Origin of the sequence: Serratia sp. JKS000199 (assembly GCF_900215455.1) — a bacterium.
In the GTDB taxonomy this organism is placed as follows: domain Bacteria; phylum Pseudomonadota; class Gammaproteobacteria; order Enterobacterales; family Enterobacteriaceae; genus Serratia; species Serratia ureilytica.
The window spans coordinates 509,432-566,324 of the sequence record NZ_LT907843.1; the positions used below are offsets into that span (position 1 = coordinate 509,432).

At 60.1% G+C, this 56,893-nt stretch carries 51 protein-coding genes and 6 tRNA genes (2 of these 57 cut by a window edge); 16 read left to right on the forward strand and 41 right to left on the reverse strand.

All coding sequences use genetic code 11. The features are described 5' to 3' along the window. The 7 genes from mrdA to leuS all read right to left on the reverse strand — a co-directional run. Positions 1–187, reverse strand: the 5' end (the start) of a protein-coding gene (mrdA, locus tag CPH57_RS02475) for a peptidoglycan DD-transpeptidase MrdA (protein ID WP_033642160.1). It extends 1,709 nt beyond the left edge of the window; only the first 187 of its 1,896 coding nucleotides appear in the window; the start codon lies at positions 185–187; its stop codon lies off the left edge, out of view. Positions 188–225: 38 nt separating this feature from the next. Then, complete coding sequence (rlmH, locus tag CPH57_RS02480) at positions 226–696, reverse strand: 23S rRNA (pseudouridine(1915)-N(3))-methyltransferase RlmH (RefSeq protein ID WP_004940002.1); 471 nt, start codon at positions 694–696, stop codon at positions 226–228. Positions 697–699: 3 nt separating this feature from the next. Further along, positions 700–1,017 carry a ribosome silencing factor gene (gene rsfS, locus CPH57_RS02485; protein ID WP_004940001.1) on the reverse strand — a complete coding sequence of 106 codons (318 nt, stop codon included), beginning with the start codon at positions 1,015–1,017 and terminating at the stop codon, positions 700–702. 194 nt (positions 1,018–1,211) lie between these two features. Next, complete coding sequence (gene nadD / locus CPH57_RS02490) at positions 1,212–1,874, reverse strand: nicotinate-nucleotide adenylyltransferase (RefSeq protein WP_096242000.1); 663 nt, start codon at positions 1,872–1,874, stop codon at positions 1,212–1,214. After that, positions 1,864–2,898, reverse strand: a complete 1,035-nt coding sequence (gene holA, locus CPH57_RS02495) for a DNA polymerase III subunit delta (protein WP_033651150.1) — start codon at positions 2,896–2,898, stop codon at positions 1,864–1,866. Before holA ends, nadD begins: the two co-directional genes overlap by 11 nt. After that, the gene (lptE, locus tag CPH57_RS02500) at positions 2,895–3,455 is read right to left on the reverse strand and encodes an LPS assembly lipoprotein LptE (protein ID WP_033633932.1); all 561 of its coding nucleotides are present in this window, start codon (positions 3,453–3,455) and stop codon (positions 2,895–2,897) included. The genes holA and lptE overlap by 4 nt, the downstream gene beginning before the upstream one ends. A gap of 14 nt (positions 3,456–3,469) precedes the next feature. Continuing rightward, positions 3,470–6,052 carry a leucine--tRNA ligase gene (leuS, locus tag CPH57_RS02505; protein WP_096242001.1) on the reverse strand — a complete coding sequence of 861 codons (2,583 nt, stop codon included), beginning with the start codon at positions 6,050–6,052 and terminating at the stop codon, positions 3,470–3,472. Between the two features lie 285 nt (positions 6,053–6,337). On the opposite strand from leuS, the gene CPH57_RS02510 reads away from it, so the two are divergent. Next, a complete protein-coding gene (locus tag CPH57_RS02510; RefSeq protein ID WP_025301844.1) occupies positions 6,338–6,820 on the forward strand; it encodes a zinc ribbon-containing protein in 483 nt (160 codons plus the stop codon). Positions 6,821–6,860: 40 nt separating this feature from the next. On the opposite strand, the gene CPH57_RS02515 is transcribed toward CPH57_RS02510, so the two are convergent. The 12 genes from CPH57_RS02515 to miaB all read right to left on the reverse strand — a co-directional run bounded on the left by CPH57_RS02515 (position 6,861) and on the right by miaB (position 18,545). Beyond that, positions 6,861–7,565 carry an FMN-dependent NADH-azoreductase gene (locus CPH57_RS02515; RefSeq protein ID WP_033642164.1) on the reverse strand — a complete coding sequence of 235 codons (705 nt, stop codon included), beginning with the start codon at positions 7,563–7,565 and terminating at the stop codon, positions 6,861–6,863. A 147-nt stretch (positions 7,566–7,712) separates the two neighbouring features. Further along, positions 7,713–8,645: a pyrimidine-specific ribonucleoside hydrolase RihA gene (gene rihA, locus CPH57_RS02520; RefSeq protein ID WP_033642165.1), complete on the reverse strand. Its 933-nt coding sequence runs from the start codon at positions 8,643–8,645 to the stop codon at positions 7,713–7,715. Between the two features lie 113 nt (positions 8,646–8,758). Continuing rightward, positions 8,759–9,484 (reverse strand): amino acid ABC transporter ATP-binding protein, encoded by a 726-nt coding sequence (locus CPH57_RS02525; RefSeq protein ID WP_063991092.1) that lies wholly within the window; start codon positions 9,482–9,484, stop codon positions 8,759–8,761. Further along, positions 9,484–10,158 carry a glutamate/aspartate ABC transporter permease GltK gene (gene gltK, locus CPH57_RS02530; protein WP_015376945.1) on the reverse strand — a complete coding sequence of 225 codons (675 nt, stop codon included), beginning with the start codon at positions 10,156–10,158 and terminating at the stop codon, positions 9,484–9,486. The genes CPH57_RS02525 and gltK overlap by 1 nt, the downstream gene beginning before the upstream one ends. Next, complete coding sequence (locus CPH57_RS02535) at positions 10,158–10,898, reverse strand: amino acid ABC transporter permease (protein WP_004939979.1); 741 nt, start codon at positions 10,896–10,898, stop codon at positions 10,158–10,160. The genes gltK and CPH57_RS02535 overlap by 1 nt, the downstream gene beginning before the upstream one ends. A 216-nt stretch (positions 10,899–11,114) precedes the next feature. Next, complete coding sequence (locus CPH57_RS02540) at positions 11,115–12,011, reverse strand: amino acid ABC transporter substrate-binding protein (protein WP_096242002.1); 897 nt, start codon at positions 12,009–12,011, stop codon at positions 11,115–11,117. A gap of 394 nt (positions 12,012–12,405) precedes the next feature. After that, positions 12,406–13,935, reverse strand: a complete 1,530-nt coding sequence (gene lnt / locus CPH57_RS02545) for an apolipoprotein N-acyltransferase (RefSeq protein ID WP_060423584.1) — start codon at positions 13,933–13,935, stop codon at positions 12,406–12,408. Between the two features lie 7 nt (positions 13,936–13,942). Beyond that, entirely contained in the window at positions 13,943–14,821 is an 879-nt protein-coding gene (corC, locus tag CPH57_RS02550) for a CNNM family magnesium/cobalt transport protein CorC (protein ID WP_025301851.1), read from the reverse strand. Between the two features lie 84 nt (positions 14,822–14,905). Further along, on the reverse strand, positions 14,906–15,379 hold the full coding sequence (gene ybeY / locus CPH57_RS02555) for an rRNA maturation RNase YbeY (protein WP_004939970.1): 474 nt from the start codon (positions 15,377–15,379) through the stop codon (positions 14,906–14,908). Further along, complete coding sequence (locus tag CPH57_RS02560) at positions 15,376–16,407, reverse strand: PhoH family protein (RefSeq protein ID WP_172427999.1); 1,032 nt, start codon at positions 16,405–16,407, stop codon at positions 15,376–15,378. The genes ybeY and CPH57_RS02560 overlap by 4 nt, the downstream gene beginning before the upstream one ends. Before the next feature lie 258 nt (positions 16,408–16,665). Further along, entirely contained in the window at positions 16,666–17,001 is a 336-nt protein-coding gene (locus CPH57_RS02565; RefSeq protein ID WP_096242004.1) for a zinc ribbon domain-containing protein YjdM, read from the reverse strand. A 119-nt stretch (positions 17,002–17,120) separates the two neighbouring features. Continuing rightward, on the reverse strand, positions 17,121–18,545 hold the full coding sequence (gene miaB, locus CPH57_RS02570) for a tRNA (N6-isopentenyl adenosine(37)-C2)-methylthiotransferase MiaB (RefSeq protein ID WP_033642169.1): 1,425 nt from the start codon (positions 18,543–18,545) through the stop codon (positions 17,121–17,123). 197 nt (positions 18,546–18,742) lie between these two features. Between miaB and ubiF the strand changes: the two genes are divergently transcribed. Then, on the forward strand, positions 18,743–19,924 hold the full coding sequence (ubiF, locus tag CPH57_RS02575; protein ID WP_089191295.1) for a 3-demethoxyubiquinol 3-hydroxylase: 1,182 nt from the start codon (positions 18,743–18,745) through the stop codon (positions 19,922–19,924). 88 nt (positions 19,925–20,012) lie between these two features. Here ubiF and CPH57_RS02580 read toward each other — a convergent pair. The 12 genes from CPH57_RS02580 to nagB all read right to left on the reverse strand — a co-directional run bounded on the left by CPH57_RS02580 (position 20,013) and on the right by nagB (position 28,437). Further along, a tRNA-Gln gene (locus CPH57_RS02580) sits at positions 20,013–20,087 on the reverse strand. 4 nt (positions 20,088–20,091) lie between these two features. Further along, positions 20,092–20,168: transfer RNA gene (locus CPH57_RS02585), tRNA-Met, on the reverse strand. A gap of 41 nt (positions 20,169–20,209) precedes the next feature. Beyond that, a tRNA-Gln gene (locus tag CPH57_RS02590) sits at positions 20,210–20,284 on the reverse strand. Positions 20,285–20,328: 44 nt separating this feature from the next. Continuing rightward, positions 20,329–20,403 (reverse strand) — tRNA-Gln (locus tag CPH57_RS02595). A 30-nt stretch (positions 20,404–20,433) separates the two neighbouring features. Continuing rightward, positions 20,434–20,518: transfer RNA gene (locus CPH57_RS02600), tRNA-Leu, on the reverse strand. Positions 20,519–20,534: 16 nt separating this feature from the next. Continuing rightward, positions 20,535–20,611 (reverse strand) — tRNA-Met (locus CPH57_RS02605). A gap of 218 nt (positions 20,612–20,829) precedes the next feature. After that, the gene (gene asnB / locus CPH57_RS02610; protein ID WP_033642171.1) at positions 20,830–22,494 is read right to left on the reverse strand and encodes an asparagine synthase B; all 1,665 of its coding nucleotides are present in this window, start codon (positions 22,492–22,494) and stop codon (positions 20,830–20,832) included. A gap of 283 nt (positions 22,495–22,777) precedes the next feature. Continuing rightward, entirely contained in the window at positions 22,778–24,220 is a 1,443-nt protein-coding gene (locus tag CPH57_RS02615; protein WP_096242005.1) for a glycosyl hydrolase family 18 protein, read from the reverse strand. Between the two features lie 190 nt (positions 24,221–24,410). Continuing rightward, entirely contained in the window at positions 24,411–25,163 is a 753-nt protein-coding gene (locus CPH57_RS02620; protein ID WP_004939957.1) for an HAD-IIA family hydrolase, read from the reverse strand. Positions 25,164–25,230: 67 nt separating this feature from the next. Beyond that, positions 25,231–26,451, reverse strand: coding sequence for an N-acetylglucosamine repressor (locus CPH57_RS02625; RefSeq protein WP_019454064.1), 1,221 nt, complete (start codon positions 26,449–26,451; stop codon positions 25,231–25,233). A 27-nt stretch (positions 26,452–26,478) separates the two neighbouring features. Further along, positions 26,479–27,618, reverse strand: coding sequence for an N-acetylglucosamine-6-phosphate deacetylase (gene nagA, locus CPH57_RS02630; RefSeq protein ID WP_033642173.1), 1,140 nt, complete (start codon positions 27,616–27,618; stop codon positions 26,479–26,481). An 18-nt stretch (positions 27,619–27,636) separates the two neighbouring features. Further along, the gene (nagB, locus tag CPH57_RS02635; RefSeq protein ID WP_004939952.1) at positions 27,637–28,437 is read right to left on the reverse strand and encodes a glucosamine-6-phosphate deaminase; all 801 of its coding nucleotides are present in this window, start codon (positions 28,435–28,437) and stop codon (positions 27,637–27,639) included. A gap of 334 nt (positions 28,438–28,771) precedes the next feature. Between nagB and nagE the strand changes: the two genes are divergently transcribed. The 5 genes from nagE to CPH57_RS02660 all read left to right on the forward strand — a co-directional run bounded on the left by nagE (position 28,772) and on the right by CPH57_RS02660 (position 37,733). Next, a complete protein-coding gene (nagE, locus tag CPH57_RS02640) occupies positions 28,772–30,805 on the forward strand; it encodes an N-acetylglucosamine-specific PTS transporter subunit IIBC (protein ID WP_096242006.1) in 2,034 nt (677 codons plus the stop codon). 240 nt (positions 30,806–31,045) lie between these two features. Continuing rightward, positions 31,046–32,710, forward strand: coding sequence for a glutamine--tRNA ligase (gene glnS, locus CPH57_RS02645; RefSeq protein WP_047572354.1), 1,665 nt, complete (start codon positions 31,046–31,048; stop codon positions 32,708–32,710). Positions 32,711–33,286: 576 nt separating this feature from the next. Further along, on the forward strand, positions 33,287–34,690 hold the full coding sequence (locus CPH57_RS02650) for an OprD family outer membrane porin (protein WP_033642176.1): 1,404 nt from the start codon (positions 33,287–33,289) through the stop codon (positions 34,688–34,690). 45 nt (positions 34,691–34,735) lie between these two features. Further along, positions 34,736–35,062, forward strand: a complete 327-nt coding sequence (gene chiQ / locus CPH57_RS02655; protein WP_046686572.1) for a ChiQ/YbfN family lipoprotein — start codon at positions 34,736–34,738, stop codon at positions 35,060–35,062. A 13-nt stretch (positions 35,063–35,075) separates the two neighbouring features. Next, complete coding sequence (locus CPH57_RS02660) at positions 35,076–37,733, forward strand: beta-N-acetylhexosaminidase (protein WP_047572350.1); 2,658 nt, start codon at positions 35,076–35,078, stop codon at positions 37,731–37,733. A 249-nt stretch (positions 37,734–37,982) separates the two neighbouring features. Here CPH57_RS02660 and fur read toward each other — a convergent pair whose 3' ends face one another. The 4 genes from fur to ybfF all read right to left on the reverse strand — a co-directional run bounded on the left by fur (position 37,983) and on the right by ybfF (position 40,880). After that, on the reverse strand, positions 37,983–38,429 hold the full coding sequence (gene fur, locus CPH57_RS02665) for a ferric iron uptake transcriptional regulator (protein ID WP_019454058.1): 447 nt from the start codon (positions 38,427–38,429) through the stop codon (positions 37,983–37,985). 329 nt (positions 38,430–38,758) lie between these two features. Beyond that, positions 38,759–39,298, reverse strand: coding sequence for a flavodoxin FldA (fldA, locus tag CPH57_RS02670; RefSeq protein WP_004939938.1), 540 nt, complete (start codon positions 39,296–39,298; stop codon positions 38,759–38,761). A gap of 264 nt (positions 39,299–39,562) precedes the next feature. After that, positions 39,563–39,850, reverse strand: a complete 288-nt coding sequence (gene ybfE, locus CPH57_RS02675) for a LexA regulated protein (protein WP_004939936.1) — start codon at positions 39,848–39,850, stop codon at positions 39,563–39,565. Positions 39,851–40,106: 256 nt separating this feature from the next. After that, complete coding sequence (ybfF, locus tag CPH57_RS02680; RefSeq protein WP_096242007.1) at positions 40,107–40,880, reverse strand: esterase; 774 nt, start codon at positions 40,878–40,880, stop codon at positions 40,107–40,109. A gap of 224 nt (positions 40,881–41,104) precedes the next feature. Between ybfF and seqA the strand changes: the two genes are divergently transcribed. From seqA to CPH57_RS02700, 4 genes are all read left to right on the forward strand, one after another. Further along, a complete protein-coding gene (seqA, locus tag CPH57_RS02685) occupies positions 41,105–41,647 on the forward strand; it encodes a replication initiation negative regulator SeqA (protein WP_033651164.1) in 543 nt (180 codons plus the stop codon). Between the two features lie 77 nt (positions 41,648–41,724). Next, positions 41,725–43,368, forward strand: coding sequence for a phosphoglucomutase (alpha-D-glucose-1,6-bisphosphate-dependent) (gene pgm / locus CPH57_RS02690; RefSeq protein WP_033638690.1), 1,644 nt, complete (start codon positions 41,725–41,727; stop codon positions 43,366–43,368). Between the two features lie 191 nt (positions 43,369–43,559). Next, complete coding sequence (locus CPH57_RS02695) at positions 43,560–44,198, forward strand: PadR family transcriptional regulator (RefSeq protein WP_096242008.1); 639 nt, start codon at positions 43,560–43,562, stop codon at positions 44,196–44,198. Continuing rightward, positions 44,198–44,497, forward strand: a complete 300-nt coding sequence (locus tag CPH57_RS02700) for a DUF3861 domain-containing protein (RefSeq protein WP_033642181.1) — start codon at positions 44,198–44,200, stop codon at positions 44,495–44,497. Before CPH57_RS02695 ends, CPH57_RS02700 begins: the two co-directional genes overlap by 1 nt. 27 nt (positions 44,498–44,524) lie before the next feature. Here CPH57_RS02700 and kdpE read toward each other — a convergent pair whose 3' ends face one another. The 6 genes from kdpE to CPH57_RS24250 form a co-directional block, all read right to left on the reverse strand. Further along, the gene (gene kdpE / locus CPH57_RS02705; protein WP_033637458.1) at positions 44,525–45,214 is read right to left on the reverse strand and encodes a two-component system response regulator KdpE; all 690 of its coding nucleotides are present in this window, start codon (positions 45,212–45,214) and stop codon (positions 44,525–44,527) included. A 16-nt stretch (positions 45,215–45,230) separates the two neighbouring features. Beyond that, positions 45,231–47,927, reverse strand: coding sequence for a two-component system sensor histidine kinase KdpD (kdpD, locus tag CPH57_RS02710; RefSeq protein WP_042783854.1), 2,697 nt, complete (start codon positions 47,925–47,927; stop codon positions 45,231–45,233). Positions 47,928–48,000: 73 nt separating this feature from the next. Further along, complete coding sequence (gene kdpC, locus CPH57_RS02715; protein ID WP_033642183.1) at positions 48,001–48,570, reverse strand: potassium-transporting ATPase subunit KdpC; 570 nt, start codon at positions 48,568–48,570, stop codon at positions 48,001–48,003. A gap of 18 nt (positions 48,571–48,588) precedes the next feature. Continuing rightward, positions 48,589–50,658 carry a potassium-transporting ATPase subunit KdpB gene (kdpB, locus tag CPH57_RS02720; protein ID WP_033642184.1) on the reverse strand — a complete coding sequence of 690 codons (2,070 nt, stop codon included), beginning with the start codon at positions 50,656–50,658 and terminating at the stop codon, positions 48,589–48,591. A gap of 26 nt (positions 50,659–50,684) precedes the next feature. After that, a complete protein-coding gene (kdpA, locus tag CPH57_RS02725; protein ID WP_072628177.1) occupies positions 50,685–52,373 on the reverse strand; it encodes a potassium-transporting ATPase subunit KdpA in 1,689 nt (562 codons plus the stop codon). Continuing rightward, positions 52,373–52,462, reverse strand: coding sequence for a K(+)-transporting ATPase subunit F (locus CPH57_RS24250; RefSeq protein WP_016928742.1), 90 nt, complete (start codon positions 52,460–52,462; stop codon positions 52,373–52,375). Before CPH57_RS24250 ends, kdpA begins: the two co-directional genes overlap by 1 nt. Before the next feature lie 441 nt (positions 52,463–52,903). On the opposite strand from CPH57_RS24250, the gene CPH57_RS02735 reads away from it, so the two are divergent. The 5 genes from CPH57_RS02735 to CPH57_RS02755 all read left to right on the forward strand — a co-directional run. Further along, on the forward strand, positions 52,904–53,113 hold the full coding sequence (locus CPH57_RS02735) for a YbfA family protein (RefSeq protein ID WP_004939916.1): 210 nt from the start codon (positions 52,904–52,906) through the stop codon (positions 53,111–53,113). 142 nt (positions 53,114–53,255) lie between these two features. Further along, a complete protein-coding gene (locus CPH57_RS02740) occupies positions 53,256–54,212 on the forward strand; it encodes a DUF523 and DUF1722 domain-containing protein (RefSeq protein WP_033651168.1) in 957 nt (318 codons plus the stop codon). 16 nt (positions 54,213–54,228) lie between these two features. Continuing rightward, a complete protein-coding gene (gene phrB / locus CPH57_RS02745) occupies positions 54,229–55,659 on the forward strand; it encodes a deoxyribodipyrimidine photo-lyase (protein WP_096242010.1) in 1,431 nt (476 codons plus the stop codon). 22 nt (positions 55,660–55,681) lie between these two features. Then, positions 55,682–56,662, forward strand: a complete 981-nt coding sequence (locus CPH57_RS02750; protein WP_033642189.1) for an MBL fold metallo-hydrolase — start codon at positions 55,682–55,684, stop codon at positions 56,660–56,662. Between the two features lie 18 nt (positions 56,663–56,680). After that, positions 56,681–56,893 carry the 5' portion of a type 2 GTP cyclohydrolase I gene (locus CPH57_RS02755; RefSeq protein WP_016928738.1) on the forward strand. The gene runs 531 nt beyond the window's last position, so only the first 213 of its 744 coding nucleotides appear in the window; it begins with the start codon at positions 56,681–56,683; its stop codon lies off the right edge, out of view.

Here is a 56,893-nt window from a genome sequence, read left to right on the forward strand (position 1 = left end):
CCAGCTTGATGCGGTTTTCGTTGGAGCGGGTGCGGTAATCCTCGACGCGGACCACTTGCAGATTATACAGGTTGGCGATCAGGATGCCGGACAGCACCAGGATGACCAAGAACGCCACCAGGGCGCGGCGTACAAACAGGGCGGATTCAGCCGTATAGTCGCGAAAAGGGTTACGTTCTATTTTCATCCCGCTGCTTTATTTCACTCTGTCACGGTCACCACCGGCTATTCCCGGTGGTAAGGATGATTTGTAGTAATACTCCAGGCGCGGTAGAGGCTTTCGGCCACCAGGACGCGCACCAAAGGATGCGGCAGTGTCAACGGAGAAAGCGACCAACTCTGCTCGGCAGCGGCTTTGCAGGCGGGCGCCAGCCCTTCCGGGCCGCCGATCAGCAAGCTGACGTTGCGGCCATCCTGCTTCCAGCGCTCAAGCTGCTGCGCCAGCTGCGGCGTTTCCCACGGCGTGCCTGGGATATCCAGCGTAACGATGCGGTTGCCTTTGCCCACCGCCGCCAGCATTTGTTCGCCTTCCTTGTCCAGAATGCGTTTGATGTCGGCGTTTTTGCCGCGTTTGCCGGCCGGGATCTCGGTCAGCTCAAACGGCATATCTTTGGGAAAGCGGTGCAGATAATCCATAAAGCCGGTTTGCACCCAGTCTGGCATTTTGGTGCCGACCGCCACCAATTGCAGTTTCACCGCTTAGCTCCAGAGTTTTTCCAGCTCGTACAGGCGACGGCTTTCTTCCTGCATCACGTGCACGATCACTTCGCCCAGATCGACCACGATCCAGTCGGAGGCTTCCTGGCCTTTCATGCCAAACAGCTCCATGCCCGCGGCGCGGGATTCCTGCACCACGTGGCTGGCGATCGACATCACGTGGCGAGTCGACGTGCCGGTGCAGATGATCATGCAATCGGTGATGCTGGATTTGCCCTGTACGTCCAGAGCGACAATGTCTTGGCCTTTGAGGTCATCGATTTTATCGATGACGAAATCTTGGAGCGCTTTACCTTGCAAAGGTTCCCCCTCGGGTGTGTTCTGTTCAGTCGGCTGCGGCGGGCAAAATGCGCGCGCCGCGGCGTAACCGGATAAAGGTTTCGGCAGGCTGCCGCTGAAAGCCAGCTAACTGGTGACTGCCCGGCCAGCTAAGGTTTCCGGGGTTTTCAGCGGATACCTGAAAAATAGCGGCGCAGTATATCACGCACCTTTCGCTAGCGATATAAACCCTGCAACTCGATATAGCGCTGCACCGGGCGCGGCAGCAGATCGTCGCAGTTGAGGCCCTGATGGCGGCGCTGGCGGATCTCGGTGGCGGAAATTTCCAGCTCCGGCGTATCGGCCAGATAGATATGGCCGTGCGGGCGGCGGCTGAGCAGCGCCGCATCGGCGGTGCGATGACGTTCCAGCCACTGCTGCAGTTCCGGCGTGTCCATGCGATCGTTATAGCCCGGGCGCGCCAACACCAGCAGATGGCAGACGTCCAACAGCGCCTGCCAGCGATGCCATTTATGCAGCGTCAGCAGCGAGTCCTGGCCAATAATAAACGCCAGCGGCTGGGCGGCGCCACGCTCTTTACGAATCGTTTCCAGCGTCTCGATGGTGTAGGAGGGGGTGGTGCGATGCAGTTCGCGATCGTCGACCGCGAACAGCGGATTGCCGGCGATCGCCAGCTCGACCATCTTCAAGCGCTGCTGTGCGTTGGCCTCGGGCTGCGGGCGGTGCGGCGGCACGTGGTTAGGCAGCAGCGTGACGCGATTCAGGCCCACTTCGGCGGCCAGCGCCTCCACCGGCCGCAGATGGCCGTAGTGGATCGGATCAAAGGTGCCGCCAAACAGCGCGTGCAATACGGTGGGGTGTTCCGGATTAGTGGGCATCGGTAAAACTCGTGGCCAGGGGTTTGCCGCACAGCAGCATCGACAGGGTTTCCAGTTCCGGCCAGACCGACTGGCCATAGTCCTGCTTGAGGGTCAGCTCGATTTGCGTCAGCAGCTGTACCGCTTGCTGCAGCTGGGCGCCGGACAGGCGTTGCAGCGCCTGGGTCACCAGCGGGCGGCGGTTCTGCCAGACCTTGTGCTGATCGAACAGCGTGCGCAGTGGCGCGGACGCCATGCGGCGCTGCAGCGTCAGCAACAGCAGCAGTTCGCGCTGCAGGGTGCGCAACAGGATCACCGGCTCGACGTCCTCTTGCTGCAGCTGCTGCAAAATATGCCAGGCGCGCTTGCTCTTGCCGGCCAGCAAGGCGTCCAGCCAGTGGAACGGCGTGAAGTGGGCGGCGTCGTTCACCGCCTGCTCGACGCGCGGCAGGGTGAGCTTGCCGTCCGGGTGCAGCAGCGACAGCCGCTCCAGCGCCTGCGACAGCGCCAGCAGGTTGCCTTCGTAGCAGTAGCACAACAGCTGATTGGCCGCGTCGTCCAACTCCAGCTTCATCGCCTTGGCGCGCGTGGCGACCCAGCGCGGCAGCTGTGCCTGCTCCGGCGTCTGGCAACTGACGAGGGCGCCGTGCGGGCTGAGCGCCTTGAACCAGGCGCTGTTTTCCTGCGCTTTGGTGAGGCGCGGGCCGCGCAGGATCAGCAGAATATCCTCGTGCAGCAGGGTGGCGAGCTTGGTCAGCTGTTCGCCGATCGGCGCCGTTGGGCCGTTTTCCGGGAAAATCAGCAGCAGCGTCTGGCGGCTGGCGAACAGGCTCATCGCCTGGCAGATGCCGAAGATGGCGTCCCAGTCGGTGTGGGCGTCGAGGGAAATGCTGTAGTGCTCGCTGAACTGCTGCTGTTGCGCGGCCTGCCGGAGCAGATCCTGGCTTTCCTGCAGCAGCAGCGGTTCATTGCCGCTCAATAAATAACAAGCGCGCAGCCCCTCTCGGAGCTGCGCGGCAAGTTGTTCCGGATAAATGCGGATCATTGTGCGGTTTGGCTTGCCGCTCGTTCGCCGACGGCAGCGGCTTTCTGCCGGTTTTCTTCTTCCGCCGCGTGCACGGTCAGCAGTTTGCGCACCAGCTGTTGCGCCGCCTGCTCACGCATTTCCTGGCGAATGATCTCCTGCTCGGAGTCTTTGGCCAGCGCGGTCAGCGGGTTGTCGAAGAACGAACGGAACACTTTCACCGACAGCGGATACAGGTCGTGCCCCGGGATCAGCACCTGGGCCTGCACGGTCAGCACCAGCTGATACTCGGCGGTTTTACCGTCCTGGAAGATCGAGGCGGTATCCTGGCTTTCCGTCGCGCCGACGATGCGCAGAGAAGGCACGTCTTTACGCTTCGGATCGCTGACGATGGTCACGGCGTTCAAACGCAGTTGCTCACGCACCGCGCGCGTCAATGGCCCATAAGGATCCGAACTGTCCAGGATCAGCGTTTTCATTTCATTAGGCACCTGCGTGGTGCCACGCAGGTGAAAACCGCAGCCGGCGGTGACCAGCACCGCCAACCCCAGCAACAGCGTCAGAATACGTTGTCGCACAACTCCTCCTTGTGTTAACCCACAACCAGGTTAAGCAGTTTGCCCGGAACGTAGATCACTTTGCGAATCGTGACGCCGTCCAGATATTTAGCCACCAGATGCTCTTCCGCAGCGCGCGCGCGCACTTGCTCTTCGGTCGCATCGGCAGATACGGTGATTTTAGCGCGAACCTTGCCGTTCACCTGCACCACCACCAGCTTGGAGTCTTCGACCATCGCCTGCTCGTCGGCAACCGGCCATGGCGCGGTGTCCACGTCGCCTTCGCCGCCCAGCGCCTGCCACAGGGCGAAGCACACGTGCGGGGTGAACGGATACAGCATGCGAACGACGGCCAGCAGCGCTTCCTGCAGCAGTGCGCGATCCTGCTCGCTCTCCTGCGGCGCGCGGGCCAGTTTGTTCATCAGCTCCATCACGGCGGCGATCGCGGTGTTGAAGGTCTGGCGGCGGCCGATATCGTCGGTCACTTTGGCGATGGTTTTGTGCAGATCGCGGCGCAGCGCTTTCTGCTCTTCGTTCAGCGACGCCACGTCCAGCGGCTGCACCGCGCCTTTTTCCACGTGATCGTAGGCCAGTTTCCATACGCGTTTCAGGAAGCGGTTAGCCCCTTCCACGCCGGATTCCTGCCACTCCAGCGTCATTTCTGCCGGTGAAGCGAACATCATGAACAGACGCACGGTGTCCGCGCCGTATTTTTCCACCATCTCCTGCGGGTCGATGCCGTTGTTCTTCGACTTCGACATTTTGCTCATGCCAGCATAGACCAGTTCACGGCCTTGCGGATCGGTGGCCTTGATGATGCGGCCTTTGTCATCGCGCTCGACGGTGGCGTCAACCGGGGATACCCAGACGCGCTCGCCGCTGTTGCCGGTGTAGTAGAAGGCGTCGGCCAGCACCATGCCCTGACACAGCAGGCGCTTGGCCGGCTCATCGGAATCCACCAGGCCCGCATCGCGCATCAGCTTGTGGAAGAAGCGGAAGTACATCAGGTGCATGATGGCGTGCTCGATGCCGCCGATATATTGATCGACCGGCAGCCAGTAGTTGGCGGCGGCCGGATCCAGCATGCCCTGGTCGTACTGCGGGCAGGTATAGCGCGCGTAGTACCAGGAGGACTCCATAAAGGTGTCGAAGGTGTCGGTTTCGCGCAGCGCCGGCTGGCCGTTGACGGTGGTCTTCGCCCACTCAGGGTCGGCCTTGATCGGGCTGGTGATGCCGTCCATGACCACGTCTTCCGGCAGGATCACCGGCAGTTGGTCTTCCGGCGTCGGCATCACGGTGCCGTCTTCCAGGGTCACCATCGGGATTGGCGCGCCCCAGTAACGCTGACGGGAAACGCCCCAGTCGCGCAGACGGTAGTTGACCTTGCGCTGGCCGACGCCTTTGGCGACCAGTTTGTCGGCGATGGCGTTAAAGCCCGCTTCGTTGTCCAGGCCGTCAAACTCGCCGGAGTTGAACAGCGCGCCTTTGTCGGTCATCGCTTCGGCGCTCACGTCAGGCTGGCTGCCGTCGAGGTTCAGGATCACCGGTTTGATCGGCAAATCATATTTGGTGGCGAATTCCCAGTCGCGCTGGTCGTGCGCTGGTACTGCCATCACGGCGCCGGTGCCGTATTCCATCAGCACGAAGTTGGCGACCCACACCGGCAGCTTCTCGCCGCTCAGCGGATGGACAACGAACAGGCCGGTCGGCATGCCTTTCTTCTCCATCGTCGCCATTTCGGCTTCGGCCACTTTGGTGTTGCGGCATTCGTCGATGAAGTCGGTCAGCGCCGGGTTGTTGCGCGCGCCCTGTTGCGCCAGCGGGTGGCCCGCGGCGACCGCCACGTAGGTGGCGCCCATGAAGGTGTCGGGACGGGTGGTGTAAACCGTCAGCTTCTCTTCGCTGCCAGCCACGTCGAAGGTGATTTCCACGCCTTCGGAACGGCCAATCCAGTTGCGCTGCATGGTTTTCACCTGCTCCGGCCAGCTTTCCAGCGTGTCCAGATCGTTCAGCAGCTGATCGGCGTAGGTGGTGATTTTGATGAACCACTGCGGGATCTCTTTACGCTCGACCTTGGTGTCGCAGCGCCAGCAGCAGCCGTCGATAACCTGTTCGTTGGCCAGCACGGTCAGATCGTGCGGACACCAGTTCACCGCCGAGGTCTTCTTGTAGACCAGGCCTTTTTCATACAGCTTGGTGAAGAACCACTGTTCCCAGCGATAGTATTCCGGCTGGCAGGTGGCGATTTCGCGATCCCAGTCGTAGCCGAAGCCCAGCAGTTTCAGCTGGTTCTTCATGTATTCGATGTTGTCGTAGGTCCACGGGGCCGGTGCGGTGTTGTTTTTCACCGCCGCGCCTTCCGCCGGCAGGCCGAACGCATCCCAGCCGATCGGCTGCAGTACGTTTTTGCCCAGCATGCGCTGATAGCGCGAGATCACGTCGCCGATAGTGTAGTTACGAACGTGGCCCATGTGCAGTCGGCCGGACGGGTAAGGCAGCATGGATAGGCAGTAGTACTTTTCCTTGCTGTCGTCTTCGGTAACTTTGAAAGTCTGCTTCTCTTGCCAGTGAAGCTGTACGTTCGATTCTATGTCTTCTGGACGGTATTGCTCTTGCATGGCGGCCGGTGGTCCTGTAGGTGTAAACCGTTGCCTCGGTCAGAGGCAACGCAATGAACATTTAGTATTCGTAGATCCGCATAGCATAGCTGATAAGACCTCCCGGCAACAACTCCAAGCGCCTGACTCGGCGCATTTAAAAAAAACGCCGCCATGACGCGGCTCACAACCTGCGGATCCCGCGTCTTGCCAAGTGACATCAGTCATTTACGGCTAAAATAAGAACAAGTAGCTTAAGGGTATCCCCATGGCCAAGTCCGGCGCAGCGTTTATCGAGGAGAGTCTATGAACAAGGTTGCTCAGTATTACCGCGAATTGGTGGCATCGCTGACCGAACGTCTGAAAAACGGCGAACGCGATATCGACGAACTGGTGGCCAGCGCGGAGCGGCGGTTGAACGAGGCCGAAGATCTGACGCGCGACGAGGTGCGGCAGGTGACGCAGGCGGTGCGGCGCGATCTGGAAGAGTTCGCCCGCAGCTATCAGGAAAGCCGGGACGAGTTTACCGACAGCGTGTTTATGCGGGTGATTAAGGAGAGCCTGTGGCAGGAACTGGCGGATATCACCGATAAAACCCAGTTGGAGTGGCGCGAGGTGTTCAAGGATGTCAGCCACCACGGCGTGTATCACAGCGGTGAAGTGGTGGGGCTGGGCAATCTGGTCTGCGAACAATGTCACTACCACCTGGCGTTTTACACGCCGGAAGTGCTGCCGCTCTGCCCGAAATGCGGTCACGACCAATTCCAGCGTCGGCCGTTTGAACCCTGATGACGTCCCCCGCCGCGGCGGGGGACGCTGACGTTTACCGTTAACGGAACAGTTTCTTCAGCAGGTTGCTCAGGAAACCGCCGCTGACGGCTTCTTGGGCGACGTTTGCCGGCGCCGGTGCGCTGGCCGGGACGGCGACGCCGGCCGGGATTTTCTGCGCGACCGCGATGCGGCTGTCCTGGGCGGCTTTCTCCGCCGCTTCCGGGCCGTAGGCGAAGCCTTCCGCCAGCACGAATTCAACGTCGGTGATGCCGATAAAGCCCAGGAACAGTTTCACGTACGGGGTGATCAGATCCGTCGGCGTGTCGGCGTGGATGCCGCCGCGGCTGGAGATGACGATCGCTTTCTTGCCCGTCACCAGCCCTTCGGCGCCGGCGGAGGTGTAGCGGAACGTCTGACCGGCGCGGGCGATCAGATCGAAGTAGATCTTCAGCTGCGTCGGGATGTTGAAGTTGTACATCGGGGCGCTGATGATCAGCGTGTCGTGCGACTTCAGCTCGGCAATCAGCTCATCGGACAGCGCCAGGGTGCTTTGCTGATGCGGCGTCAACGGTTTGTCGCCGGCGGTAAAGCCGGCCATCACTTCGCCATCCAGCTCCGGCAGCGTTGGGTTGGCCAAGTCGCGCACGGTGAAAGTGTCTTCCGGATGAGCTTCACGCCATTGTTCAACAAAAAAATCGACTAATTTTCCAGACTGGGAATATTCACCCAGAATACTTGATTTCAGGACCAGTACGCGGCTCATTGGCTTATCTCCAGGCGAAGTGTAATTGGTAACGATGTCAATCGGTGTAAACGCATGGTAGAGGCAAGCCATCAACAGTGATAGCGCAAAAATTCGCTGAGTTAAATCAAAAAAGTTGAATGAGGGCGCGAGCGCGCCCCGAGAGGATTAATAACGCGCGACGCGCTCGGCCAGCAGATCGATAAAGCCTGCGCGATCGATGCCGGTCAGCACTTCCACGTTGGCCGCGTTGCCGGTTTGCTGGAAATAGTCCACCACCGTCATGCCGACGGTGTACTCCCCTTTGGTTTCCACACCGACCCAGCGTTCAACGCCGGTAAACAGCTGCGGCGCCAGCAGCCAGGCGATGGTGCAGGGATCGTGCATCGCCGCGCCAGGCAGGCCGCGCGGGTGGCTGAGATACAGCGGCAGGTAAAAATCGAGCATCTCCGCCACCGCCTGCGCGACCGGATTGGCTATCTGACGAATGCGCTCGATATCCTGCGGCAACACCAGCGCCTGATGGGTGACGTTCAGCCCAGCCATGGTCAGCGGCACGCCGGATTTCAACACCATCTCGGCGGCTTCGGGATCGACGAAGATATTGAATTCCGCCACCGGCGTGGTATTGCCGGCATTCATGCCGCCGCCCATAAACACGATGCGCTCGATACGGCTTTTCAGCTCGGCGTGCTGGGCCAACAGCAGGGCGATGTTGGTCATCGGGCCGGTCACCACCAGGGTGATTGGCTGCGGGCTGGCGCGCAGCAGGTCGGCGATCAGCTCGACGGCGCCGCGGGGATCGGGTTTGAGGGCCGGCGTCGGCAGGTGGGTGTTGCCCATGCCGGTTTTGCCGTGGACATAGTCGGCGATCACCAGCTCGCGCATCAGCGGGCGAGCGGCGCCGGCGGCGACAGGGATGTCCTCGCGCTGCATCAGGGTCAACAGACCCAGCGCGTTATGCAGGGTTTTCTCCGGCGTCTGGTTGCCGGCGGAGGTGGTGATGGCTTTGACGTCCAGCTCCGGCGAGCGCAGCGCCATAGCCAGCGCGATGGCGTCGTCGAGGCCGGGATCGCAATCGATGATAATAGGGCGGGGCATGTTCTTTCTCCTCTGTTTGTTATCCGGCGAGCATCGGATCAAAAACGAGGAGATACAAGCGCTTTTCGTGCCGGGAGAAAAGATGCGCCCCTGGCGGGGCGCATAGTGAGAACTTAGTGCAGGATCTTGGCGAGGAAGTCCTTGGCGCGATCGGACTCGGGGTTGTTGAAGAAATCGTCTTTGTTGCGGTCTTCGACGATTTTGCCTTCGTCCATAAAGATCACGCGGTTCGCCACCTTGCGGGCGAAGCCCATTTCGTGGGTCACCACCATCATGGTCATGCCTTCGTTCGCCAGCTCGACCATCACGTCCAGCACTTCGTTGATCATTTCCGGATCGAGCGCCGAGGTCGGTTCGTCGAACAGCATGGCGATCGGATCCATGCACAGCGCGCGGGCGATGGCGACGCGCTGTTGCTGGCCGCCGGAGAGCTGACCGGGGAACTTGTTGGCATGGGCGGACAGGCCGACGCGTTCCAGCAGCTTCAGGCCCTTCTCGCGTGAGGCGGTCTTGTCGCGCTTGAGCACTTTTACCTGCGCCAGCGTCAGGTTGTCGATGATAGACAGGTGCGGGAACAGCTCGAAGTGTTGGAACACCATGCCGACCTTGGCACGCAGCTGCGCCAGGTTGGTTTTCTTGTCGTTGACCGGCGTGCCGTTCACCAGGATGTCGCCCTGCTGGATCGGCTCGAGGCCGTTGACGGTTTTGATCAGGGTGGACTTGCCGGAACCTGAAGGACCGCAGACGACGACCACTTCGCCTTTTTTCACTTCGGTGGTGCAATCGGTCAACACCTGAAAGTGACCGTACCACTTAGAAACATTTTTCAGGGATATCATCAAACAGTCCTTTTCTTCAAATAGCTTACCAGCGCCGAGGCGGCGAGGCTGATAACAAAATAGACAAAGCCGGCGAACAGGATCATTTCAACCTGGGTGCCGTCGCGTTCGCCGATGGTCGACGCGGTGCGGAAGAAGTCGGCCAGGCTCAGTACGTAAACCAGCGAGGTATCCTGGAACAGTACGATGCCCTGGGTCAGCAGCAGCGGCACCATGGCGCGAAACGCCTGCGGCAGGATCACCAGCCGCATGGATTGCCAATGGGTCATGCCCAGCGCCAACGCGGCGGAGGATTGGCCGCGCGAGATGCTGATGATACCGGCGCGGATGATTTCCGAGTAATAGGCCGCTTCAAACAGGGAAAAGGCTACCATAGCCGAGATCAGGCGAATATCGGTTTTCGGCGACAGGCCTAGAACCTGTTGTAATAAGCTTGGAACCACCAGATAGAACCACAGCAGCACCATCACCAGCGGCACCGAGCGGAACAGGTTAACATACAGGGTGGCGAACCAGCTGATGGGCTTGAACGGCGACAGACGCATCACCGCCAGCACGGTGCCCCACAGAATGCCGACCACGATGGCGGTCACGGTGATCTTCAGCGTGATCGCCATGCCCTGCAGCAGATAAGGGAAGCTTGGGACGATCGACGCCCAGTCAAATTCGTACATTATTTACTCCCCAGGTTGCCAGGCAACTGCACTTTCTTTTCGACCAGACGCATAAACAGCATGATCACGGCGTTGATGCCGATATAAGCCAGCGTAATGGCGGTAAAGGATTCATAGGCGTGTGCGGAGTAATCCAACAGCTTGCCGGCCTGTGCGGCCATGTCCACCAGTCCGATGGTGGAGGCGATGGCGGAGTTTTTGACCAGGTTGAGCATCTCCGAGGTCATCGGCGGCACGATAACCCGGTAGGCGTTCGGCAACAGCACGTAGCGGTAGGTTTGCGGCAGCGTCAGGCCCATCGCCAACCCGGCGGCTTTCTGGCCGCGCGGCAGGGATTGAATGGCGGCGCGCACTTGCTCGCAAACGCGGGCGGCGGTAAACAGCCCCAGACAGAGCATGGAAGAGACGAAGAACTGCACGTTGGGATCCAGCTCGGTCTTGAACCAGGTGCCGATATTGGCCGGCAACAGCTCGGGGATCACCAGATACCAGGTAAAGAATTGCACGATCAGCGGCACGTTGCGGAACAGTTCGACGTAACAGGTGCCGAGAGTGGAAAGAAAGCGGTTGGGCACGGTACGCAAGATACCGAACAGCGAACCGACGAAGAAAGCGATAATCCATGCACAGACGGAGAGGGCCACCGTGACCTGAAAGCCGGACCAGATCCAGCCGAGGTAAGTGGTGTTCCCAAACGGGGCCTGCTGCAGGAAGATACCCCAGTTCCAATCTATTGACATAACAAACTCCGATAAACGGGCGCAGGGCGCCGAAGAGTGATGACTTGATAGGCGCCGATCGCCGTGCGGCCAGTCGGGCTGGCTTGTTGTGTGCGGAGATCGGTGACGCGCCTTGGGGAAAATGAGGGAGGGGAACGGCCCCCCTCATTCCTGTCTGTCCCAGTCATCAACTGGGCCGGTTTGGCTTGGCGGCCGCCCCGGCTTTATTCTATTGAGTTAGTTCAACGCTTTGTCGTTAGGCGCTTTGAACAGCTGCTTCATGTCGTCCGAGAGTTCGAAGTTCATGTTGAGGTTTTTCGGTGGAATAGGCTGCTTGAACCATTTGTCAAACCACTTGGCCGCTTCACCGGAGGTTTGCGCCTGGGCGATGGTGTCATCGACCAGCTTTTTGAACTCAGGATCGTCTTTGCGCAGCATGCAGCCGTAGGCTTCTTTCGACTGCGGCGTGCCGATGATTTCCCACTGATCCGGCTTCTTGGCCTTGGCGCGCTCGCCCGCCAGCAGGGCATCGTCCATCATGAAGGCCACCGCGCGGCCGCTTTCCAGGGTGCGGAAGGAGTCACCGTGGTCTTTGGCGCTGATGATGCGCATGTTCATTTTGTCGCTGTCGTTCAGCTTGTTCAGCAGCACTTCGGAGGTGGTGCCGGAGGTGACCACCACCGGCTTACCGGCCAGGTCTTTAAAGTCTTTGATGTCGGAGCCTTTTTTCACCAGCAGACGGGTGCCGACCACGAAAATGGTGTCGGAGAAGGCGGCCTGCTTTTGGCGCTCTACGTTATTGGTGGTGGAGCCGCACTCGAAGTCATAGGTGCCGTTTTGCAGCAGCGGGATGCGGTTCTGCGAGGTAATCGGCAGCATTTTCACCTGCAGATTCGGTGCATTCAGCTTTTTCTTAACGGCTTCAACGATTTGGTTGGAGTAGTCCTGAGAGTAGCCCACAACTTTTTGTTGGTTGTCGTAGTAGGAAAAGGGCACTGACGATTCGCGGTGGCCGACAACGATAACGCCGTTGTCTTTGATTTTCTTCAGCGTACCGGACAGGTCTTCCGCATGCGCCACGCTACCTGCCATACCGAGCAGCAGTAACGATAACGCCAATTTACGCATTTGCATGGTCCAACTCCTTTGCTGTTGTGGTGGCTCTGACTAAAGAGCGTCAGGTTAAATCGACTATTTATTGCTCAAGTTATAAAGATAGTCTTAGAACGGATAGCCGTTAAAAAATAACCGATTGTGAATATCTTGAAACTAAAATGTTTCATTTTTTGAGACGCCGCGCGCACCAAATCAATGCAACCAAACCCCGACGCACCTGCATGGTGCATTCGGCGCCTCCAAAATGTGCACGGGTGCGACAAAACGTCAGCAAAAGTTAACCGACGTGCGATGTCACCTTAGATAAAGCAAGGAGTGTGCCAGCCGCGTTGATTTAACGACGTTTTCTGACCGAGGTGGGGGAACGTTTACGGAAACGCGGGGCGCGGCGGGCGCGCCCCGGCGAAGAGGACTATTTGCGGCGCAGGCCCAACATCAGCGCCCAGCCGCCCAGCAGCAGGGTTATCACCCACAGCGGCGTGGCGCCGAAACGCGCGTAAGGCGTGACGCCGGTGGTCGGCGTGACCTTCACTTCGAGCACCTGACGGGTAAACTGCGGGATCTCGGCGATCACCTCGCCGTTCGCATCCACCGCGGCGGTAACGCCGTTGTTGGTGCTGCGCAGCAGCGGCCGGCCGAGCTCCAGCGCCCGCATGCGCGCCATCTGGAAGTGCTGCCACGGGCCGATGGAGTGGCCGAACCAGGCATCGTTGGAGATGGTCAGCAGGAAGTTGGTGTCCGGGCGGAAGTTATCGCGCACCTGCTGGCCCAGCACGATTTCGTAGCAGATGGCCGCCGTCAGGTTGTACCCGCGCACGCTGAGCTGCGGCTGCACGTAGTCGCCGCGGCTGAAGGAGGACATCGGCAGATCGAAGAACGGCGCCAGCGGCCGCAGCAGGGTTTCCAGCGGCACGAACTCGCCGAACGGCACCAGGTGGTGCTTGTTGTAGCGATCCTTGGCCGGGTAGCTGTACGGCGTCGGTTCGCCGAGCACGATGGCGCTGTTGTAGATCTGCTGGCCCTGTGGCGTGGCGCGCACGTCGACGATGCCGGTGATCAGGCTGCTGTTTTTCGCCCGCATCAGGTCGTCCATCATAGTCAGGAAGCCGTTCTGGTTGGCTTCATAATCCGGGATGGCGGACTCCGGCCAGATGACGATCGGCGCCTTGCCCACGTACGGACGGGTTTCGTCCAGATAGGTTTGCAGCGTGCTGACCAGCGCTTTCGGATCCCATTTCATCGACTGCGCGATGTTGCCTTGCACCATGGCGACGTTCACCGCTTTCTCCGGCTGCGGAGTAAACCACTGCAGCTGGCGCAGCGGCCACGGCAACAGCAGCAGCGCGGCAGCGATGATCGCAGCCGACAGGCGGCGCTGATTGACGGCGTACACCAGCAGGCCGGCGATGGCCATCAGCACAAAGGTGATGGCGTCGACGCCCAGCAGCGGCGCGATGCCCTTCAGCGGGCCGTTGATCTGGCTATAGCCGAACTGCAGCCACGGGAAGCCGGTCAGCACCCAGCCGCGCAGGAATTCGGTCACCTGCCACAGCGCCGGCGCGGCGATGGCCAGCCGCCACCAGCGGGTGGCCGGCCACAGGCGCGTCAGCAGCCCGGCGAACAGCCCGGTATACAGCGACAGGTAAGCGGCGAGCAGCACCACCAGGAAGACGTTGACGGCGAAAGGCATGCCGCCGAAATCGGCGATGCTGACATACACCCAGTTGATGCCGCTGCCGAACAGCCCGAAGCCCCAGACAAAGCCGAGCAGGGCAGACTGTTTGGTGGTGCGATTGAGGGTAACGGCCAGCAGGCCGAACAGGGAGACGATGGCCGCGGGCCAGAAGTCGTAGGGCGAGAACGCCAGCGTCCCGCCGGCACCTGACAACAGCGCCAGCAGGGCGCGAACCCGCTGGCGTTCAAGTAATGAGGCTTTAGCCATGTTGGATTTAATCTTCCAGTTTCGGTGGTGGAGAATCGTCCGGAATTTTTACATGAACCTGGATAATACGTCGACTGTCGGCCATGGCAACTTTAAATAGGTAACCTTCGATTTCAATGGTTTCCCCGCGCGCCGGCAGGTGGCCGAAGGCCTGCATCACCAGACCGCCGATGGTATCGACCTCGTCGTCGCTGAAATGGGTGCCGAAGGCATCGTTGAAGTCTTCGATCGGGGCCAGCGCGCGCACGGTGTACATGTGGCGGCTGAGCTGGCGGATATCCAGATCGTCTTCGTCGTCGTATTCGTCTTCGATCTCGCCGACGATCAGTTCCAGGATATCTTCGATAGTGACCAGGCCGGACACGCCGCCGAATTCGTCAATGACAATCGCCATGTGATAGCGCTGGGAGCGGAACTCTTTCAGCATCCGGTCGACGCGCTTGCTTTCCGGCACCACCACCGCGGTGCGCAGCACCTTGTCGATGCTGAACGGCTCGGAGTCTGCGCGCATGAACGGCAGCAGATCCTTGGCCATCAGGATGCCTTCGATGTGATCTTTGTCTTCGCTGATCACCGGGAAGCGCGAGTGGGCGGAGTCGATAATCACGTCCAGGCACTCTTCCAGCGTCTGGTTGCGCTTGAGCGTCACCATCTGGGAGCGGGGGATCATGATGTCGCGCACGCGCTGCTCGGCGATATCCATCACGCCTTCCAGCATGTCGCGGGTATCGGGATCGATCAGGTCGTTTTGTTCGGAATCGCGGATCAGCTCGACCAGATCGCCACGGTTTTTGGGCTCGCCGTGGAACAACTGGTTAAGGATAAGAGTAAAGAACCCCTTCTTGGGACTGGGGCTGTCATTGCTTTGTGAATGGTCGTCGCTCATGGCGTTTTCGTTACTGTCACTCATGTCAGAGTTAAGGGGCGTCAGCGACAGCCCCGTTAGGGGCTGTAAGGTAAACGGCTGACGTCAGACGGGGTCTTTTTCCGCCAGGTACGGATCAGGATAGCCCAGTCCGTGCATGATTTCGGTTTCCAAAGACTCCATTTCTTCGGCTTCATCGTCTTCGATGTGGTCATACCCTAGCAGATGAAGGCTGCCGTGGACAACCATATGCGCCCAGTGGGCCTCCAGCGCCTTGCCTTGCTCAATCGCTTCCTGTTCAACCACCTGGCGGCAGATGATCAGATCGCCGAGCAGCGGCAGTTCGATGCCCGGCGGAGCCTCGAACGGGAAAGAGAGCACGTTGGTCGGCTTGTCTTTGCCGCGGTAGGTCAGGTTCAGCTCGTGGCTTTCCGCTTCGTCCACCAGACGCACGGTGACCTCGGCCTCTTCCTGAAATTGCGGCAGCACGCCTTCCAGCCAGCGCTGGAACGTGGCTTCATCCGGCAGGCCGTCGCTGCTTTCACAGGCAATCTGCAGATCCAAAATCACCTGACTCATGGTGTCTCCTGCTCGGAGGCGGCGAGCGCCTCGCGCTTACGTTGTTCGGCAATTGCGTCTTTGCGTTTCTGTTCGGCCGCTTCCCAGGCCTCATAAGCGATGACCACGCGGGCCACCACCGGGTGGCGCACCACGTCTTCGCTGTGGAAGAAGTTGAAGCTCAGTTCTTCCACGTCCGACAGCACTTCCACCGCGTGGCGCAGGCCGGATTTCTGGTTGCGCGGCAGGTCGATCTGGGTGACGTCGCCGGTGATGACCGCCTTAGAGTTGAAGCCGATGCGCGTCAGGAACATCTTCATCTGCTCGATGGTGGTGTTCTGGCTCTCATCCAGAATGATAAAGGCATCGTTCAGCGTACGGCCGCGCATATAGGCCAGCGGCGCGACTTCGATCACGTTGCGCTCAATGAGCTTCTCCACGCGCTCGAAGCCCAGCATTTCGAACAGGGCGTCGTACAGCGGGCGCAGATAAGGATCAACCTTCTGGCTCAGATCGCCCGGCAGGAAGCCCAGCTTTTCGCCGGCTTCGACCGCGGGACGGGTCAGCAGAATGCGGCGAATTTCCTGGCGTTCCAGCGCATCCACCGCGGCGGCGACCGCCAGGTAGGTTTTGCCGGTACCGGCCGGGCCGATGCCGAAGGTGATGTCGTGATCGAGAATGTTGGCGATGTACTGCGTCTGGTTAGGCGTGCGCGGTTTCACCATGCCGCGCTTGGTTTTGATGGTGACCGCCTTGCCGTAATCCGGCACGCTGTCCGCCACCTGTTCCAGCACCCGGCTCTCTTTGATCGCCAGATGGATTTGCTCCGGATCGATATCCGGGATCACGCCGCGAATCGGCGCGGTATCCACGTACAGATGGCGCAGGATATCGGCGGCGGCGACCACGCACAGGTTTTTGCCGACCAGCTTGAAGCGGTTGTCGCGACGATTGATTTCGATGCCCAATCGGCGCTCGAGTTGCTTGATGTTGTCATCAAACGGGCCGCACAGGCTGAGCAAACGCTTGTTGTCTGCGGGCTCCAACATAATTTCTTGTGTTGCGACGTTCAAACTATTCCTCTAGGTCACATCGGGCCTGGTTGATGTCACATAGCGCGTCCGGGACGCGCGCGTTCAGGGCGAGCCTGAATACTCTCTTTCTTGAATTATTCATGGTGCGCCGCAACGGCGCAAGTTTACCGCTGATCTATCTGTGCGCCGTCGGCGGAATTCAAGGGAAGATAAGGAAAAAACGCGGCGGGGCGCAAAGCCCGCCGCGTCATCATAGGACAAGGCCGCCGAGAATCAGTTCTTTTTCACGAACTCGGATTTCAGTTTCATCGGGCCGAAGCCGTCGATTTTGCAGTCGATGTTGTGATCGCCTTCCACCAGACGAATGTTTTTCACCTTGGTGCCGATCTTCAGCATCGAGGAGCTGCCTTTAACCTTCAGGTCCCTGATCACGGTGACCGCGTCGCCGTCCGCCAGCAGGTTGCCGTTGGCGTCTTTGACGATCAGCGCGTCCTGATCTTCCGCCGGGGCGCTGTCGCTCCACTCGTGGGCGCACTCAGGGCAGATGAACAGGGCATTGTCCTGGTAGGTGTATTCGGAGTTGCACTTCGGGCAGTGTGGGAGTTGCATGTTATGTCGCCTCTTCAACAATAAAAAATAAAAAAAGAACATCACCGGGCGCGGACGCCCGGCGGAGAAACGGTAAGGAGTTGCGCGAACGGGCGGCGATAATGCGAGCCGCCGCGGCGTCAGGGCTGGTAAATGCCGACGCCCAGCGCGTTTTCTTTGCGGGTACGGGCGATCACCGACTGCGGGGATTCATGTACGCGCAGATCCATCTGCTGTTCGGTGCGCACCACTGCGCCACGCAGGGTGTTGGTCAGCACCTCGGTAATTTCCACGTCGACAAACTGGCCGATCATGTCGGGCGTGCCTTCGAAGTTTACCACACGGTTGCACTCCGTGCGCCCGGCCAGCTCCATCACGCTTCTGCGCGAGGTGCCTTCCACCAGAATGCGCTGGACGGTGCCGAGCATGCGGCGGCTGAACTGCAGCGCCTGCTGGTTGATGCGATCCTGCAGAATATACAGCCGCTGTTTTTTCTCTTCTTCGCTGACGTCGTCAACCATGTCCGCCGCCGGCGTACCGGGGCGCGACGAATAGATGAAGCTGAAGCTAACGTCGAAGTTGACGTCGGCGATCAGGTTCATGGTCTGTTCGAAGTCGGCCTGGCTCTCGCCCGGGAAACCGACGATGAAGTCGGAGCTGAGCTGGATGTTCGGGCGCGCCTTGCGCAGCTTGCGGATAATCGCCTTATACTCCAGCGCGGTATGGGCGCGTTTCATCATGGTCAGGATGCGATCCGAACCGCTCTGCACCGGCAGGTGCAGGAAGCTGACCAGCTCCGGCGTGTCTTCGTACACCGCGATGATGTCGTCGGTGAACTCGATAGGGTGGCTGGTGGTGAAGCGAATGCGATCGATGCCGTCGATGGCGGCCACCAGGCGCAGCAGTTCGGCGAACGAGCAGATATCGCCGTCATGCGTGGCGCCGCGGTACGCGTTGACGTTTTGGCCGAGCAGGTTGACTTCGCGCACGCCCTGCGCCGCCAGTTGGGCGATTTCGAACAGCACGTCGTCGCTCGGGCGGCTCACTTCCTCGCCGCGGGTGTATGGCACCACGCAGAAAGTGCAGTATTTGTTGCAGCCTTCCATGATCGACACGAACGCGGTCGGGCCTTCGGCGCGCGGCTCCGGCAGGCGGTCGAACTTTTCGATCTCAGGGAAACTGATATCGACCACCGGGCTGCGGGTGCCCTGAACGTGGTTGATCATTTCCGGCAGGCGGTGCAGGGTCTGCGGGCCGAATACCACGTCGACGCAAGGCGCGCGGCTGCGAATCAGTTCGCCTTCTTGCGAGGCCACGCAACCGCCGACGCCGATGATGACAGACGGGTTCTTCTCTTTCAGCAAGCGCCAGCGCCCCAGCATGGCGAAAACTTTTTCCTGCGCTTTTTCACGGATCGAGCAGGTATTCAGCAACAGCACGTCCGCTTCCTCGGCGTTGTCGGTCCACTCGAAGCCGTGCGTGCTGTTCAACAGGTCGGCCATTTTCGATGAATCGTACTCATTCATCTGGCAGCCCCAGGTTTTGATATGTAGTTTTTTCGTCATTGACTTGCCATTACTCAGTGCGGAGCGAAAGTTGCGTTACGCGACATGCAGGGCGCGTATTGTAATCATTTGCCGCCGTTGTGACCAGCGCGGGGGAAAATGGCATGCAACCTGAAGCCGAAGCGAAAATCCGGTACACTGCGCAAAACGCCATGTCGGGTGGGATGGCGAGCATTCACATAGAAAACATAGCCAATATGAAGACATCTCAAAATCGGTACGACGCGGTGGTGGTGGGCGGCGGCATGGTCGGCGCGGCGGCGGCTCTGGGCCTGGCGCAGGCGGGCTGGTCGGTGGCGTTGCTGGAACATCAGGCGCCGCAGGCGTTCGAGGCGCAAAGCCCGCCGGACCTGCGCATTTCCGCTATCGGCTGCACCTCGGTGGGGCTGCTGAAACAGCTCGGCGCCTGGCCCGCCGTGACGGCGATGCGCACGGCGCCATATCGCCGGCTGGAGACCTGGGAATGGGCGTCGTCGCGCGTGGCGTTCGATGCGCTATCTCTGGGGCTGCCGGAGTTGGGCTTTATGGTGGAAAACCGCATTTTGCAGCTGGCGCTGTGGCAGCAGTTCGCACAGTGCGCCAATTTGACGCTGCTGTGCCCCGCCAGGCTGCAATCGCTGCAGCGGGCGGACAAGGCCTGGCAACTGACGCTGGACAGCGGTGAAACGCTGCAGGCGCGGCTGGTTGTCGGCGCCGACGGCGCCAACTCGCAGGTGCGCAAGCTGGCGGCGATCGGCACCAACGGCTGGCAGTATCGTCAGGCGTGCATGTTGATCACCGTCGATACCGGCGCGCCGCAGCAGGATGTGACCTGGCAGCGCTTCTTCCCGTCAGGGCCGCGCGCTTTCCTGCCGCTGTACGACAGCTGGGCGTCGCTGGTGTGGTATGACAGCCCGCAGCGCATTCGCCAACTGCAGGCGATGCCGCCGGCGCAGCTGGAGCGCGAGATCGCCGCCGCTTTTCCGGCGCGACTGGGCCCGGTCAAGGTGCATGCCGCCGGATCGTTCCCGTTGACGCGCCGTCATGCGCAGCGCTACGTGCTGCCGGGCCTGGCGCTGCTGGGCGATGCGGCGCATACCATCAACCCGCTGGCCGGGCAGGGCGTCAATCTGGGGTATCGCGATGTGGATGCCTTGCTGAACGTGCTGAGCGAGGCGCGGGAACAGGGAGAAGACTGGAGCGGCGAGGCGGTGCTGCTGCGCTATCAACGCCGCCGCCGTACCGACAATCTGTTGATGCAGAGCGGCATGGATCTGTTCTATACCGCCTTCAGCAATAACCTGGCGCCGCTGACCGTGGCGCGCAATCTGGCGCTGATGGCCGCGCAGCGGGCGGGCAAGCTGAAAGAGCATGCGTTGAAGTACGCCTTGGGATTGTAACCGACAGGGCTCAGCGGTGGCTGGGCCTATTTAAGGTTGGCTGAACGGCAGACAGCAAAAAGCCCGCCGAAGCGGGCTTTTCTAAATATGGCTGGGGTGCCAGGATTCGAACCTGGGTATGCTGGTATCAGAAACCAGAGCCTTACCGCTTGGCGACACCCCAATTATGGTGGCTACGACGGGATTTGAACCTGTGACCCCATCATTATGAGTGATGTGCTCTAACCAGCTGAGCTACGTAGCCGATGTTACTTTTTACTTCTTTGATTTGCAAGCAGTTTGTTATGGCTGGGGTACCTGGATTCGAACCAGGGAATGCCGGTATCAAAAACCGGTGCCTTACCGCTTGGCGATACCCCACCTGCAAACAAATCTTATGTTGAAACCCCGTTCCCGAAAGAATATGGCTGGGGTACCTGGATTCGAACCAGGGAATGCCGGTATCAAAAACCGGTGCCTTACCGCTTGGCGATACCCCATCAACATACTGCGCCGACGATGAAGAGAAATGGTGCGGGAGGCGAGACTTGAACTCGCACACCTTGCGGCGCCAGAACCTAAATCTGGTGCGTCTACCAATTTCGCCACTCCCGCAAATACAAAAAAGAGATGGTGGCTACGACGGGATTCGAACCTGTGACCCCATCATTATGAGTGATGTGCTCTAACCAGCTGAGCTACGTAGCCCTCTTTTTTTGCTTTGCCTTCATCGGCGTTGCGGGGCGCATTATGCGTATATGACCGATTTGCGTCAACAAGTTTTTTCCCGAAAAAGCGCCCGGAAGCGCCGTTTGTCTGGGTTGTGAACATTATGGCGATAAAATCGGCAATTCAGGCAGTTGGCGGGCGGAAAAGGCAACAAAAAGGCGGGCCAAAAGGCCCGCCCCGGGGAAAATGCCGCGCGATTATTTATAGGCGGCCTGGTGCACGCCGACGGCGCGGCCGGAAGGATCGTCCATCTTCTTGAACGATTCATCCCACTCGATGGCCTTGGCGGACGAGCAGGCGACGGATGGGCCGCCCGGCACGCATTCGGCGGCGCTCGGCAGCGGGAACAGCTCCTCGAAGATTTCGCGGTACAGGTAGCCTTCTTTTGAGGTCGGCGTGTTGTACGGGAAGCGGAAACGCGCGGTTTCGAGCTGTTGATCGCTAATTTGCTGCGCAGCCACTTCTTTTAGCGTGTCGATCCAGCTGTAGCCGACGCCGTCGGAGAACTGCTCTTTCTGGCGCCAGGCCACGCTGGCGGGCAAATAGGACTCGAAACATTCGCGAACGATGTGTTTTTCCATTTTGCCGTTGCCGCACATTTTATCTTTCGGGTTGATGCGCATTGCCACGTCGAGGAATTTCTTGTCCAGGAACGGCACGCGGGCTTCGACGCCCCAGGCGGACATCGCCTTGTTGGCGCGCGCGCAGTCGAACATGTGCAGCGCCAGCAGTTTGCGTACGGTCTCTTCGTGGAATTCGCGGGCGTCCGGCGCCTTATGGAAGTACAGGTAGCCGCCGAACACTTCGTCCGCGCCTTCGCCGGAAAGCACCATCTTGATGCCCATCGCCTTGATTTTGCGCGACATCAGGTACATCGGCGTCGACGCGCGGATGGTGGTGACGTCATAGGTTTCGATGTGGTAAATCACGTCGCGGATGGCGTCCAGCCCTTCCTGCACGGTGAAGTGGATCTCATGGTGCACGGTGCCCAGATGGTTGGCCACCTCCTGCGCGGCGCGCAGATCCGGCGAGCCTTCCAGCCCGACGGCGAAGGAGTGCAGCTGCGGCCACCAGGCTTCGCTGCGTTCCTGATCTTCCACGCGGCGCGCGGCGTACTTCTTGGTGATCGCCGAAATGACTGAAGAATCCAGCCCGCCCGAGAGCAGCACGCCGTAAGGCACGTCGGACATCAGGTGGCTTTTCACCGACTCTTCCAGCGCGGTGCGCAGGGCGGCGGCGTCGGTCACGTTGTCCTTGACGCTGTCGTAATCGAACCAGTCGCGGCGATAGTATTCGCGGATCTGGCCGTCCTGGCTCCACAGGTAGCTGCCGGCCGGGAATTCCTTGATGGTGCGGCACACCGGCACCAGCGCTTTCATTTCCGAGGCAACGTACAGGTTGCCGTGTTCGTCATGGCCCATATACAGCGGGATGATGCCCAGGTGATCGCGGCCGATCAGGTAGGCGTCTTTTTCGGTGTCATACAGGGCAAAGGCGAACATGCCTTGCAGATCGTCGAGGAACTCCGGGCCTTTCTCCTGATACAGCGCCAGGATCACTTCACAGTCGGAGCCGGTCTGGAAGGCATAGCGGTCGCTCAGCTGTTGGCGCAGCGCCTGATGGTTGTAAATTTCGCCGTTGACCGCCAGAACGTGGGTGTGCGCAGCGTTGTACAGCGGTTGAGCGCCGTTGTTGACGTCGACGATCGACAGGCGTTCGTGAGCCAGAATGGCTTTGTCGCTGGCGTAAACGCCGGACCAATCCGGGCCGCGGTGGCGCATCAGACGTGACAGCTCCAGCGCTTTCTTACGCAGTTCAACGGGATCGGACTTCAGATCGAGCACACCGAAAATAGAACACATACAACTCTCCTAACGGGCTTTTATGACTGTGATGTTGTTTTTACTGTTATGGGCAGCATTGCCGATTTATCAGCGATAACGCGGTTTTGCTGCGCTGTGGTTATGAAAATGCGCCAAAAGCTGCAGAGGATGCAAGCGTTTTAGCCATGCGCTGAGAAATAGTTGTTTGCGTGGCTGAGGTTTTTAACGGATTTTCAGTTATCGGCGTAAAAAATTGTCGATTATGCAATTTTTAGCGTGATGGCGGGATTGCCGGCCAGTTTGACCGGCAATCGATTAGCGATTAGGCGATGAGCTGCCAGAGGGTGAACGCGGCATCCGGCGTCCAGCCGGCATTGGAGGTGTGCGCCTGAATACAGGTGTATTTCTTGCCTTTATAACTCACGACGTCGCCGGCTTTGTAGCTGTGGTTGTTCTGCCACTCGGGCGCGCCCGGATCGGGCGGCGTACCGTCATTGGCGGTTTTGACCGCCAGCGCGCTGCTCGGCAGGGAGGTATTGCCCAGGGTGTCGGTCGCGGTAACGAAGTAGCTGTACTGGGTTGCCGGCGTCAGACCGCTGTCGGCCAGCGACAGACCGGCGGTTTGGCCGATCGGGGTGCCGTTGCGGTAGACGGTGTAGCTGGCGATCGGTGAGGCGCCGGTGGCGGCGGCCCAGCTCAGTTTCAGCGAGGTGGCGCCCAGCTCGGCGACCGTCAGCGCCGTCGGCGCATTAGGCTTTCCCGGCGGCGGGGTGACGCCGCCCTGAATCAGCGGCGCATAGCGGGTTTTGAACTCCCAATTGTAGGCGACGCCGGCTTTGCTCTTGCCGTTGTCCCAGTTGATTGACCAGGTCATCAGGCCCTTGATCGACAGGTTTTTGGCGTCGAGACGTGAGAAAGCGTTATACACCGCCTGTTTATCGATCACGTAGCCGGTGGCGGCGGCGTCGTTGTTGCTCGGCAGGCCGATGACGAATTTCGCCGCCGGGATCTTCGCATAGCCGCGGGTGCCGGTAACCAGGCTTTCCGTCAGGTAGTAGAGGAAGTCTTCCTTCTTGGTATCGTCGTTTTGGGTCAGCCAGGTTTTAATTTCTTCAACCCAAAGGCCATCGCCACCCTGGTTATAATATTGCGGCGCGATAAAGTCGTAATAGCCTTCGAGGGCGCTGATATAATCCAGGTAGGTGCCATTTTCACGTAAGTATGGGAATTCCGGCGCCATGCTGATAATAAAGTTTTTCCCCTGGGCGGCGTAATGGTCTTTTACTTTTTTCAGCGCCGCAGGCAAGACGGTTTTATTATTGGCGGCGCCGATCGCCGCCTGTTCCAGATCGATATCCAGTCCGTCGAAGCCATAGACTTCCACCAGGCGAATAATCTCGTCTTTCAGCTTGTCTTCGTCGCCGGTTTTCAGCTCGATATGCGCGTCTGCGCCGCCGAGGGAGATCAGCACCGCGCGGCCCTGGCTGTTCAGCACGCCCACCTGGCGGCGGAACTCGGCGTCGGACAGGTTGTAAGGCTTGAAGGTTGGGATGCCCTGGCCTTTCATAAAGGCGACGGCCACCACGTTGTACTCGGCGGGAATGTCGGTCAGGTTCATATTGGTGAACTGGCCTTGCTGATAGCCGTCACTGGCGCCGGCGGCCCAGTTGTGCCAGAAACCCATCAGGATCTTTTTATTGGCGATAGACGGCATAATGGCCGCGTCATCGGCGGCGACGGCATTAATAGTGTTATTTGTGCTCATGGTAGCCTCATTAATTAGGGGTAAGGGTTTTTCGCTCGCCGGCAATATCAGCTATTGGCGGGGCGTAACGTTATAATGAGGATTTTTAACGCAGGCAGGCTGAAACCTTTTACGGCCATGAACGAATTAAATTCAAACTGACGCTGAGGGAGAAGGAAATAATGGCGGCCGGGCGGCCGCCATGGCCGCATCAGAAGATGGTGATATCGGCGACGGAAGGGTAGACGTAGCTCGGGCGGAACGGCATGGTTTCGATGTCGCTCAGCGTGGAGACGCCGGACAGCACCAGCACGGTTTCCAGGCCGGCCTGGAAGCCCGCCAGAATGTCGGTGCGCAGGTTATCGCCGACGATCACCGTCTCTTCCGAGTGCGCCTGCATTTTGTTCAGTGCGGCGCGAATGATCCACGGGCTGGGCTTGCCGACGTAAAACGGCTTGCGGCCGGTGATCTTCTCAATGGGGGCGCACAGCGCGCCACAGGCCGGCGAGAAGCCGTGGCCGTGACTATCCGGGTTGGTGGCGATAAAGCGCGCGCCGTTGCTCACGAAGTAGGCGGCTTTATGCATCATGTCCCAGTTGTAAGAGCGGGTTTCTCCGACGATCACGAAGTCCGGGTTGATGTCGGTGATGGTGAAACCGGCTTTGTACAGCTCATGGATCAGGGCGCCTTCGCCGACCACATAGGCTTTTTTGCCTTCCTGACGGCGCAGGAAATCGGCGGTGGCCATCGCCGAGGTGTAGAACGCGCTCTCCGGCACTTCCAGCCCGGCGGCGGCGAAGCGGTTCGCCAGATCCTGTGCGGTCTGTGATGGGTAGTTGGTCAGCACCACCAGCGGCATGCCTTGTTCCTGGATGCGCGCCAGGAACAGGTCGGCGCCGGGAACCGGCGTATTGTCATGCAGCAGCACGCCGTCGATATCGCATATAACGTTTTTGATTTTCATTTGTCGCTGTTTCTCATGATTACGGCAGGCGAAGGGTGACGATAACACGCCTGCCAGAAGCGGCGGATCAGCTTTCCAGCAATCGCTGCAAGAGCACGCCGTTGAGCATCGCGCGTTTGGCCAGGGCGAAAGCGCCGATCGCCGAGCGATGATTGAGTTCGGAGGTCACCACCGGCAGATTTTTGCGGAAGTCCTTCAGCACCTGGGTATTGATGCAGCTCTGGATCGCCGGCAGCAGCACCTTGTCCGCTTCGGTGATCTCACCGGCGATCACCACCTTCTGCGGATTGAACAGGTTGATGGCGATGGCCACCGCTTTGCCCAGATAGCGGCCTACGTGTTCGATCACTTCGCTGGCCAGCAGATCGCCGCGGTTGGCGGCCTTGCAGATGGCGTTGATGCCGCAGTCTTCCAGCGTCAGTTTGCTCGGATAGCCCTGGCTCAGCAGCTGGCGCACGCGCTGTTCGATCGCGGCGTTGGCGGCCACGGTTTCCAGGCAGCCGAAGTTGCCGCAGTGGCAGCGTTCCCCCAGCGGATCGATCTGGATATGGCCGATCTCGCCGACGTTGCCGTTGTTGCCGAGAAAAATCTGCCCGTTGACGATGATGCCGGCGCCGGTGCCGCGGTGCAGGCGCACCAGAATCGAGTCTTCGCAGTCGCGGGTGGCGCCGAAGTAGTGCTCCGCCAGCGCCAGGCTGCGGATGTCGTGGCCGACGAAGCTGGTGACGTTAAAGCGCTGCTGCAGGTTGTCCACCAGCGCCCAATTGCTGACGCTGATGTGCGGCATGTAGCGCACCACGCCCAGCGCCGGATCCACCAGGCCGGGCAGGATCACCGCGATGGCGATCAGCTCGCGCAGGCGGCGCTGGTTAGCGTCGATGAATTGGGCGATGGCGGCGAACAGCGCATTCTCCAGCGTTTCTTGAGTGCGTTCCGGCAGCGGATAGTGTTCTTCGCTGAGCGACTTGCCGCTCATGTCATACAGGGTGATGGTGGCGTCGTGGCGGCCGAGACGCACCGCGACGGTATGGAAATGCCGGGTTTCCGACACGATGGAGATCGCGCGGCGACCACCGGTGGAGGCTTGCTGATCGACTTCTTTGATCAGTCCGCGCTCCAGCAGCTGGCGAGTAATTTTGGTGACGCTGGCGGGGGCGAGCTGGCTGAGTTCGGCAATCTGAATGCGCGAGATCGGGCCCTGCTGGTCGATCAGGCGGTAAACTGCCGCGCCGTTAAGTTGTTTGACTAAGTCAACGTTCCCTATTTGTGCTTGTCCGCCAGTGCTCATCAATAATTTTACTCGCTGTTCATTGAATTAAACCTCGTTACCGTTAACGAGCGTTTTGGTGATCTTGAAATCACGGGTGAAGGCGGTCAGGTTAGCCACCTTGCCGGCTTCGAGGGTGCCCAGACGGTGATCGACGCCGATGGCGCGCGCCGGATACAGCGTCGCCATGCGCAGCGCTTCGTCCAGCGCGATGCCGATATGCTCGACGCTGTTTCGCACCGCTTCGATCATGGTCAGCGCGGAACCGCTCAGGGTGCCGTTCTCATCCACGCACAGCCCATCCCGATAGTATATTGTTTTACCGGCGAAAATAAATTGGTCAATATCTGCACCCGCCGGCGCGGTGGCATCGGTGACCAAGACCAATTTATCACCTTTCAGGCGTTTGGCGTTACGGATACTCGCCCAGGCCACGTGATGGCCGTCGGCGATGATGCCGGTATAGACCTCCGGCGTATCGAAGATTGCCCCCATCAGCCCCGGTTCGCGGCCGGTGATATAAGGCATGGCGTTGTACAGGTGGGTGGCGAAGCTGATGCCGGCGGCGAAACCGGTGCGAGCCTGATCGTAGGTGGCGTTCGAGTGGCCGGCGGAGACCACGATGCCGGCCTCGGTCAGCTGCTTGATAAAGTGCGGCTCAACCATTTCCGGCGCCAGCGTCACCTTGGTGATCACGTCGGCGTTGGCGCACAGGTAATCGATCATTTCCTGGGTCGGCTTGCGAATGAACGCCGGATTGTGGGTGCCTTTTTTCACCGGGCTGAGGTATGGCCCTTCCAGGTGCAGGCCCAACGCCTGGTTTTGGTGCTTTTTCAGATAAGCGCGCATCACGTCGACGCTGTGCTTCATGAATTCGTCGCTGCTGGTGATCAGCGTCGGCAGATAGCTGGTGCAGCCGGATTTCTCGTTGGCGCGCTGCATGATCTCCAGCGTTTCTTCCGAGATCGCTTCCAGCGAATCGTTGAACTGTACGCCGCCGCAGCCGTTCAGCTGCACGTCGATAAGCCCGGGGGCCAGGATGGCGCCACCCAGGTCGCGCGTTTCGATGCCGGCGGGCAATTCAGCCGCCGGGCAGACTTTCTCGATCAGCCCATCAGCGATAATGACTGCATGGTCATCAAGTACGTCGTGGCCGGTATAGATTCGGCCGTGGGTTAAAGCGAACATCGTAGCCCCCTGCAAAGATTAAAGACTTTTAACGCTTTCCGCTTCTAACTCGCGGAAATATTTGACGGTTTTGACTTTCAGCTCCATGGTGGCCGGTTCGTCGCACACCACTACCGCTTTGGCGTGCAGCTGCAGACAGCTGATGGTCCACATGTGGTTGATATTGCCTTCCACTGCGGCTTCCAGCGCCTGCGCCTTGGCGTGGCCGGTGACCAGGATCATTACTTCTTCCGCGTCCAGCAGCGTGCCCACGCCGACGGTCAGCGCATATTTCGGCACCAGGCTGACGTCACCGCCGAAGAAGCGCGAGTTGGCGATGCGGGTGTCTTCGGTCAGCGTTTTGATGCGGGTGCGCGAAGCCAGGGACGAAGCCGGCTCGTTGAACGCGATATGGCCGTCGATGCCCACGCCGCCCATGAACAGGTTAATTTTGCCGTAAGACTTGATCTTCTCTTCGTACTGGCGGCACTCGGCGTCGACATCCGCGGCGTTGCCGTTCAGCAGGTTGATATTTTCGCGAGGGATATCAACGTGATCAAAGAAGTTGCGGTACATGAAGGTGTGATAGCTTTCCGGGTGTTCCTGCGGCAGGCCAACGTACTCGTCCATGTTGAAAGTCACAACATGCTTAAAGCTTACTTCACCTGCTTTGTGCATCGCAATCAGATGTTTGTAGGCTTCCAGCGGCGTGCCGCCGGTGGGCAGGCCGAGAACAAACGGGCGCTCTGCGGTTGGCTTGAATGCGTTGATGCGTTGAACGATATGACGCGCGGCCCATTTGCCGACTTGTGCGGTATCTTTCAGTGGGATAAGTCTCATCTAACACCTCTTGGGATAAGTAAACTAAAGCTATACTGTACGGGCCTGCGGGAGTCGTAAGCGTAACCCAGCTTTATGATTCTCGCGTGAATCGTCCGTCCGGTTGATTTTTTGAATGATAAAATAAGTTTTGTGTGATGGCCAGCAATCTGGGAGGTGAAGACTACTTTTTGGTGATATTTATCACAAAAAGGGAGGTTTTAATTTGCGATACAAAATAAATTTTTTACACTCGGCATGAGTGATACGTGCCAAGCGCTGTTTCTAAAAAGGTAGTGAGAGCTTCAAATAAACTACTAATAGGGTCCGTCCGCGGACAACATAGGGGGAAAAGGTGAACATTCTTAGTTATTTGCAAAAGGTGGGACGGGCGCTGATGGTGCCGGTCGCCACGCTGCCCGCCGCCGCCATCTTGATGGGCGTCGGGTACTGGATTGACCCTGTTGGTTGGGGCGGCGACAACGCGCTCGCCGCTTTCTTCATTAAATCCGGCTCCGCTATCATCGACAACATGTCGGTGCTGTTCGCTATCGGCGTGGCCTACGGCATGTCCAAAGACAAGGACGGCGCCGCCGCGTTGACCGGCTTCGTCGGCTTCCTGGTGCTGACCACCCTCTGTTCCCCGGCCGCCGTGTCGATGATTCAGAAGATCCCGCTCGATCAGGTGCCCGCCGCGTTCGGCAAGATCCAGAACCAGTTCGTCGGTATTCTGGTGGGCATCATCTCCGCCGAAGTGTACAACCGCTTCAGCGGCGTCGAGCTGCCCAAGGCGCTGTCGTTCTTCAGCGGCCGCCGTTTGGTGCCGATCCTCATTTCCTTCCTGATGATCCTGGTGGCTTTCATCCTGATGTACATTTGGCCGGTGATCTTCAACGGTCTGGTGAACTTCGGTGAACACATTCAGAAAATGGGCTCGGTCGGCGCGGGCATCTACGCCTTCTTCAACCGCCTGCTGATCCCGGTCGGCCTGCACCACGCGCTGAACTCGGTGTTCTGGTTCGACGTGGCCGGCATCAACGATATTCCGAACTTCCTTGGCGGCCAGCAGTCGATCGAAGCCGGTAAAGCGGTTGTCGGCATCACCGGCCGTTATCAGGCGGGCTTCTTCCCGATCATGATGTTCGGTCTGCCGGGGGCGGCGCTGGCCATTTACCACTGCGCGCGTCCTGAGAACAAAGCCAAAGTGGCGGGCATCATGCTGGCGGCCGCTTTCGCCGCCTTCTTTACCGGTATTACCGAACCGCTGGAATTCTCCTTCATGTTCGTGGCGCCGGTGCTGTACGTGATCCACGCCGTGCTGACCGGTATCTCGGTGTTCATCGCCGCCAGCATGCATTGGATCGCCGGTTTCGGCTTCAGCGCCGGCCTGGTGGATATGGTGCTGTCGTCTCGCAACCCGCTGGCGACCCACTGGTACATGCTGATCCCGCAAGGCCTTGTGTTCTTCGTCATCTACTACGTGGTGTTCCGCTTCACCATCAAAAAATTCAACCTGATGACCCCGGGCCGCGAGCTGGCGGTTGCCGGTGACGAAACCGACGGCTACGACGTCAACGTCGACAGCAACGCCGGTAAAGACGAGAACGAAACCACCACCCTGGCTCGTCGTTACGTCGGCGCGATCGGCGGTTCCGACAACCTGACCGGCATCGACGCCTGCATCACCCGCCTGCGTTTGAATGTGAAAGACTCCGCGCTGGTGAACGACGCATTGGCGAAACGCCTCGGCGCGTCGGGCGTTATCCGCCTGAACAAGCAGAGCGTGCAAGTGATCGTCGGCACCCGTGCCGAACTTATCGCCAGCGCAATGCGCAACGTGATTGCGGCCGGCCCGGTAGCGGCAGCGGCGGCCCCGGCGGCGCCTGCCGCGGAAGCCAAACCGCAGGCGGTGCCGAACGCGCCGAAAGCCGCGTTTGAAACGCTGCTGGCGCCGGTGACCGGCGAAGTGGTGGCGCTCGAACAGGTGCCGGACGAAGCTTTCGCCAGCAAGGCGGTAGGCGACGGCCTGGCGATTCGCCCGACCGACAAGATCGTGGTGGCGCCGGCTGACGGCACCGTGGTGAAAATCTTCAATACCAACCACGCATTCTGCCTGGAAACCGACAAGGGCGCCGAGATCGTGGTGCACATGGGGATCGACACCGTCGCGCTGGAAGGCCAGGGCTTCAAACGCCTGGTGGAAGAGGGCGCGGAAGTGAAAGCCGGTCAACCGATTCTGGAACTGGATCTGGATTACCTGAATGCCAATGCGCGTTCGATGATAAGCCCGGTGGTAGTCAGCAACGCTGACGAGTACGCCGGCCTGGCGGCGCTGGCCAGCGGCTCTGTGGTCGCCGGTCAGACCAAGCTGTATGAGATCCAGAAATAAGGCTGTTTTTACCTGAGTAGTGCCTGGGGCCGAGCACGCATCATGGCGGAGTTTGCCCCGACTTGGCGGGAAGAGAGCGATCTCTTCCCGCTTTTTTTATCCCGTTTCGCCCCACGGCGGTGCGCTGCGCGCCGATGGTGCAACGCGCCGCATTTTTCATGAAACAAACGGTTGTTTCCAGACGTGGCTTGTTGGATCATAGGCGGTTATGTGTAGCGCTTTGCATTGAGGAACAGTGAAATGAGTGAGGCTGAAGCCCGCCCAACCAATTTTATCCGTCAGATCGTCGATGAAGATCTGGCGTCGGGGAAACACACGTCGGTACATACCCGTTTCCCGCCGGAGCCTAACGGCTATCTGCATATCGGCCACGCCAAGTCCATCTGCCTGAACTTCGGCATCGCCAAGGACTATCAGGGCCAGTGCAACCTGCGTTTCGACGACACCAACCCGGTGAAAGAAGACATCGAGTTCGTCGAGTCTATCAAGCACGACGTGGAGTGGCTGGGCTTTGAGTGGAGCGGCAACGTTCGTTACTCCTCAGACTATTTCGATCAGCTGCACCAGTATGCGGTGGAGCTTATCAGCAAAGGGCTGGCCTACGTCGACGAACTGTCGCCGGAGCAGATCCGCGAATACCGCGGCACCCTGACTGCGCCGGGCAAAGACAGCCCGTACCGCGGTCGCAGCGTGGAAGAGAACCTGGCGCTGTTCGAGAAGATGCGCAACGGCGAGTTCGCCGAGGGCGCCGCCTGCCTGCGCGCCAAGATCGATATGGCTTCGCCGTTTATCGTGATGCGCGATCCGGTGCTGTACCGCATCAAGTTCGCCGAACACCACCAGACCGGCAATAAATGGTGCATCTACCCGATGTACGATTTCACCCACTGCATTTCCGATGCGCTGGAAGGGATCACCCATTCGCTGTGCACCCTGGAATTCCAGGATAACCGCCGTCTGTATGATTGGGTGCTGGATAACATCACCATTCCTTGCCACCCGCGCCAGTACGAGTTTTCGCGTCTCAACCTCGAATACGCCATCATGTCGAAGCGCAAGCTGCATCAGCTGGTGGCCGAGAAGATCGTCGAAGGTTGGGATGATCCGCGCATGCCGACCGTCTCCGGTCTGCGCCGCCGCGGTTATACTGCCGCCTCGATCCGCGAGTTCTGCCTGCGCATCGGCGTAACCAAGCAAGACAACAACGTCGAAATGGTGGCGCTGGAATCCTGCATCCGCGACGATCTGAACGAGAACGCGCCGCGCGCCATGGCGGTGCTGGATCCGGTGAAAATCGTCATCGAGAACATGGGCGATGCGGTGGAAATGGTCAGCATGCCTAACCACCCTAACAAGCCGGAAATGGGCCACCGCGATGTGCCGTTCAGCCGTGAGATCTATATCGATCGCGCCGACTTCCGCGAAGAAGCCAACAAGCAGTACAAGCGTCTGGTGTTGGGTAAGGAAGTGCGTCTGCGCAACGCGTACGTGATCAAGGCCGAGCGCGTCGAGAAAGATGAAGCCGGCGAGATCACCACCATCTTCTGCAGCTACGATGCGGAAACGCTGAGCAAAGATCCTGCCGACGGCCGCAAGGTGAAGGGCGTGATCCACTGGGTGTCTGCGGCGCACGCGCTGCCGGCGGAAATTCGCCTGTACGATCGCCTGTTCAGCGTGCCTAACCCGGGCGCGGCGGAGGACTTCCTCTCCACCATTAACCCGGAATCGCTGGTGATCAAGCACGGTTTCGTTGAGCCGAGTCTGGCGGCCGCACAGCCGGAGAAAGCCTATCAGTTCGAGCGTGAAGGCTACTTCTGCGCCGACAGCCATTACTCTTCGGCTGAGCACCTGGTGTTTAACCGCACCGTCGGTCTGCGTGACACCTGGGCGAAAATCGAAGGCTAATCTTAATCGCCTCGAAAATTAATGTATCAGCGCGGCTCAGGCCGCGCTTTTTTATGCCTGCTATTGAGTAAATCATCTATTCCCGCCACGTTTTTCCGGGCTGCGTTTAATTAACTGCGGTGCGTTAATCAATAAGTTTTCTTATATTGGGCTTAGTAGTCTTAATCTTTACTTATATATTCGTGATGCGAATTAATTTCATTTAGAGAGCGCTCTCAAATTTTATCTCCTGACTGACGGATTTAGTCAGGCTGAAACCATTAATCGTCTCTGGTTGACCTGGTATCCGTATTTATTCTGATTTAATTGAATTTTTTATTCGACACCTTCCATGAATGCCAGCGTAACAAATTATCACCGATATGTGCTCCTTGTCATACTTTGACAAATCTTCCGCATTTTTCATTTGATAATTCGCGTCGCGAAAAATAGTCTGTCTGTAGCAATTAGTGCTGTGGGAATAACATCTCGTCGGCAATATTTTTACCCGTTCGGGTTTTTTATTGGCAGTCGTGCAGGGCAGTGGTGAACACAGGCGGCTGCAACTTTTAAGTTAAGTCAAAGAGGAATTTCAATATGGGTACGCACGGTGCTCAGCGTAAAACGCTGGCGCTCGCAGTCGCGGGCGCGCTGTTGGGAACAGGGTTTGCCATGGCGCCTGAGGCGAAAGCCGCAGGGTTTATCGAGGATTCCACGCTGACCGGCGGCATTTATTACTGGCAACGTGAGCGTGACCGTAAAGATCTCAATCCGGACAGCAAGGATTACAATCAATACACCACCAACCTGTCCCACTCTACCGCCAACCTGAGCCTGGATTTCGCGTCGGGCTACGCCTGGGACATGTTCGGTCTGGATGTCGGCACTTTTACCGCCATCGAACTGGCTGAATCCAGCGCCAGCGGTCACCCGAACGAAATCGCGTTCTCCTCGAAGAACCGTACCTACGACGAAGACTACTCCGGTGATAAAGGGGGTATCAGCCTGTACAAAGCCGCCGCCAAATTCAAATACGGCCCGGTCTGGGCGCGCGCCGGCTATATTCAGCCGAGCGGCCAAACCCTGCTGGCGCCGCACTGGAGCTTTATGCCGGGCACTTATCAGGGGGCTGAAGCCGGCGCCAAGTTCGACTACGGCGATGCCGGCGCGTTGAGCTTCTCCTACATGTGGGCCGACAAATACAAAGCGCCGTGGCATATCGAGATGGACGACTTCCGCCAGAACGATAAGAAAACCCGTGTCTCCTACCTGCACTCGCTGGGCGCCAAGTACGATTTCAAAAACGATCTGGTGCTGGAAGCCGCTTACGGCCAGGCCCAGGGGTACGTGAATCAGTACTTCACCAAGGCGTCTTACAAATTCGATCTGCTGGGCAACCCGCTGACCACCAGTTACCAGTTCTATGGCGCGGAAGACCGCATCAGCAACAAGAACGATCCGAACAGCATTTATGACGGCCTGGCCTGGCTGCAGGCGTTGACCTTCGGTTACACCACCGGCCAGTTCAACTGGCGTCTGGAAGGCACCATGGTCAAGGCGGAAGGCAATCAGGGCTTCTTCCTGCAACGTATGACCCCGACCTACGCCTCGTCAAACGGTCGCCTGGACGTGTGGTGGGATAACCGCTCCGACTTTAACGCCAACGGCGAAAAAGCGGTGTATGCCGGCGTGATGTATGACCTCAGCAACTGGAACCTTCCGGGTATGGCGGTCGGCGGCTCTTACGTTTACGCGTGGGACGCCAAGCCGAGCACCAACCCGATCTACGATCAGAGCCAGCGCCTGAAAGAGAGCGCCTGGAGTCTGGACGCGATGTACACCATCCAGGAAGGGCGAGCCAAGGGCACGCTGCTCAAGCTGCATTACACCCAGTATGACAACCACACCAACATTCCGAGCTGGGGCGGCGGTTACGGCAACATCTTCCAGGACGAGAAAGACGTCAAGTTCATGGTCATCGCGCCATTCACCATCTTCTGATGCGTTCCCCGGCCTTGCCGCCGGGGCAGTTAAGGGAATTCAACGATGAAAAAAATCATGCTGATGTTGGCGGCCGCTGCGGCCCTGAGCGCCTGTGCGCAACCCGCCGCGCCGCCGGAAGACGCCAGGTTGAAACAGGCTTACAGCGCCTGCATCAATACCGCGGAAGGCTCGCCGGAGCGTCTGCAGCCGTGCAAGGCGGTGCTGAACGTGCTGAAACAAGAGAAACAGCACCAGCAGTTCGCCGCGCAGGAAACGGTACGGGTGATGGATTATCAGAACTGCATTATGGCGGTTCACAGCGGCAACGGTCAGGCTTACGACGCCAAGTGCGGCAAGCTGTGGCAAGAAATTCGCGATAACAATAATTAAGAAGGACGAGAAGATGAACGCATTCAAACTGAGCGCACTGGCCGCCTTGACGGCAACGATGGGATTCCTGGGCGGCATGGGGAGCGCCATGGCCGATCAACAGCTGGTGGATCAGCTGAGCCAACTGAAGCTGAACGTGAAAATGCTGGATAACCGCGCCGGGGAAAACGGCGTGGATTGCGCGGCGCTGGGCGCAGACTGGGCCTCATGCAACCGGGTGTTGTTCACCCTGAGCAACGACGGGCAGGCGATCGACGGCAAAGACTGGATCATTTATTTCCACAGCCCGCGCCAGACTCTGCGGGTAGACAACGATCAGTTCAAGATCGCTCACCTCACCGGCGATCTGTACAAGCTGGAGCCGACCGCCAAATTCAGCGGTTTCCCGGCCGGTAAGGCGGTGGAAATCCCGGTGGTCGCCGAATACTGGCAGCTGTTCAGAAACGACTTCCTGCCCCGCTGGTATGCCACTTCCGGCGACGCCAAGCCGAAAATGCTGGCGAATACCGACACCGAAAATCTGGATCAGTTTGTGGCGCCGTTTACCGGCGATCAGTGGAAGCGCACCAAGGACGACAAAAATATTCTGATGACGCCGGCTTCGCGTTTTGTCAGCAACGCCGATCTGCAGACGCTGCCCGCCGGCGCGCTGCGCGGCCAGATCGTGCCGACGCCGATGCAGGTGAAAGTGCACGCGCAGGACGCCGATCTGCGCAAAGGGGTATCGCCGGATCTGAGCACGTTGGTCAAGCCGGCGGCGGATGTCGTCAACCAGCGCTTCGCGCTGCTGGGCGTGCCGGTTCAGGCCAACGGTTACCCGATCAAGACCGACATCCAGCCGGGCAAGTTTAAAGGCGCGATGGCGGTGCCGGGCGCTTATGAGCTGAAGATCGGCAAGAAAGAGGCGCGGGTGATCGGCTTCGATCAGGCCGGGGTGTTCTACGGGTTGCAGTCTATCCTGTCGTTAGTGCCGACCGACGGCAGCGGCAAGATCGCCACGCTCGACGCCAGCGATGCGCCGCGCTTCCAGTATCGCGGTATTTTCCTCGACGTGGCGCGCAACTTCCATAAGAAGGATGCGGTGCTGCGCCTGCTGGATCAGATGGCGGCTTACAAGCTCAACAAATTCCACTTCCACCTGAGCGATGACGAAGGTTGGCGAATCGAAATTCCCGGCTTGCCTGAGTTGACGGAAGTCGGCGGCCAGCGCTGCCACGATCTGAGCGAAACCACCTGCCTGCTGCCGCAGTACGGCCAGGGGCCGGATGTCTACGGCGGTTTCTTCACTCGTCAGGACTACATCGACATCATCAAATACGCTCAGGCGCGCCAGATTGAGGTGATCCCGGAGATCGACATGCCGGCGCACGCCCGCGCGGCGGTGGTCTCGATGGAAGCGCGCTACAAGAAACTGCATGCCGCCGGCAAAGAGCAGGAGGCCAACGAGTTCCGCCTGGTGGATCCGACCGATACCTCCAATACCACCTCGGTGCAGTTCTTTAACCGTCAGAGTTACCTGAACCCGTGCCTGGATTCCTCCCAGCGCTTTGTCGACAAGGTGATTGGCGAGATTGCCCAGATGCATAAAGAAGCCGGCCAGCCGATTAAGACCTGGCACTTTGGCGGCGACGAAGCGAAAAACATCCGCCTGGGCGCCGGCTACACCGACAAGGCGAAACCGGAACCGGGTAAAGGCATCATTGACCAGAGCAATGAAGACAAGCCGTGGGCCAAGTCTCAGGTGTGCCAGGTGATGATCAAAGAGGGCAAAGTGGCCGACATGGAGCACCTGCCGAGCTACTTCGGCCAAGAGGTCAGCAAGCTGGTGAAGGCGCACGGCATCGACAGAATGCAGGCCTGGCAAGACGGCCTGAAAGACGCCGAGAGTTCGAAGGCGTTCGCCACCTCGCGCGTGGGGGTCAACTTCTGGGACACCCTGTACTGGGGCGGTTTCGACAGCGTCAACGACTGGGCCAACAAAGGGTATGAAGTGGTGGTCTCCAACCCGGACTACGTCTATATGGACTTCCCTTACGAGGTGAACCCGGACGAGCGCGGTTACTACTGGGGCACCCGCTTCAGCGACGAGCGCAAGGTGTTCAGCTTCGCGCCGGACAACATGCCGCAGAACGCGGAAACCTCGGTTGACCGAGACGGCAACCACTTCAACGCCAAGAGCGACAAGCCGTGGCCGGGGGCATATGGACTTTCCGCTCAGCTGTGGAGCGAAACCCAGCGCACCGACCCGCAGATGGAATACATGATCTTCCCACGCGCGCTGTCGGTGGCGGAGCGCGCCTGGCATCGCGCCGGTTGGGAGCAGGACTATCGCGCCGGCCGCGAATACAAAGGCGGGGAAACCCACTTTGTCGATACCAAGACGCTGGAGAAAGATTGGCTGCGCTTCGCCAATATTCTGGGCCAGCGTGAACTGGCCAAGCTGGACAAAGGCGGCGTGGCTTATCGTCTGCCGGTGCCGGGCGCTCGCGTGGCGGGCGGCAAGCTGGAGGCGAATATCGCGCTGCCGGGGTTGGGCATCGAGTACTCCACCGACGGCGGTAAGCAGTGGCAGCGCTATGATGCCAAGGCTAAACCTGCGGTTTCCGGCGAAGTACAGGTGCGCTCGGTCAGCCCGGACGGCAAACGCTACAGCCGCGCCGAGAAGGTCTAAGAAGGGCGGTGCGGCCCGCAGTTTTGGCGGCGGGCCGCATCATAACGAAGGGGGAATGCGTTCGCCCGCGCGTGTCGGCGCAGGGCGGACGTTGTAGTGAGAGTAGTACGTGGAGTCGCAGTGCCGCTGCAATTGTGGTATTTCATGACATGATTTTCCCCGGCTGGTCCGGGGATTTTTTTGTCTGCTGCATGGCGGGCATAAAAAAACCGCCTCAAGGTGAGGCGGTTTTTCATAGCCGGTCAGGGCTTATTTCTTGTCGTGCAGCGTTTCGTCTTCGCGACAGTCACCGGTTTCACAGTGGCCGTACAGGTACAGACTGTGGTTGGTGAGCTTGATGCCGTGCTGCTTGGCGATGTCACGCTGGCGCACTTCGATGGATTCGTCGCTGAATTCGATCACTTTGCCGCAATCCAGGCAAATCAGGTGATCGTGGTGATGCTGTTGGGTCAGCTCGAACACGGACTTGCCGCCTTCGAAATTGTGACGTGTCACAATGCCCGCATCGTCAAACTGGTTCAGTACGCGATAAACCGTCGCCAGCCCGATCTCTTCGCCCATATCAATCAGTTTTTTGTACAAATCTTCCGCACTGACGTGATGGCATTCCGGATTTTGCAGTACTTCCAGGATTTTGAGTCGCGGAAGCGTGACTTTTAAGCCGGCCTTCTTCAATGCGATGTTGTTGTCGGTCATGCGAATTCAGTCCTGTTACTATGCTAATCAAGTTGAGGCGTACTCGCCTGTGGCATCGGTCGGCACAAAGAGTTAATGCGTCTCATTATAGAACCGGTTGTACTAAATGGAAACCGCCGGTTGTTAACAAAGATATAATTGCACTATTGCATGTTTTGCATGCAACGCCTTGATGGATGGGATAAACCGATATCTCAGTCTACCGTGACGGGGTGGGAAGTTACAAATCTGTAGCTTCTATCGCAGCAATCCCTGCTGCCGATGACGGCCCTGTGGGCACACTATGCACTTTACAGGGCCTTTGTTCAACCTTTCGCCAGTGCCGGGGCTTAGCCGACGATATCGGCCAGGCTCAGCTCTTCGACGATTTGTTTGACCCAGGCGTCCACGCGCTCGTTGGTCAGCTCAGGCTGACGGTCTTCGTCGATCGCCAGACCGATGAAGTGGTTGTCGTCCGCCAGGCCTTTGGAGGCCTCGAAGTGGTAGCCTTTGGTCGGCCAGTGGCCCACGATGGCCGCGCCACGCGGTTCGATGATGTCGCGGATGGTGCCCATCGCGTCACAGAAGTATTCCGCGTAGTCTTCCTGGTCGCCGCAGCCGAACAGCGCCACCAGTTTGCCGTTGAAGTCGACTTCTTCCAGCGTCGGGAAGAAATCATCCCAGTCACACTGCGCTTCACCGTAGTACCAGGTCGGGATACCCAGCAGCAGGATATCGAACCCTTCCAGGTCTTCTTTGCTGCTTTTAGCGATGTCATGCACTTCAGAGACGTCGTCGCCAAACTGTTTCTGGAGAATTTTCTGGATCATTTTGGCAATGTTTTCGGTATTGCCAGTGTCGCTGCCAAAGAAAATGCCTACAGTAGCCATATCGCGTATAACCTTTAAATTCAAGTAATTGCATTACTCGATGCCAGCACTGCCGCCGCTGACGCCGATTAAAATGATGCCATGACAAGAGCCTTTCGCCACGGGGGCGGGCGCCGACAGGCGCAGTCTCTTGCCGGTAAATGCGTATCATGCCAGAAAGTGGCGCCGGGGTTTTATCGCATTTATGCGATGCCGGAGAATGAAGAAAAGCGTGGTCGATCCGGCGTTGTCCTTAACGCCGCGCCGCGCGTGCGGCCGAAGAGATCAATGTTCCGGCTGTTCTTCCGCCAGTTGCGCCAACAGCATCTGCTCGATGAGTTCGCTGCGGCTGATGTTGCGCTGTTCCGCCAGTTTGTTCAGGGCGTCCACCGCATCCGCGTTGATTTTCAGCTCTACGCGCCGCAATCCACGCACTTTATCGCGCCGTAACTGATTGCGCTTATTGATTCTAAGCTGTTCATCGCGGGAAAGCGGGTTGGTTTTCGGGCGCCCCGGACGGCGTTCATCTGCGAACAGATCCAGCGTCGTGCGATCCGTTTGTTCTTTTGCCATAGGTAGCGGTACTGCAAGGGAGTTTGCATCAAAAAGCGCTCGCACGCTTCCGGAGGCATCGGTTAACACACTTCGGGCCAATAAACCCTAACCCAAATTCACCCCCGTCCCGGCGTTCGCGAACGCGCTGGCGCGGCGGCAAAATTATAGCGCGCCATATTACCCCAGCAGATGGAGCGGCGACAATGCCTAACTGCGGGCTAAACGCGCTAAGCCGTTATCTTTAGCGCGTTTTTTCACCAGGTGAGCGTATTTTTCAGGCTTCGTCGAGGAAACGGTGGATGGCGCGCAGCACCGCCTCCGGTTTTTCGGCGTGCACCCAATGGCCGGTGCCGGCAACGACGTGCGCGCGGGCCCGCGGGAACTGGCGGGCGATGTCCGCACGGTAGCTGTCCTGCACGTACGGCGACAGGCCGCCGCGAATGAACAGGGTCGGGTGCGGCCAGGCCGGCACGTCCTGCCAGCCGGTGATGTCATCATAGCGTTCAATCAGCACCGGCAGGTTGAAGCGCCATTCGCCGTTATGGAAGGACTTCAGCAGGAACTGGATCACGCCTTCTTCCTGCAGGTAATCACGCATCAGCTGGGCGGCGGCCTGGCGCTGGGTGATGCCGGCGGCGCTGACGGCCTTCAGGGCGGCGAAAATCTCGTCGTGACGTCGGGTCTGGTAATTCACCGGCGCGACGTCGATGACGATCAGCTTGGCGACGCGCTCGGGCGCGATGGCGGTCAGCGCCATCGCCGCTTTGCCGCCCATCGAATGGCCGATGACGATCGCTTTCTCAAGCCGCAGTTCGTCGAGCAGCTCCAGCAGATCCTGCGCCATCGCGGGGTAGTTCATCTCGTCGGCGCGCGGGGAGAGGCCGTGGTTGCGCAGATCGACCTTAATTACGCTGTGACGCTGATGCAGATCGCGCGCCAGCACGCCCAGGTTGTCCAGATTGCCGAACAGCCCGTGGATCAGCAGCACCGGCAGCGCGTCTGACTCGGCGGCCAGCAGTTGATAATGTAATTTCATGGCGAAGTTCATACTGAGAGAGATTCAGATTAGGGTATCATGATTGAATCGCACGATGAATCATGCGGAATTTTCGCGGCGCGGGCTTGGCAGTGCCGGCTATAGGTATTAGTCTGCATTTGCCGTCCGGAGGCACATTGTTGTGTTCGCCCCAGCGCTTTTAACCTTATAATCCCATGGCTTGAATGCAGGATCTGGCTTCAGGTTCTAAGTAGAAAAAACAGTATTGGATAAAGATGAAAACTATTGAAGTCGACGAAGAGCTTTACCGTTATATTGCCAGCCACACGCAACACATCGGTGAAAGCGCGTCCGATATTTTACGCCGCATGTTGAAATTCACCGCCGGTCAGCCGGTGCGCGCGTTGCCTGCCGCCAGTGCGTCGCCGTCCGTCGAAGCGGAAAAAGCGGCGCCGGTTCAGCGCCCGCGCGATCGCGTACGCGCCGTGCGTGAACTGCTGCTGTCGGATGAATACGCCGAGCAGAACAAAGCGGTCAACCGTTTCATGCTGGTGCTGTCCACGCTGTACACCCTCGATGCCGCCGGTTTTGCCGCCGCCACCGAGGCGTTGACCGGCCGTACCCGCACCTATTTCGCCGGCGATCAGCAGACCCTGCTGGCCAACGGCACGCATACCAAGCCGAAGCATGTGCCGGGCACCCCTTACTGGGTGATCACCAATACCAATACCGGCCGCAAACGCAGCATGATCGAACACATCATGCAGGCGATGCAGTTCCCGGCGGAACTGATCGAGAAAGTTTGCGGTACCGTCTAATTTAGCGAACAGCCCGTCATGATGGCCGTGCGCGACGTATTTGCCCGGTCACCGACAGGGATGAGGGAGATATGTCGATGGCGAATAATCCACGTGCCGGGCAGCCCGCCCGTCAAAGCGATCTGATCAACGTAGCCCAGCTGACGTCGCAGTACTATGTGCTGCAACCGGAAGCCGGCAATGCCGCACATGCGGTGAAGTTTGGCACCTCCGGCCACCGCGGCAGCGCGCAGCGCCACAGCTTCAACGAAGCGCACATTCTCGCCATCGCTCAGGCGATCGCCGAAGTTCGTCATCAGCAAGGCACTACCGGCCCGTGCTACGTGGGCAAAGACACCCATGCACTGTCCGAGCCGGCCTTCATTTCCGTGCTGGAAGTGCTGACCGCCAACGGCGTCGATGTGATCGTGCAGGAAAACAACGGCTTCACGCCAACGCCGGCGGTATCGCACGCCATTCTGTGCCACAACCGCCGCGGCGGCGCGCAGGCCGACGGCATCGTCATTACGCCGTCCCACAACCCGCCGGAAGACGGCGGCATCAAATACAATCCGCCGAACGGCGGCCCGGCTGACACCAACCTGACGTCGGTGATCGAAAAGCGCGCCAACGAACTGCTGGCGCAGCAGCTGAAAGGCGTGCAGCGTCAGTCGCTGGACAAGGCCTGGAACAGCGGCCACCTGCACGCCAAAGATCTGGTGCAGCCTTACGTCGAAGGGCTGGTGGAGGTGGTCGACATGCCGGCCATCCAACGCGCCGGCCTGAAGCTGGGCGTGGATCCGCTCGGCGGTTCCGGCATCGCCTATTGGCAGCGGGTGGCGGAACACTACAAGCTGGATCTGACGCTGGTGAACGATTCCATCGATCAGACGTTCCGCTTTATGCACCTGGATCACGACGGCATCATCCGCATGGACTGCTCGTCGGAGTCGGCGATGGCCGGCCTGCTGGCGCTGCGCGACAAATTCGATTTGGCGTTCGCCAACGATCCGGATTACGACCGCCACGGCATCGTCACGCCGAAGGGCCTGATGAACCCGAACCACTATCTGGCGGTAGCCATCAACTACCTGTTCCAGCATCGCCCGCAGTGGGGCGCCGATGTTGCGGTAGGTAAAACGCTGGTGTCCAGCGCGATGATCGATCGCGTGGTGGCCGATCTGGGCCGCAAGCTGGTGGAAGTGCCGGTCGGCTTCAAGTGGTTCGTGGACGGTCTGTTCGACGGCAGCCTGGGCTTTGGCGGCGAAGAGAGCGCCGGGGCTTCGTTCCTGCGCTTCAACGGCCAGCCGTGGTCGACCGACAAAGACGGCATCATCATGTGCCTGCTGGCGGCTGAAATCACCGCGGTAACCGGTGAGAACCCGCAGCATCACTATGACGATCTGGCCAAGCGCTTCGGCGCGCCAAGCTACAACCGCATCCAGGCGCCGGCAACCCATGCACAGAAAGCGGCGCTGTCCAAGCTGTCGCCGGAGATGGTCAAGGCCAGTACGCTGGGCGGGGACCCGATCACCGCACGTCTGACCGCAGCGCCGGGCAACGGCGCGTCGATCGGCGGCCTGAAAGTGATGACCGACAACGGTTGGTTCGCGGCTCGTCCTTCCGGCACCGAAGAGGCTTACAAGATCTACTGCGAGAGCTTCCTCGGGGCGGAGCACCGCGAGAAGATTGAGCACGAAGCGGTCGAGATCGTCAGCGAAGTGCTGGCTTCCGCCAAGTAATCACTTTTCTTGATTGATAAAAAGCGCTGTTTTTACAGCGCTTTTTTTATGGGCGCTATTTAGATATATCTTTTTCACGGCACGCGCTTGTGCATTTAGATATATCGATCTAGATTAGCGCTATCGATGCTGTTTAGATATATCTAAACAACCTCGTATTGATGTTCCCTACTAAAGCGAGGTCTCACCTTATGTTTCATCGATTAGGTTTACACCGGCATCATCATCACCATGAATGCGAAGAGGGTCGTCGTCATCGCGGCGGGCGCCATCACTTCGGCGGCGAAGGCGAAGAGCACGGCCGAGGTGGGCGCGGCGGCCGGGGCGGGCGTCATCGTCTGTTCGAACACGGCGATCTGCGCCTGGTGCTGCTGGCGCTGGTGGCGCGCAAGCCCAGCCACGGGTACGAATTGATCAAGGCGATCGAGGAAGCGTCATCCGGCCTGTACGTGCCGAGCCCGGGGGTGATTTACCCCACGCTGACGCTGCTGGAAGAGCAGGATTTCCTCGAACCGCTCACCATCGGCAACGGCCGCAAAAGCTACCGCATCACCGCGGCGGGCGAGGGCGAGCTGCAAAAGCATCAACAGGTGGTTGAGGTCATTCTGGCGCGTCTGGCGGGCGCCGGCCGCGAGCGTCATCGGCACGGCAACCTGGCGGAAGGCATCTACGACGCCATGAACCGTCTGCGCAGCCTGCTGCGCGGCAACGTGATGCGCGCCGATCTTACGCCGCAGCAGGTGGAGCGCATCAACGCCGCGTTGCTGACCGCCGTGGCGGCGATCGAAAGCGAAATGCAGATTCAACCTTCGCAACAGGAGAAGAACTGATGCCCGGCCACCGTTTTAACATTACCGTTGAAGCCCTGAGCGATCGCCAGGGCAATCCCGTCGAGAAAGCGCCGCTGAGTTTTGAGGTGAGCAACCACGACGATATTCTCGAGATCGTCGAGCGCATTCGGGCGCGTGACGATCTGAACTTCGGCCCCGAGCAGAGCGCGGCTTTTGCCGTGGGGTTGAAGCTGTTCTCCGAAGTGATGATCGAAAACCGCAAACACCCGGTGTTCGCTCCGCTGCGCGAGGCGTTTAAGGAGTTTATGGTCGGATTGAAGAAGGGCCCGGCGGCGTAAAGGCGCGGCAAACCGCGCCCTCCGGGGTTAAGGCATGAAGCGATAGCCGACGCCGGTTTCGGTCAGCAGGTGTTTGGGCCGGGCCGGATCGGCTTCGAGCTTCTGCCGCAAATGGCCCATGTAGATGCGCAGATAGTGGCTGTGCTCCACGTAGTTCGGCCCCCAGACGTGGCTCAACAGCTGGCGTTGGGTGATCACCTTGCCGGCGTTGGCCAGCAGCTCCGCCAACAGACGAAACTCGATCGGCGTCAGATGCAGATCTTCGTCGTTGCGCAGCACCCGGCGATTCACCAGATCGACGGTAATCGCCGAAAAGCTCACCAGCGGGCTTTCCTGTTGGCTAGCTGAGTGGCGACGCAGCGCGACCCGCACCCGCGCCAGCAGCTCACCGATGCCGAACGGTTTGCTGAGATAGTCGTCGGCGCCGGCGTCCAGCGCGGCGATCTTGTCCTCTTCGGCGTTGCGCGCCGACAGCACGATCACCGGAATGGCGCTCCACTGCCGCAGATCGCGGATGTAGCTCAGCCCGTCGCCGTCCGGCAAGCCCAAATCCAGGATGATCAGATCCGGTTTGCGCGTGCCGGCTTCAATCAACCCGCGCTGCAGCGTTTCACTTTCAAACACCCGCAGGCCTTCGCTCTCCAGCGCGGTGCGCACGAAGCGGCGGATCTCTTTTTCATCTTCAACAATCAGAATGTTGGTTGGCGTTATGCTCACGTTTCCCCTGCGTTGATTACAGATCGAAGGCGTCGCCGTCGATCTCGGGCGGTTTTTCCAGCGGCAGCACGAAGCGGAAGCTGGCGCCGCCGTTGGCGCCGTTTTCCGCCCAGATGCGGCCGTCATGCACTTCAATAATGGCACGACAAATCGCTAACCCCAAGCCGACGCCAGGGATCGCCGACTCTTTATTGCCGCGTGAAAACTTGTCGAAAATCAGCTGCAGCTGATCGGCGGGGATGCCGGGGCCGTTATCCCAGACCTCGACTTCCAGCCACTCGGGCAGCGTGCGGGCGCGAATGCCGATGGTGGCCTCGGCGCCGGCGTATTTATTGGCGTTTTCCAACAGGTTGGTGAACACCCGTTCCAGCAGGCTGCCGTCGCAGTTGACCAGGATCTGTTCCGGCGGCAGATCGACCTCGATTGGATGCTGGCTGAGCAGCGGCTCCAGCATGTGCAGCGAAGCGCCGACGATCTCTTCCAGCGACTGCCACTCTTTACGCAGGCTGAAACCGCCGGACTGGATGCGCGCCATATCCAGCAGGTTGTTCACCAGCCGGGTGGTGCTCAGCACCTGCTGGCGGATCTGGCTGGCCTGGGTGGCGTGATTGGAACCTTCGGCCGCCAGGTCCAGCGTGAGAATTTCCGCCTGGCCGAACAACACGGTCAGCGGGGTGCGAAGATCGTGCGACAGCGCCGCCAGCAGCGAGTTGCGCAGCTGTTCGCGTTCGGCGTCCAGCTTGGCTTCTTCGGCGCTGCGCGCCAGGTGCAGACGTTCCAGCGCGCTGGCGATCAGCACTGCGAAGGTTTGCAGCAGCCGCTGTTGTTCCGGCACCATCAGCTGGCGCAGGTTGTTGGGTTCGATCGCCAACAGGCCGAAGGTCTGTTTGGGGGTATTGAGCGGCAGCAGTTGGTAAGGCACGCCGGGCAGGGTGTCGGTGCCGGCGCCGGCCGGCAAGCCTTTATCGAAACTCCAGCGCGCGATGGCTTCGTCTACCGACAGCAGCCCGCCTTCCTCGCCGATCATTTGCTGCAGCCGGCCGTCTTCCTGCGGCAGCAGCAGCACGGTTTTCGCCTGGAAGCTGCTGGAGAGGAAATGACGGCTGGTGTTGGCGATGTCGGCCACGGTCAGCGCGCGGCTCAGCCCACGTGACATTTCGTACAGATGGCGCGCCCGCTGCTCGCGATAGCGCGCCACCCGGGCCTGATAACGCACCCCGGCGGTCAGGTTGCCGATGATGATGCCGACGGCGAGCATCACGCCGAAGGTCAGCAGATACTGCATATCGCTGACGGCGAACGACCATTCGGGCTGAACGAAGAACAGATCGAAACTGGCGACGTTGATCACCGCCGCCAGCACCGATGGCCAGCGGCCGAAGAACAGCGCGACGATCGCCACGCCGAGCAGGTAGACCATCACCAGGTTGGCCTGATCGAAGCCCGGCAGCAGCCACTGCGAGAGCAGGGTGATCAGCGCGCACAGCGCCACCGCTACCGCGCAGCCGCGCAGCTGCATGCGCCATTTCTCATTGAAGCTGCGGCCGTCGTGCTCCTTGCCCGGCGGCGGCTGTGCGGCGTCGCTGTCCAGCGCGACGATCACCAGATCGAGATCCGGACCCAGCCGGCCGAGGCGATCGGCGAAACTGCCGCGCAGCTTCCAGCGCTGCTCGCTGCGGCGGCCGATGATGATTTTGCCGAGGTTATGCTCGCGGGCGTAGCGCAGCACTGCGCGCTCTTCGGACGGATCGGCCAGGGTGGCGGTTTCGGCGCCCAGCTCCTGCGCCAGCCGCAGCGCGCGCAGAATGGCGCGGCGCTGGTTTTCCGGCAGCCGGTGCAGCTTGGGGGTTTCCACGTAGACCGCATGCCAGTGGCAGCCGAGCCGCGCCGCCAGCCGGGCGGCGATGCGCACCAGCTTTTCGTTGCCGCTGTTGTGGCCGACGCACAGCAGAATGCTGTCGCGGGTGTGCCACACTTTCTCGCGCCCCTGGGTGTCGCGAAACTCGCGCATCTGGTCATCGACCCGATCGGCGGTGCGGCGCAGCGCCAACTCGCGCAGGGCGATCAGGTTGCCTTTACGGAAAAAATGCTCGATGGCGCGCTCGGCCTGACCGGGAATATACACTTTGCCTTCGTGCAGCCGTCGGCGCAGATCGTCCGGCGGCAGATCGACCAGCACCACTTCGCTGGCCTCGTCAAACACGTGGTCGGGCACCGTTTCGCGCACCCGCACGCCGGTCACGCCGCCCACCACGTCGTTCAGACTTTCCAAATGTTGTACGTTGACGGTAGTCAGCACGTCGATGCCGGCGTCCAGCAGCTCTTCCACATCCTGCCAGCGTTTGGGGTGGCGCGAACCGTGGGCGTTGCTGTGCGCCAGTTCGTCCATCAGGATCAGCGCCGGATGGCGCGCCAACGCGGCGTCGAGGTCGAATTCATGCACCAGTCGCCCGCGATGCTGGATGCGCTTTTGCGGCAACAGCGCCAGGCCGTCGAGCAGGGCGGCGGTCTCGCTGCGGCCGTGGGTTTCCACCACGCCGACCAGCACGTCCAGCCCCTGGGCGCGCAAACGCTGGGCCTCCTGCAGCATGGCGTAGGTTTTGCCTACGCCGGCGCAGGCGCCGAAGAATACCTTCAACCGGCCGCGCGGTTTTTCATTGGCCAGCGCCAGCAGGCTATCGGGATCGGGACGCTGCTGTTCTTCTTCGACCATGACAATTCCTTGTGTTACCAAGCAAAAAGGGGTTCGGCACGCCGAACCCTATCACTATGCTGAATACGGTGCGTTACTTCAACGCATCCAGCGCCAGGTTCAGCTTCAACACGTTGACCACCGATTCGCCCATGAAGTTGGGCGTGGCCCGATCGGTGTTGTCTTCGATCAGTTTGGCGACCTGTTCCGGCGGCAGATGACGTGCCGCCGCGACCCGCGCCAGCTGATACCGCGCCGCAGCGGTCGAGATCTGCGGATCCAGCCCGCTGCCGGAGGCGGTCAGCAGATCCACCGGGATCGGGCCGCTCATGGCCGGATTGGCCTGGCGCAGCTGCGCCGCGCGTTCGGCGATAACCTTATCCAGCGCCGGGTTGGTGGCCGCCAGGTTGCTGCCGGCGGAGGCCTGTGGATTATAGGCTGAATCGCCGGTCGCCGACGGGCGGCCCCAGAAATAGTCGGCGCGCGTGAAGTTCTGGCCAATCAGCGCGGAGCCGACCGCCTTGTCGCCCTGGTACAACAGCGAACCGTTGGCCGCGCCCGAAAACAGCAGCTGCGCCAGCCCGGTGGTCAGCAGCGGATAGGCGATGCCGGTGAGCAGCGTCAGCAGGATCAACATCACCAGCGCAGGTCGTAAATACGTCATGTTCATTTCCCTCAATGGTTAACCGGCGACGTGCAGCGCGACCAGGATCAGGTCGATCAGTTTGATGCCGACGAATGGCACCAGCAGACCGCCGACCCCGTACAGCCACAGGTTGCGGCGCAGCAGAGCCGCGGCGCTCATCGGTTTGTAGCTCACCCCTTTCAGCGCCAGCGGGATCAGAAACACGATCACCAGGGCGTTGAAGATCACCGCCGACATGATGGCGGAGGCGGGGGAGTGCAGGTGCATCACGTTCAGCGCGTTCAGCTGCGGATAGGTGGCCGCGAACGCCGCCGGAATGATGGCGAAGTACTTGGCCACGTCGTTGGCGATGCTGAAGGTGGTCAGCGAACCGCGCGTCATCAGCATCTGTTTGCCGATATGTACCACTTCGATCAGCTTGGTCGGGTTGGAATCCAGATCGACCATGTTGCCCGCCTCTTTGGCGGCCTGGGTGCCGGAGTTCATCGCCACCGCCACATCGGCCTGCGCCAGCGCCGGGGCGTCGTTGGTGCCGTCACCGGTCATCGCCACCAGACGGCCTTCCGCCTGATACTGGCGGATCAGCGCCAGCTTGGCTTCCGGCGTGGCTTCCGACAGGAAGTCGTCCACCCCGGCTTCGGCGGCGATCGCCGCCGCGGTCAGCGGGTTATCGCCGGTGATCATCACCGTTTTGATGCCCATCTTGCGCAGCTCATTGAAGCGTTCTTTGATGCCGCCCTTGACGATATCCTTCAACGCCACCACGCCCAGCACCCGGGCGCCTTCCGCCACCACCAGCGGCGTGCCGCCGGTGCGCGCCACGCTTTCCACCAGATCGTCCACCGCCCGCGGGAAGTGCCCCTGATTGGTTTCGACGTGACGGCGAATGGCGTCCACCGCGCCTTTGCGGATCATGCGCTCCTGCACGTTGACGCCGCTCATGCGAGTCTGGGCGGAGAAGGGCACGAAGGTGGCGTTCAGCGCCTGCAGATCGCGCTCGCGCAGGTTAAAGCGCTGTTTGGCCAGCACCACGATGCTGCGACCTTCCGGCGTTTCGTCCGCCAGCGAAGCCAGCTGCGCGGCGTCCGCCAGCTCTTGTTCCTTCACGCCCGGCGCCGGCAGGAACTCCGAAGCCTGACGGTTGCCCAGCGTGATGGTGCCGGTTTTATCCAGCAGCAGCACGTCCACGTCGCCGGCGGCTTCCACCGCGCGGCCGCTGGTGGCGATCACGTTGGCGCCGAGCATGCGGCTCATCCCGGCCACGCCGATGGCGGACAGCAGACCGCCGATGGTGGTGGGGATCAGGCAAACCAGCAGCGCGACCAGTACGGTGATGGTGACCACGCTGCCGCTGCCGGCCGCCTCGACGCTGTATTGCGAGAACGGGAACAGGGTGGCGGTGGCCAACACGAACACGATGGTCAGCGCCACCAGCAGGATGGTCAGCGCGATTTCGTTCGGCGTTTTGCGGCGTTTAGCGCCTTCCACCATGGCGATCATGCGATCGAGGAAGGTTTCCCCCGGGTTGACGCTGCACTGCACCACCAGCCAGTCGGACAGCACGCGGGTGCCGCCGGTGACCGAGGAGAAGTCCCCGCCGGATTCGCGGATCACCGGGGCGGATTCCCCGGTGATGGCGCTTTCATCCACCGAGGCGCCGCCCTCCAGCACTTCGCCGTCGCACGGAATGGTGTCGCCGGCTTCCACCAGCACGATATCGCCTTTGCGCAGACTCTCGGCGGCCACTTTCTCCGTGGCGCCGTCGCGGCGCGGGCCGGCCAGTTTTTTCGCCCAGCTGGTTTTCTTGGTGCCTTTCAGGCTTTCCGCCTGGGCCTTGCTGCGGCCTTCGGCCAGCGCCTCGGCGAAGTTGGCGAACAGCACGGTGAACCACAACCACAGGGAGACGCTGCCGGTAAAGGCGGCGGCACCGTCGGTTTGGCCGGCGAGGATCGCCAGCCAGATGGCGGTGGTCAGCAGGCTGCCGATATACACCACGAACATCACCGGGTTGCGCCATTGAACGCGAGGGTCCAGTTTTTTCACCGCATCGATCAGCGCGGTGCGCACCAGAGCCGGTTCAAACAGCGCGCGTTGTTTGCGAGTCATCTCTTATTCTCTCTCTGTGACGTCTGTTAGTTTGCCAACCAAAGTTGCAAATGCTCGGCCACCGGGCCCAGCGCCAGCGCCGGCACGAAGGTCAGCGCGCCCACCAGCAGCACGGTGCCGATCAGCAGGCCGATAAACAGCGGCCCATAGGTCGGCAGGGTGCCGTTGCCCGCCGGCTGGCGTGGCTTGGCGCTCAGCGAACCGGCGATCGCCAGCACCGGCAGGATCACCCCGAAGCGGCCGACGAACATGGCGAAGGCCAGCAGCAGGTTGTAGAACGGCGTATTGACGCTCAAGCCGGCGAAGGCGCTGCCGTTGTTGTTGGCGGCGGAGGACAGGGCATACAGCACTTCGCTGAAGCCGTGGGCGCCCGGATTGAGGATGCCGGCGCGGCCCGCGTCGGTGCCGATGGCCAGCGCGCTGCCCAGCAACACCAGCGCCGGCGTGACCAGGATCGCCAGCGCGGTCATCTTCATGTCGTAAACGTCGATTTTTTTGCCCAGGTATTCCGGGGTGCGGCCGATCATCAGACCGGCGATAAACACCGTCAGCAGCACGAATAGCAGCATGCCGTACAGGCCGGAGCCGACGCCGCCGAACACCACTTCACCGATCTGCATCAGCCACATCGGCACCATGCCGCCCAGCGCGGTGAAAGAGTCGTGCATGGCGTTAACCGCCCCGCAGGACGCGGCGGTGGTCACCACCGAGAACAGGCTGGTGGCGAGAATGCCGAAGCGCGACTCTTTGCCTTCCATATTGATGTTGCTGTCGGCGCCCAGCGCGCTCAGGTGCGGGTTGCCCGCCAGCTCGGCGTACATCACCACCACCACCGCCACCACGAAGATCAGCGCCATCGCCCAGATCAGCGCGTGGCCCTGACGGTTTTCACCGGCCAGTTGTCCGAAAGAGAAGCACAGCGCGCAAGGGATCAGGAAGATGGCCAGCATCTGCACGAAGTTGGTCAGCACGGTCGGGTTTTCGAACGGGTGCGCCGAGTTGGCGCCGAAGAACCCCCCGCCGTTGGTGCCGAGCATCTTGATCGCTTCCTGCGAGGCGACCGGCCCCATCGGCAGCGTCTGCTGCGCGCCTTCGAGCGTGGTGACGTGCAGGTAAGGCAGGAAGTTTTGCAGCGTGCCCTGGCTGACGAAGAACAGGGCGATCAGCAGCGCGATCGGCAGCAGCACATACAGCGTGATGCGGAACAGATCGGCCCAGGCGTTGCCGACGGTCTTGCCGGCGCGGCGGGTAAAGGCACGGATCAGCGCAAAGGCCACGGCGATGCCGGTGGAGGCGGAAACGAAGTTCTGCACCGCCAGCCCGGCCATCTGGCTGAAATAGCTGAGGGCGCTTTCACCGCTGTAGGCTTGCCAGTTGGTGTTGGTGACGAAGCTGACGGCGGTGTTGAGCGCCAGATCCCAGGAGAGGCCAGGGAAGCCTTGCGGGTTGAGCGGCAGCGAGCCCTGCGCCATCAGCAGGGCGAACAGCAGCGCCAGGCCGAGCAGGTTAAACGCCAGGATCGCCAGCGCGTACTGCCACCAATTCATCTCGGTGGGGCGGATGCCGCAGGCGCGCCAGACGCCGGCTTCCACTGCGCGCAGCGCAGGCAGCGGCTCACCTTCGATCAGGCGCGCCATAAAACCGCCCAGCGGCCGTGCCAGCAGCAGAAGCACCAGCAGGAAACTGGCGATCAGTAAAAAGGCTGAAGCCGCCATCAGAAATCCTCCGCGTTAAACAGGGCGTAGACCAGATAGGCCAACAGCAGCAGAACCAACAGCGCACCACCAATAACGCTGAAACTCACGGGACACCTCCAGAGGTGTTGTTTTTGATAGAGGCAGTGTAGGGAGCGGGGTAGAAAGAAGATGAAAAAATCGCGCGGGCGGGTGTAAAAAAAGTATAAAAATGGCTGAAATTTCAGCAAAAATTGAGCATTTCAACCAGCAGGTTGGCGGCGAGATTGCGCCTGATGAGTGAATAAGCAAGGGCAGCGGCGTGGAAGCAGGAACCGGATAATAACCACAACGTAACCAATGTTAAGTTAAAAATTAACTTGGTTGTAACAAAATTACGAATCGCCGCGGTGATTAGCGATTTTTTGTGCGATTTAGTGGTCGGATGAGTAGTAAACTTTCATCAAGTGCGCTAAAATTTTGTCCAGTTACCAAATTACCGATTGTTCATTTGATACGCCCACGCCGTTTTCCCTGACAAATCAACGGCAGGCGTTTTTAAGGAGGTTCGCATGTCTACGACCTATCACGCTTATTCACTGCATCGGATTCTCCTGCGCCGCAGCGCAGTAGTGATCGCGGGCATTTTGGCCCTGCCGGTGATGCTGTTCCGCAGCGATCGCGGGCGTTTTTACAGCTACCTGCACCGCGTCTGGTCAAAAACCAGCGATAAACCGGTCTGGCTGCAGCAGGCGGAACTGGCGTCCTGCGACTTCTACTGAGTCACTGCCGACTCACGAACAACCCTCGCCCTGCGGCGGGGGTTTTTTTATGCCCCAAGCCCGCTGCCGTCCAGCGCAAGGTCGTATTTGGCAAGCCATTCTTCTACACTTTCCTCATCGACCAACACCACGAGAGAACGGTATGAGTGACAAGATCCCTATCGGCATCAGCGCCTGTTTACTGGGCGACGCGGTGCGTTTCGACGGTGGCCACAAGCGGCTGGCCTTCGCGGTGGAACAGTTGGCGCCCTATGTGCGCTTTGAGCCCGTTTGCCCGGAAATGGCGATCGGCCTGCCCACGCCGCGCCCGGCGCTGCGTCTGGTGAAACAGGCGCAGCCGTGGCCGGCGATGCGCTACAGCAACGACGCCGGCGTGGATCTGACCGAGGAGATGCGCAGTTTCTCCGCGCAGCGCGTGGCCGCGTTGCAGCACTTGTGCGGTTACATCGTCTGCGCCAAGTCGCCGAGCTGCGGCCTGGAGCGGGTGCGGGTCTACAGCGAGAACGGCAAGGACTCGCGTAAAAACGGCGTCGGGCTGTTTACCGCCGAGCTGCTGCGCCAGATGCCGTGGCTTCCGGTGGAAGAGGATGGGCGTTTGCAGGATGCGGCGCTGCGGGAAAACTTTATCGAGCGAGTGTACGCACTGTATGAGTTGAACATGCTATGGCGTCAGGGGCTGACCCGCGGCGGGCTGATCGCGTTTCACAGCCGCTACAAGCTGTCGCTGCTGGCGCATTCGCAGCCGGCGTACCGCGAACTGGGGCGTTTCGTCGCCGACATTCATCGCTGGGACTCGCTGGAAGACTTCGCCGTGGAGTACCGCAGCCGCCTGATGGCGCTGTTGGCGCACAAGGCGACGCGCCGCAACCATACCAACGTGCTGATGCACGTGCAGGGTTACTTCCGCCGCCAGCTCAGCGCGGCGCAGCGCCAGGAGCTGGCGCACCTGATCGACCGCTACCGGCAGGGCATGCAGCCGCTGCTGGCGCCGATCGCCTTGCTTAAGCATTACATGGCGGAATACCCCGACAGTTATTTGGCGGAACAACGCTATTTCGAACCTTATCCGGAGGCGCTGCGTTTGCGTTACGGCCATTGATTGACAAGGGAATTTTATGACCACGCATCTGGTCTGGTTGCGTAACGATCTGCGTATCACCGACAACAAAGCGCTGCACGCTGCCTGCAGCGATCCCAAAGCCCGGGTGCTGGCGGTGTTTATCGCCACCCCGCAGCAGTGGCGGGAACATGAGATGGCGCCGCGGCAGGCGGCGCTGATCCACGCCAGCCTGCGGGCGGTACAGCAGGCGCTGGCGCAAAAGGGCATTGCGCTGCATTGCCATGCCGGCACGGACTTTGCCGCGTCGATCGACTGGCTGGCGGAGTATTGCCGGCGAGAGCAGGTGGACGCGCTATTTTACAACCGCCAGTACGAACTGAATGAACGGCGACGCGATGCGCGGCTGGAGCAGCAGTTGAATGGACGGGTAACGTGCCACGGTTTTGATGACAGTCTGCTGTTGCCGCCGGGCAGCGTGCTCACCGGCGGCGGCGAGATGTACAAGGTTTATACGCCGTTTCGCAACGCCTTCATTCAGCGCCTGACTGAGTCCGACGTGAGCTGCCTGCCGGCGCCGAAGATCCGTGCCGATGGCGCGTTGCCTGCGCCTGAAGCGCCGGCGGCGTTCGATTATCCCGCGGCGGACATCGGGGGTGATTATCCCGCCGGTGAGGAGGCCGCGCTGCAGCGGCTGCGCGTCTTTTGCCGTGAGCAGGTGCAGGATTACCTCCGGCAGCGCGATCTGCCCGCCCTCGCCGGCACCAGCAGCCTGTCGCCCTATCTGGCGATCGGTGCGCTGTCGCCGCGCCAGTGCTTCAACCGCCTGCGCGCCGAATGCCCGCAGCTGCTGGAAGATCGCGAGAGCGGCGCTTTCGCCTGGCTGAACGAGCTGATTTGGCGCGAGTTCTACCGCCATCTGCTGGTGGCCTATCCCGAGCTGTGTCGCCATCGGCCGTTTATCGCCTGGACGGACAAGGTGAGCTGGTGCGATGACGCGGCGAAGCTGCAGGCCTGGCAGCGGGGCGAAACCGGCTATCCGATCGTTGATGCCGCCATGCGCCAACTGAATGCCACCGGCTGGATGCACAACCGGCTGCGCATGATCAGCGCCAGTTTTCTGGTGAAAGATCTGCTGATCGACTGGCGCGCCGGGGAGCGCTATTTCATGTCGCAATTGCTGGACGGGGATCTGGCGGCCAACAACGGCGGCTGGCAGTGGGCGGCCTCCACCGGCACCGACGCCGCGCCGTATTTCCGCATCTTCAACCCGACCACCCAGGGTGAACGTTTTGATCCACAAGGCACTTTTATCCGTAAATGGTTGCCGGAACTGGCGGATGTGCCCGACAATGACATCCATCATCCCCATCGCTGGGCGGAAAAGCAGCGATGCCCGCTGAACTATCCGCTGCCGATCGTCGATCACAAGCAAGCGCGTGTAGAGACGCTGGCGGCGTTCGAGGCGGCAAAACGGGGAGAGTCTTGAGGCAACTGCAAGGAGCGACGTAATGATGAAAAAGGTGCTGGCCCTGTGTCTGAGCGGCTATTCCGCGCTGGCGATCGCCGGCTTTGACGTGGTGGCGCTGGGCGTCGACGGCGGCGTCAGCGACGGCAACCTGACCTCTTATCTGATCCGCAGCGATAATCAGCCGCAGTATGTGGCGCTGGACGCCGGCTCGCTGCTGCCGGGCATCGCCAAAGGGCTGGAGAAGGGCAGTTTCCCGCAGGTGACCCCCGAGCTGGCCGCGCCTTACACGCCGCAGGGCTATGTGTTCCGGCAGTTGATCGGCGGCTATTTCATCAGCCACGGCCATCTGGACCACGTGGCGGGGCTGATCGTCGGCTCGCCCGAGGATAATAAAAAAACCGTTTACGCCCAGGCGGACACCGTGCTGACCCTGCGCAACCATTACTTCAACTGGAAGGCCTGGCCGAACTTTACCGACGCCGGCAACGGTTCGCGGCTGGGCACCTACCGGCTGCAAACGGTGCGGCCGCAGCAGCGCTTTACCCTCGGCCTGACCGGGTTGACCGGCGTGATGTACCCGCTCAGCCACGATCGCTACCCGTCGTCAATGCTGCTGATTTCCAACGGCAACGAGTTCTTCGCCTACTTCGGCGATACCGGGCCGGACAAGGTGGAGCAGTCGCGCGATCTCGATACCGTGTGGCGCGTGCTGGGGCCGCTTGTCGAGCAGAAAAAGCTCAAGGGCATGATTATCGAAACCTCTTACCCTAACGGGGTGGAGGACAAACATCTGTACGGCCATCTGACGCCGGCCTGGCTGCTGAAGGAGCTGAAGAACCTGACGCAGTACAGCGGCGGCGAAGGCTCGCTGAACGGTCTGCCGGTGGTGATCAGCCACATCAAACCGAGCCTGAAGCAGGGCGAAGACGCGCGCGCCGCCATTGCGCAGCAGCTGGCGCAGGGCAACGATCTGGGGGTGAAATTCATCCTGATGGCGCAGGGCGACCGGCAGACATTTTGACTATGAAGAGAGAAGAGAATGCGTAACCTCGATCTGGAACAACTGATCAACACGGAACTGAACGCCGCGGCGTTTCAGGACTATGCCCCCAATGGATTGCAGGTGGAAGGGCGCCCGCACGTGCAGCGCATCGTGACCGGCGTCACCGCCTGTCAGGCGCTGTTGGACGCCGCGGTGGCGCATCAGGCCGACGCGATCATCGTGCACCACGGCTATTTCTGGAAAAACGAG

What these genes read in the sequence shown, in the direction of transcription:
- CPH57_RS02515 (WP_033642164.1), bottom strand. Translation starts at nt 7,565, where the DNA reads ATGAGCCGCGTACTGGTCCTGAAATCAAGTATTCTGGGTGAATATTCC.
- chiQ (WP_046686572.1), top strand. Translation starts at nt 34,736, where the DNA reads ATGAAAAAAATCATGCTGATGTTGGCGGCCGCTGCGGCCCTGAGCGCC.
- CPH57_RS02625 (WP_019454064.1), bottom strand. Translation starts at nt 26,451, where the DNA reads ATGAGCACTGGCGGACAAGCACAAATAGGGAACGTTGACTTAGTCAAA.
- CPH57_RS02650 (WP_033642176.1), top strand. Translation starts at nt 33,287, where the DNA reads ATGGGTACGCACGGTGCTCAGCGTAAAACGCTGGCGCTCGCAGTCGCG.
- CPH57_RS02740 (WP_033651168.1), top strand. Translation starts at nt 53,256, where the DNA reads ATGAGTGACAAGATCCCTATCGGCATCAGCGCCTGTTTACTGGGCGAC.
- kdpA (WP_072628177.1), bottom strand. Translation starts at nt 52,373, where the DNA reads ATGGCGGCTTCAGCCTTTTTACTGATCGCCAGTTTCCTGCTGGTGCTT.
- CPH57_RS02695 (WP_096242008.1), top strand. Translation starts at nt 43,560, where the DNA reads ATGTTTCATCGATTAGGTTTACACCGGCATCATCATCACCATGAATGC.
- nagB (WP_004939952.1), bottom strand. Translation starts at nt 28,437, where the DNA reads ATGAGACTTATCCCACTGAAAGATACCGCACAAGTCGGCAAATGGGCC.
- ybeY (WP_004939970.1), bottom strand. Translation starts at nt 15,379, where the DNA reads ATGAGTCAGGTGATTTTGGATCTGCAGATTGCCTGTGAAAGCAGCGAC.
- asnB (WP_033642171.1), bottom strand. Translation starts at nt 22,494, where the DNA reads ATGTGTTCTATTTTCGGTGTGCTCGATCTGAAGTCCGATCCCGTTGAA.
- CPH57_RS02660 (WP_047572350.1), top strand. Translation starts at nt 35,076, where the DNA reads ATGAACGCATTCAAACTGAGCGCACTGGCCGCCTTGACGGCAACGATG.
- kdpD (WP_042783854.1), bottom strand. Translation starts at nt 47,927, where the DNA reads ATGGTCGAAGAAGAACAGCAGCGTCCCGATCCCGATAGCCTGCTGGCG.
- seqA (WP_033651164.1), top strand. Translation starts at nt 41,105, where the DNA reads ATGAAAACTATTGAAGTCGACGAAGAGCTTTACCGTTATATTGCCAGC.
- fldA (WP_004939938.1), bottom strand. Translation starts at nt 39,298, where the DNA reads ATGGCTACTGTAGGCATTTTCTTTGGCAGCGACACTGGCAATACCGAA.
- kdpB (WP_033642184.1), bottom strand. Translation starts at nt 50,658, where the DNA reads ATGACTCGCAAACAACGCGCGCTGTTTGAACCGGCTCTGGTGCGCACC.
- CPH57_RS02540 (WP_096242002.1), bottom strand. Translation starts at nt 12,011, where the DNA reads ATGCAAATGCGTAAATTGGCGTTATCGTTACTGCTGCTCGGTATGGCA.
- CPH57_RS02615 (WP_096242005.1), bottom strand. Translation starts at nt 24,220, where the DNA reads ATGAGCACAAATAACACTATTAATGCCGTCGCCGCCGATGACGCGGCC.
- CPH57_RS02735 (WP_004939916.1), top strand. Translation starts at nt 52,904, where the DNA reads ATGTCTACGACCTATCACGCTTATTCACTGCATCGGATTCTCCTGCGC.
- rihA (WP_033642165.1), bottom strand. Translation starts at nt 8,645, where the DNA reads ATGCCCCGCCCTATTATCATCGATTGCGATCCCGGCCTCGACGACGCC.
- gltK (WP_015376945.1), bottom strand. Translation starts at nt 10,158, where the DNA reads ATGTACGAATTTGACTGGGCGTCGATCGTCCCAAGCTTCCCTTATCTG.
- ybfF (WP_096242007.1), bottom strand. Translation starts at nt 40,880, where the DNA reads ATGAACTTCGCCATGAAATTACATTATCAACTGCTGGCCGCCGAGTCA.
- CPH57_RS02510 (WP_025301844.1), top strand. Translation starts at nt 6,338, where the DNA reads ATGAACAAGGTTGCTCAGTATTACCGCGAATTGGTGGCATCGCTGACC.
- CPH57_RS02750 (WP_033642189.1), top strand. Translation starts at nt 55,682, where the DNA reads ATGATGAAAAAGGTGCTGGCCCTGTGTCTGAGCGGCTATTCCGCGCTG.
- CPH57_RS02565 (WP_096242004.1), bottom strand. Translation starts at nt 17,001, where the DNA reads ATGCAACTCCCACACTGCCCGAAGTGCAACTCCGAATACACCTACCAG.
- nagA (WP_033642173.1), bottom strand. Translation starts at nt 27,618, where the DNA reads ATGTTCGCTTTAACCCACGGCCGAATCTATACCGGCCACGACGTACTT.
- kdpC (WP_033642183.1), bottom strand. Translation starts at nt 48,570, where the DNA reads ATGACGTATTTACGACCTGCGCTGGTGATGTTGATCCTGCTGACGCTG.
- miaB (WP_033642169.1), bottom strand. Translation starts at nt 18,545, where the DNA reads ATGACGAAAAAACTACATATCAAAACCTGGGGCTGCCAGATGAATGAG.
- glnS (WP_047572354.1), top strand. Translation starts at nt 31,046, where the DNA reads ATGAGTGAGGCTGAAGCCCGCCCAACCAATTTTATCCGTCAGATCGTC.
- CPH57_RS02700 (WP_033642181.1), top strand. Translation starts at nt 44,198, where the DNA reads ATGCCCGGCCACCGTTTTAACATTACCGTTGAAGCCCTGAGCGATCGC.
- CPH57_RS02560 (WP_172427999.1), bottom strand. Translation starts at nt 16,407, where the DNA reads ATGTTGGAGCCCGCAGACAACAAGCGTTTGCTCAGCCTGTGCGGCCCG.
- pgm (WP_033638690.1), top strand. Translation starts at nt 41,725, where the DNA reads ATGGCGAATAATCCACGTGCCGGGCAGCCCGCCCGTCAAAGCGATCTG.
- CPH57_RS02620 (WP_004939957.1), bottom strand. Translation starts at nt 25,163, where the DNA reads ATGAAAATCAAAAACGTTATATGCGATATCGACGGCGTGCTGCTGCAT.
- phrB (WP_096242010.1), top strand. Translation starts at nt 54,229, where the DNA reads ATGACCACGCATCTGGTCTGGTTGCGTAACGATCTGCGTATCACCGAC.
- fur (WP_019454058.1), bottom strand. Translation starts at nt 38,429, where the DNA reads ATGACCGACAACAACATCGCATTGAAGAAGGCCGGCTTAAAAGTCACG.
- CPH57_RS02535 (WP_004939979.1), bottom strand. Translation starts at nt 10,898, where the DNA reads ATGTCAATAGATTGGAACTGGGGTATCTTCCTGCAGCAGGCCCCGTTT.
- leuS (WP_096242001.1), bottom strand. Translation starts at nt 6,052, where the DNA reads ATGCAAGAGCAATACCGTCCAGAAGACATAGAATCGAACGTACAGCTT.
- ubiF (WP_089191295.1), top strand. Translation starts at nt 18,743, where the DNA reads ATGAAGACATCTCAAAATCGGTACGACGCGGTGGTGGTGGGCGGCGGC.
- holA (WP_033651150.1), bottom strand. Translation starts at nt 2,898, where the DNA reads ATGATCCGCATTTATCCGGAACAACTTGCCGCGCAGCTCCGAGAGGGG.
- ybfE (WP_004939936.1), bottom strand. Translation starts at nt 39,850, where the DNA reads ATGGCAAAAGAACAAACGGATCGCACGACGCTGGATCTGTTCGCAGAT.
- lnt (WP_060423584.1), bottom strand. Translation starts at nt 13,935, where the DNA reads ATGGCTAAAGCCTCATTACTTGAACGCCAGCGGGTTCGCGCCCTGCTG.
- corC (WP_025301851.1), bottom strand. Translation starts at nt 14,821, where the DNA reads ATGAGCGACGACCATTCACAAAGCAATGACAGCCCCAGTCCCAAGAAG.
- nadD (WP_096242000.1), bottom strand. Translation starts at nt 1,874, where the DNA reads ATGCCCACTAATCCGGAACACCCCACCGTATTGCACGCGCTGTTTGGC.
- CPH57_RS02525 (WP_063991092.1), bottom strand. Translation starts at nt 9,484, where the DNA reads ATGATATCCCTGAAAAATGTTTCTAAGTGGTACGGTCACTTTCAGGTG.